Source organism: Stenotrophomonas sp. YJH_SMC_36, from assembly GCF_059369935.1.
The window spans coordinates 1-57671 of the sequence record NZ_JCAFTD010000002.1; the positions used below are offsets into that span (position 1 = coordinate 1).

The following is a 57671-nucleotide window of genomic DNA, read 5'->3' on the forward strand; positions in this document are numbered from 1 at the left end:
CGCGAACCGGTGGTTCGCAACCGCGCCTCCTCGCCCACCACGGCGGCCTGCTGCAGTACGTGCTGCGTCAGCTGGCTGCCCGCTGACCCGGCGCGCGGCATCCGGCGGGCGGAAGCCCGGCCCCGGCGTCACCGCCGGGGCCGAATCGCCCATGAATCATATTTTTGATATTTTTTACCATTCATGCAATTTGCATGAAACAGGCGTAAGGTGATCGCACAGGTCCCCTGGAGCACCGCCATGCTGCACGCCCCCGTCCGCTTCGACCCGATCAACGAGCTGACCCACACCACCGCCTCGTCGGTGAAGGAACACTGGCGCAAGGTCATGCAGGAAGTGCGCGACCAGCACATGGTGGTGGTCACCAATCACAACGAACCGCAGGCCGTGATCGTTTCCATCGAGCAGTACCGTGCGCTGCAGGCCAAGGTCGAAGCGCTGGAAAGCTCGCTGGAGGAACTGCGTGGGCAGGACCCGGCCCTGGCGGATCTGCGTGCCGGCTTCGACCAGCGCCTGGCGGTGCTGCAGCACGCCCAGGCCGGTGATGCTGCACGCGCGCTGCTGCGTCGCCCTGCCCGCCTGAAGGGCCAGGTCAAGGCGGGCACGGGCCACTGATGCCACGCCCGTTCCTGTATGTGCTTGCCGGCGTCAATGGCGCCGGCAAGAGTTCGGTGGGTGGCCACGTGCTGCGCGAAGCCGGCCTGGAATGGTTCAACCCCGATACGTTCGCCCGCGGGCTGCGCGAGCGGGCCGGCCTGGACGCCATGGAGGCCAATGCCGAAGCCTGGCAGGAGGGTGTCAACCGTATCCGCGACGCCCTGGATCACGCCCGCAACCATGCCTTCGAGACCACGCTGGGGGGCAACTCGATCACCGCCCTGCTGCGTGAGGCCAGCCGCACCCATGACGTGCTGATGTGGTTCTGTGGACTGTCCAGCCCGGAGCAGCACATCGCCCGGGTACGCGCACGGGTGCAGGCCGGTGGCCACCCCATTTCCGAAGTCGACATCCGCCGCCGCTGGCCGCTGGCGCAGCAGAACCTGATCGGGCTGATGCCGGTGCTGGCGCAGCTGCAGGTCTACGACAACAGCGCCGACGCCGCGCCGGGCGAGGCCGTGCCCGATCCACAGCTGCTGCTGCAGATGGAGGACGGCCACCTGCAATGGCCGGCCGCCGATGACCTGCGGCAGCTGCAGCGCACGCCCCCGTGGGCGACAGCTCTGCTGGAAGCCGCCCTGCGCCTGTAATGCCAAGGGCCGGCAGTGCGCTCAGCGCCGCGGCGCGTCCGGATCGGTGCGCAATGCGCGCAGCAGGCCCAGCATGTAGAACGCCAGGGTGAACGAGAACGGTAGACCGCACAGGACCACGGCCGTCTGCATCGCGCTGAAGTTGCCCGCCAGCAGCAGGCCGATGCTGGCCACGGTGATGCCCACCGCCCAGAACACGCGCAGCCAGATCGGCGCATCGTGACCATCCTCCACCCCGTCGTCGACACGGCGGGTGCACAGGTTGGCGATCATCAGCGTGCCCGAATCGACCGGGGTCAGGAACAGTACGAAACCGATCACCACTGCGGCACCGGCTACATAGGGTGCGCCGGGCAGGTACTCCAGCAGCTTGAACAGGGTCATCGCTGCATCGTGCTGCGCCACCTGCCCCAGCACCGCCTGGCCATGGTTGAGCACCAGGTCGATGGCGGTGTTGCCGAAGATCGACAGCCACGCCAGCGTGAAGCCGAGCGGTATCAACAGCACGCCCATCACTACCTCGCGGATGGTGCGGCCGCGCGAGATGCGTGCCACGAACAGGCCCACGAACGGCGCCCAGGCGATCCACCACGCCCAGTAGAACAGCGTCCAGGAACCCATCCAGGCGCGGCCCTGCGGATCGTTGAGATACATGTCGAAGCTCTTGCGCACGAATGCGCCGAGATAGTCGCCCGTGTTCTGCACCAGGCCATCGAACAGATGCAGGGTCGGGCCGGTAACCAGCACGAACAGCAACAGCGCGCACAACAGGCGCACGTTGAGGTTGGACAGCCAGGCGATGCCCTTCTCGACCCCCGCCACTACGCCGATGGTGGCCACCACCATCATCACCAGCACGATCGCGACCAGCACCTGCGGTGTGTCCGGGATGTGGAACAGATAGACCAGGCCGGACTGCACCACCAGCGCACCGATGCCGAGATTGGTAACCATGGAGATCAGCGTGGCGAGAATGCCGAAGCCATCGACCATGTCGCCGATGCGGCCATGGATGCGCTCACCGAAGATCGGATACAGCGCCGAGCGCAATGCCAGCGGCAGGTTGCGGCGATAGGCGAAATAGCCCAGCGCCACCCCGACCAGCGCGTACAGCGCCCAGCCATGCAGGCCCCAGTGCAGGAAGGTCAGCACCATCGCCTCGCGCCCGGCCGCCACCGTGCCGCCCGGCTGGCCCGGCGGATTGAGGAAATGGTCCAGCGGCTCATAGGCGCCGTAGTACAGCAGTGCGATACCGATACCCGCCGAGAACAGCATCGACACCCACGCGACGTAGCCGAAGGCGGGCGATTCCTCGTTGTGGCCCAGGCGGATACGGCCATAGGGCGAGAACGCCAGCCACAGTACGAATCCCAGGCACAGCACGACCAGCAGCATGTACCACGCGCCGAACGCAGCCGAGATCTCGGCCTGCGCCCATTGCAGCCAGTGCTCGCTGGCATCGGGATAGAGGACGGTGAGCAGCCCGAGAATGCCGATCGACACCGAGGAGCTGAGGAAGACAAAGCGGTTCAAGCGCAGGGGCGAGCGCTTGGGGTGAGCCTGGGAAGACATGGGATCGTCTCATCAGTCCGAAGGAGCACATGGGCGGGGCCGGACCGGGAAACCGGGCCCATGGCGTGGGGCGCGAGCGCATCCTAGGGTTTATTGATTGAACGTTCAATCAATAAAAAGCATAATGATGGCCAACCCGACGCCTCGGGTCGCAATCCGTGGAGAGACAATGCCGAAGAAGGGCGTGGAGCCGGTCCGTCGCGAACAGTTGATCCGGGCCACTTTCCAGACCATCGACGAGATGGGCATGGCCGATGCCACCGTCGCCACCATCGCCAGGAAGGCCGGGCTGTCCAGCGGCATCGTCGCCCATTACTTCGGCGACAAGGACGGCCTGCTCAACGCTGCGATGCGGCAGATCCTGCGCGAATTGCGGGACGCGGTCGCCCGCTGCCGGGCCGGGGTCGGCGACGATCCCCGCGACCAGCTGCGCGCCATCGTCGATGGCAACTTCGATGACAGCCAGATCAATGGCACCGCGATGCGTGTCTGGCTCACCTTCTGGGCCGCGAGCATGCACCAGCCGGAACTGGCGCGCCTGCAGCATGCCAACGACCAGCGCCTGTTCTCCAACCTGTGCCACCAGTTCAACCGCGTGCTGCCACGCCCACAGGCACGCCTCGCCGCCCGCGGCCTGGCCGCGATGATCGATGGCCTCTGGCTGCGCGGCAGCCTGGTCGGCGGCGCCTTCGATGCTGACAAGGCCCGACGCATCGCCTACGGCTACATCGACTTCCAGTTGCAGGCCGACGCGCTATAAGCGCTTTCAGCTTCCCGCCCCCTTTCGAGGAGTACGCCCCATGACCACCCTGCCCGTCCAACAGCTCTACATCCATGGCCGCCGGGTCGATGCCACCAGCGGCAAGACCTTCGCCACGGTCAACCCCGCCACCGGTGAGGTCATCGCCGAGGTGCAGGTCGCCAGCCAGGCCGACGTCGAACGCGCCGTCGAAAGCGCCACCGAAGGCCAGAAGGCATGGGCGGCAATGACCGCCATGGAACGTTCGCGCATCCTGCGCCGCGCCGTGGAGATCCTGCGCGAGCGCAATGACGAACTGGCCCGCCTGGAAACGCTCGATACCGGCAAGGCGCTGGCGGAAACCACCACGGTGGACATCGTCACCGGCGCCGATGTGCTGGAGTATTACGCCGGCCTGGCGACCGCCATCGAAGGCATCCAGCTGCCGCTGCGCGAATCCAGCTTCTTCTACACCCGCCGTGAACCGCTGGGCGTGGTCGCCGGCATCGGTGCCTGGAACTACCCGATCCAGATCGCCCTGTGGAAGTCGGCGCCGGCACTGGCCGCCGGCAATGCGATGGTGTTCAAGCCGTCCGAGGTCACGCCGCTGACCGCCATCCGGCTTGCCGAGATCTACACCGAAGCCGGCGTGCCGGCCGGCGTGTTCAATGTCGTGCAGGGCCCCGGTCGCGAAATCGGCAACTGGCTCACCGAACATCCGGTGATCGAGAAGATCTCCTTCACCGGCGGCGTGGCCACCGGCAAGAAGGTGATGGCTGCAGCCGCCTCCTCCTCGCTGAAGGAAGTGACCATGGAACTGGGCGGCAAATCGCCGCTGGTGATCTGCGATGACGCCGATCTCGACCGCGCGGCCGACATCGCGGTGATGGCCAATTTCTTCAGCTCCGGCCAGGTGTGCACCAATGGCACCCGCGTGTTTGTGCCGCGCGGCATGCTGGCCGCGTTCGAGGCCGCCGTGGTCGAGCGCGTCAAGCGCATCCGCATCGGCGATCCGATGGCCGCGGGCACCAACTTCGGCCCGCTGACCAGCTTCCCGCACATGGAGAACGTGCTGCGCTACATCGAAAGCGGCAAGACCGAAGGCGCGCGCCTGCTGATCGGCGGCGGCCGTGCCACCGACGGCACGCTGGCCCAGGGCGCCTATGTGCTGCCGACCGTGTTCTCCGACTGCCGCGACGACATGACCATCGTCAAGGAAGAGATCTTCGGGCCGGTCATGAGCATCCTTGCCTATGACAGCGAAGATGAAGTGGTCCGCCGCGCCAACGACACCACCTTCGGCCTCGCCGCCGGCGTGGTCAGCAAGGACATCAGCCGCGCCCACCGCATCATCCATCGCCTGGAAGCCGGCATCTGCTGGATCAACACCTGGGGCGAATCGCCAGCCGAAATGCCGGTGGGTGGCTACAAGGAGTCCGGTGTCGGCCGCGAGAACGGCCTCTCGACCTTGGGCCACTACACCCGCATCAAGTCGGTGCAGGTCGAACTGGGCAACTACGCCAGCGCGTTCTGAGCCGCGCCCCTCGTCCGGCCACCGCGCCGATCCGACATTCCGCCGGGACGCCTGTTTGCAGCGTGTCCCGGCCTGAAGGAGAACAACCATGAGCACCCATAACGAGTACGACTACATCATCATCGGCGCCGGTTCGGCCGGCAACGTGCTGGCCACCCGCCTGACCGAAGATGCCGATGTGAGCGTACTGCTGCTGGAAGCGGGTGGCCCGGACTACCGGCTCGACTTCCGCACCCAGATGCCGGCGGCGCTGGCGTTTCCGCTGCAGGGCAAGCGCTACAACTGGGCCTACAAGACCGATCCAGAGCCCTTCATGAACAACCGCCGCATGGACTGCGGCCGTGGCAAGGGCCTGGGCGGTTCGTCGCTGATCAACGGCATGTGCTACATCCGCGGCAACGCGATGGACTACGACAACTGGGCGAGCATGCCCGGCCTGGACGACTGGACCTATCTGGACTGCCTGCCCTACTTCCGCAAGGCCGAGACCCGCGACATCGGCCCCAACGATTACCACGGGGGCGATGGCCCGCTGCGGGTGACCACCCCCAAGGCCGGCAACAACGAACTGTTCGCAGCCATGGTTGAAGCCGGCGTGCAGGCAGGCTATCCGCGCACCGATGACCTCAACGGCTACCAGCAGGAAGGCTTCGGCCCGATGGACCGCACGGTCACGCCGAAGGGCCGCCGCTCCAGCACCGCCCGCGGCTATCTGGATCTGGCCAGGCCGCGCCCGAACCTGACCATCGTCACCCACGCGCTGACCGACCGCATCCTGTTCTCCGGCAAGCGCGCGGTGGGCGTGCAGTGGCTGCGCAACGACCAGCCGCAGCGTGCCACTGCCCGCCGCGAGGTGCTGTTGTGCGGCGGCGCCATCGCCTCGCCACAGATCCTGCAGCGCTCCGGCGTGGGCCCGGCCGATCTGCTGCGCAGCCTCGACATCGACCTGGTGCATCACCTGCCGGGCGTCGGCGCCAATCTGCAGGATCACCTGGAGATGTATCTCCAGTACGAATGCAAGAAGCCGGTCTCGCTGGCGCCGGCGCTGAAGCTGTACAACCAGCCGGCAATCGGCGCTGAATGGTTGTTCCTGGGCACCGGTATCGGCGCCAGCAACCAGTTCGAGGCCGGCGGCTTCATCCGCAGCGATGCCGAGTTCGACTGGCCCAACCTGCAGTATCACTTCCTGCCGGTGGCCATCAACTACAACGGGTCCAATCCGATCAAGGCACACAGCTTCCAGATCCATGTCGGCTCGATGCGCTCGCCCAGCCGGGGCCGCATCCATGTCCGCTCCAAGGATCCGCGCGAGCATCCGAGCATCCTGTTCAACTACATGTCGCACGACCAGGACTGGCGCGAGTTCCGCGCGGCGATCCGCATCACCCGCGAGATCTTCGTGCAGCCGGCACTGGCTCCATACAGCGGCCGCGAGATTTCGCCGGGCAGTGCACTGCAGACCGATGCGCAGATCGACGCGTTCGTCCGTGAGCATGCTGAAACGGCATACCACCCGTCCTGCTCCAACAAGATGGGCCACGCCGATGATCCGATGGCGGTGGTGGACGGCCAGGGCCGCGTGCATGGTCTGGAGGCCCTGCGCATCGTCGACGCCTCGATCATGCCGCAGGTGGTGACCGGCAATCTCAACGCGCCGACCATCATGATCGCCGAAAAGCTCGCCGACGTGATCCGCGGCCGTGCGCCGCTGCCCCGCAGCACCGCGCCCTACTACAAGGCCAATGGTGCGCCGGTGCGCAGGCAGGGCTGAGCACCGCACGCACCCTGAAACACCCGCCGGGCATGGCCCAGCGCTGCCAGCTCGGTGGCGCGGGGCCATGCCCGGCGGCATTTGACGCGATCGCACAGGCCGTCGCGCGATGCCCTCTTCGCGTTTCCCCTACGGCGGGGTATGCTGCAATGACCGGCCGCTGTCAGTACGCTCAGGGTCGGACCCAACAATCACGATTCCTGGAGGGGGAATATGAGTCTGGATCGTCCCTGGCTGCAGAGCTATCCGAAAGGCGTTCCCGCCGAGATCGACGTCAACGAATTCCATTCGGTAGCCTCCGTCTTCGACGCCTCCGTCGCCAAGTACCGCGACCGCCCCGCCTACTCCAGTTTCGGCAAGGTCCTCACCTATGGCGAGACCGATGCGCTGGTTGACCAGTTCGCGGCCTACCTGCTGGGTGAGCTCAAGCTCAAGAAGGGCGACCGCGTCGCCCTGATGATGCCCAACTGCCTGCAGTACCCGGTCGCCACCTTCGGCGTGCTGCGTGCCGGCCTGACCGTGGTCAACGTCAACCCGCTGTATACCGCACGCGAACTCAAGCACCAGCTGGTCGACGCCGGCGCCTCGGTGCTGGTGGTGGTCGACAACTTCGGCGATACCGTCCAGCAGGTCATCGCCGACACGCCGGTCAGGCAGGTGGTCACCACCGGCCTGGGCGATCTGCTCGGCGCGAAGGGCGCGATCGTCAACTTCGTGCTGAAGTACGTCAAGAAGATGGTGCCCAACTATCACGTGAAGGGCGCCATCCGCTTCAAGCAGGCACTCAAGCTCGGCAGCCGCCACACCCTGCCCGAGGTCGAGATCGACCACGACGACGTGGCGTTCCTGCAGTACACCGGCGGCACCACCGGCGTGGCCAAGGGCGCGATGCTGACCAACCGCAACCTGATCGCCAACATGCAGCAGGCCTCGGCATGGCTGTCGACCTCCGGCATCGAGCCGGGCAAGGAAGTGATCATCACCGCGCTGCCGCTGTACCACATCTTCGCGTTGACCGCGAACGGTCTGGTCTTCATGAAGTTCGGCGGCTGCAATCATCTGATCACCAATCCGCGCGACATGAAGGGCTTCGTCAAGGAGCTCAAGGGCACGCGCTTCACCGCCATCACCGGCGTCAACACGCTGTTCAACGGTCTGCTCAATACGCCCGGTTTCGATGAGATCGATTTCTCGTCGGTGAAGTTCACCCTGGGCGGCGGCATGGCGGTGCAGCGCGCTGTGGCCGAGCGCTGGAAGAAGGTTACCGGGGTGACGTTGGTCGAGGCCTACGGCCTGACCGAAACCTCGCCGGCCGCCTGCATCAACCCGCTTACCCTGCCGGAGTACAACGGCTCCATCGGCCTGCCGATCCCGTCCACCGATGCGTGCATCAAGGACGACAACGGCAACATCCTGCCGCTGGGTGAAGTGGGCGAGCTGTGCATCAAGGGCCCGCAGGTGATGAAGGGCTACTGGCAGCGCCCCGAAGAGACCGCCCAGGCGATCGACAGCGACGGCTGGCTGCATACCGGCGACATGGCGAAGATGGATGAACGGGGTTTCTTCTACATCGTCGACCGCAAGAAGGACATGATCCTGGTGTCCGGCTTCAATGTGTATCCGAACGAAGTCGAAGACGTCATCGCGATGATGCCGGGCGTGCTGGAAGTGGCCGCGGTCGGCGTGCCGGACGAGAAGTCCGGCGAAGTGGTCAAGGTGGTGATCGTGAAGAAGGATCCGAACCTGACCGCCGAAATGGTCAAGGAGCATGCCCGGGCAAATCTGACCGGTTACAAGCACCCGCGCATCGTGGAGTTCCGCAAGGAACTGCCGAAGACCAATGTCGGCAAGATCCTCCGTCGCGAGCTGCGCGATACGCCCGCGCAGTAAGGGTTTCCACGGTTCGACGCAGATCAGGGCCCCGCCGGCGACGGCGGGGCCCTTTTCGTTGGCGGCCAGCGCGGGCGGCGGCCGCTTGCAGGCGGTTCACGAGCGGTGCATAGAATCACTCGCCACCGCACGTTCCGCCCACTCCCTCACATTCCATCTCTCCGTCCGCTCTGCGGTTGGCCGGACGGTCACTCGGAGAACACCCATGTCTGCAGTACGCCCCATCATCACCCGTCCGTCGCAGCACCCGACCCTGCGCATCACCGAGGAAACCGAACGGGATGTCTACTGGATCCACATGCATGCCAACCTGGTCAACCAGCCGGGCCGCCCGTGCTTTGCCTCACGCCTGGTAGACGACATCGTCGACTATCAGCGTGAACTGGGAGACCGTCTCAGTGCCGCCCACGTTCTCTCGCCTCACGTGGTCCTGGCCTCCGATAGTGACGTATTCAACCTGGGCGGCGACCTGGAACTGTTCTGCCGGCTGATCCGCGAGGGCGACCGTGCCCGCCTGCTCGACTATGCGCAACGCTGCGTGCGCGGCGTGCATGCGTTCCACGCCGGGCTGGGCGCACGCGCCCACAGCATCGCGCTGGTCCAGGGCAATGCACTGGGCGGCGGCTTCGAGGCCGCGCTTAGCTGCCATACCATCGTCGCCGAAGAAGGCGTGCTGATGGGACTGCCGGAGGTGCTGTTCGACCTGTTCCCGGGCATGGGCGCCTACTCCTTCCTGTGCCAGCGGGTCAGCCCGCGGCTGGCCGAGAAGATCATGCTGGAGGGCAACCTCTTCACCGCCCGGCAGTTGAAGGACATGGGCCTGGTGGATGTCGTCGTGCCGGTGGGCGAAGGCGTTGCGGCGGTCGAACAGGTGATCCGGGACAGCCGGCGCATTCCGCACGCCTGGGCGGCGATGCGCGAAGTGAACGAGATCGCCACCATGGTGCCGCTGCACGAAATGATGCGCATCACCGAGATCTGGGTCGACACCGCCATGCAGCTGGGCGAGAAGTCGCTGCGGACCATGGACCGGCTGGTCCGCGCCCAGGCCCGCCGCAATGGCGAGGCGGGCTGACAGACCTCGCGGTCAGGAGGGCGTGCGTTCCCCGTCGTCGCGTTGCTGGATGCCTGCGACGCGGGACGCCAGCGCTTTCCTGCCGATGCGCAGTGCACCTGCCAGGCTGGACAGGCGCATTGTCCACTCGGCCTTCAATTGCCAGTCGGCCATGCGCATCATCTCGCCACTGGCGGCAGCAACCTGGACCAGGCCCAGGTTGCTCGCCACGCCACGCAGGGCGTGGGCGTGTTCGCGGAAGTCCTCCCAGTCCAGCCGCTCGCCACAGGCCTGCATCTGCGCCATGCTCGCGTCCACATCGACCAGGCACTGGTCGATGAACTTGCGTTCGAAGCCATCGCCCATGCCCAGTGACGCCAGCTCGTCCAGCACGGCGGTGTCGAGTACGCCGTCACCGACCTCCATGGCCGGTACCGACTGGATGCCCGGCTCGGTACGCGTGTTGGCGGCCACATCGGCCAACACCTCCAGCAGACGCGTCGCGACGACCGGCTTGGCCAGGAATGCACGTGCACCTGCCTGCTCACAGCGCAGGATGGATTCCGGGGTGACATCGGCGCTGAGCACCATCACCGGCACATACGGCAGGCCACTGGCCTGCATCACCCGCAGCTGCTTGAGCAGGTCCAGGCCGCTCATGCCGGGCATGTGCAGATCAACGATGGCTGCGTCGTAATTGGCCTGCTCGAGAGCGTCGAGCACCTCGACCCCACCATTGACGCATGTGACCTTGTGGCCGGCCTTCTCGAGCAACCGCTGCAGCACCATGCGGTTGGCGGCATGGTCATCGGCAACCAGCACCCGCAGGCTGCGTACACGGGCCCGATGGCGCAGGAATGGATTGGAGAACGCAATGACGTTTCCGCCCTCCGGCAGCTCGCCCTGCACGTCCGGCGTCGGCGCCACGTCCAGCGCGATTTCCACCCAGAACACGCTGCCGCGCGGCGTGTTCGGCAGGTAACCGACCTGCCCGCCCATCGATTCGACCAGCCCCTTGGCGATCGCCGTACCCAGTCCGGTGCCTTCATGGCGGCGGGCCAGGCCGACGTCGGCCTGCTCGAAGGCGTTGAACAGGCGGCTGCGCAGGGCCACGGGTACGCCGATGCCGCTGTCGAGGATCTCGAAACGCAGCCGGGCACGCTCGCTGCCACGCTCGTCATGGCTGCTGACACGCAGATGGACGAAGCCACTGTCGGTGAACTTCACCGCGTTGCCCATCAGATTCAGCAGAATCTGCTGCAGATGGCCGGCGTCGCCGAACAACCGTGGCGGAACGTTGTCGTCCACGTCGACGCGATACTCCAATGACTTGGAACGCGTCTGCGGGGTGAGGATCAGGTTGATCGCCTGCAGCACGTCGGCCAGCGCGAACTCATGCCATTCCACCCGGACCTTGCCGGCCTCGATCGCCGAGATGTCCAGCACCTCCTCCACCAGCGCCAGCAGGCTGCGGGTGGACGCCTGGATGGTACTGAGGCACTCGCGCTGCTCCTCATCCAGCCGCGTGGTGGCCAGCACTTCGGTCATGCCGGCCAGGCCGTTGAGCGGCGTACGGAATTCGTGGCTCATGTTCGCCAGGAAACGGCTCTTGGCTTCGTTGGCCTGGCGCGCTTCGGCCACCGCACGGGTCAAGGCATGCAGCAGCGAATCGAAGTACAGCGGAATCGCGCCCAGGCCCAGCAGCAGGCCCCAGCCGAGGTAGTCGTGGCTGCGCCAGTAAGGCGACAGCATCACGGTGCACAGGAAAGCCAGGCACCCCATTGCGGTTGCCACCCGCAGGTAGGTGCTGCCGTAGCGCATGCCGTTGCCGATCGTGACCCACAGCATCACCGCGTACAGCGGAGCTGCCGGCTCACCCTGGATGGTCATGATCCAGGCCATGCAGGTGTAGTCGGTCAGCATGCCGATCACGCGGCGGACGTGTGACACCCCGGGATCGACCAGGATCGCCACCAGCAGGCCCGCCGAGATGGCCAGCTCGAAGGCGAGGATCAGCCACGTCGTGGTCAGCGTCTCGCCACCCGCGCTCAGGTAGCGCCAGCCGAGATAGCTGATGAACAGCGCGGTGATCACGATGCGGATCAGGTTCTGCGCGTGCTCGCTGTCCTCGCGTCCGGACAGCCGTTGCTTCACCCGGGCCAGCAGCGACCGGGCCGGGGAGGATTCAACGGCAGGAGTGTCCATGGGGGGATGTCGCATCCGTCGTCGCAACAGGGAGGAGCAGCACAGCGGAACCGCCACCAGGCCCAGCCACAGGGGCACGGCCAGGCTGGGGTTGTCACGCCAATACGGTGTCAACAACACGGTGGTACCGAAGCTGACCAGGGCCATGGCGATCGCCACGCCCAGATAGCGGTTGCCGAAGCGCAGGCCATTGCCCACCGTGACCCACATCACCACCGCATAGACCCAGGCCAGAGGCTCGCCCATCTGCACCATGCCGACCGTCATCAACCCATAGTCGGCGACCATGCCGACCACCCTGCGCGCATCGGAGCGCCCCGGCTTCCACAGCAACCAGGCGAACAGCAGCAGGGATATCGACAGCCCGGTCAGCACGGTCACGAGCACGCCCTGGTACTGCTCCAGGCGATGCATCCGGGCCCCGGACAGCAGTACGTAAACCAGGATCAGCGAGATCAGCGCGATCCGCACTATCACCTGCCCGTGCTCGGAGTCGGGCCGCTGCGACAGCCGGCGCTTCAGCCGTGCGAACAGGTCCTGCATCTCATCCACCCGGTCGCGTGGAGGCCGTCGAGTGCTGCGCGCAGATGTCCAGCAGTTGCTGGCGGCCCCGCAGCAGCGCATCCACGCAGCGGGGGTCGAACAGGCGGCCACGCTGGGCATACAGATAGGCCAGCGTTGCTTCCATCGTCCAGGCTTCCTTGTATGGACGCGGGGAAATCAGGGCGTCGAAGACATCGGCGACGGCAACGATGCGCGCTTCCAGTGGAATCGCTTCGCCTACCAGTCCATCGGGGTAACCACTGCCGTCGTAGCGTTCATGGTGGCGCAGCGCGATCAGCGCACCGACCTGGATGAAGCGGTTCTGGCTGCCGCTGAGCAGTTCATGGCCGATGCGCGGGTGACGGCGCATGATCGCCAGCTCCTCTTCATTGAGCTTGCCCTGCTTGAGCAGCACCGCATCCGGTATGGCGATCTTGCCCATGTCGTGCAGGGGCGCCGCCATCTCGATCAGCCGCACCTCGTCTTCCGGCAGGCCCAGCTGCTCGGCGATAAGCCCGGCCACGCGGGCCATCCGCTCCAGGTAGGCACTGGTGCCGGCGTCACGAAACTCGATCGCACGAGCCAATCGCGACAAGGTCTCGCGCTCCCGCTCCTCGACCTCGTGCATGCTGGCGAGCAGGCGCTGTTCCAGTGACAGCGCGCGCTGTTTCACGTTCTCGGTCTGCTGGCGCAGCTGCAGCAGGTTGTAGCAGCGCGCCCGCAGTTCGCGCGGGCGGATCGGCTTGACCAGGAAGTCGATCACGCCTGCCTCCAGCGCGGCCTGCCGGATCGGCTCGTCGCCCACCACGGTGATCAGGATCACCGGGATGTCGCGATGCTTGGGCAGGCGCCGGAAGCGGCGGGCGAATTCCAGCCCATCCATTTCCGGCATGCGGTAGTCGAGCAGCAGCAGGTCGACCGGATGCGATTCGCACCAGGCCAGCGCGGTCAGGGGATCGCCGAAGTCATGCACGCTCAGTTCCGGCGCGATGTCCTCGATGACGTGCCGCAGCATCGTCCGCGCGGAGGTCTGGTCATCGACGATGACGATGTTCAACGTGTACTCCGCCTGGTTTCTCGACCACGCTTGGTCATCAGCAGGCGTGGAAACGCTGCCGCTGCGCACGCTGGCACCCTGCATCGGACTGACTCCCGTGTCATGCGTCCCGGTTCATGATCGTGGTCACATTGTGAAGCGGGCTCTCCACATTGCGCTCTTCCCCGTCACCGATCAAGCCATAGCCGGCGTCAAGGTAGTGCAATTACGATACGCCGAGTGCCAGAGACGTCAATTGCGCCGTCCCGTTTCGGGACGGCGCGCACAAACGGGAGTCACAAAACCCCGGCTCAGTGCTCCGGACGCATGTACGGGAACAGCAGCACGTCGCGGATGGAGCTGCTGCCGGTCAGCAGCATCACCAGGCGGTCGACGCCGATGCCGAGGCCGCCGGTCGGCGCCATGCCGTACTCCAGCGCGCGGATGTAGTCGGCGTCGTAGTGCATGGCCTCGTCATCGCCCCCCTCCTTGGCGGCCACCTGGGCCTGGAAACGCTGGGCCTGATCCTCCGGGTCGTTCAGCTCGGAGAAGCCGTTGGCCAGCTCCTTGCCGTTCACGAACAGCTCGAAGCGATCGGTGTAGCCGGGGTCGTTGTCGTTGGCACGCGCCAGCGGCGAGACCTCCACCGGATGATCGGTGATGAAGGTGGGCTGGATCAGGGTGTGCTCGACGGTGGCTTCGAAGATCTCCAGCAGCAGCTTGCCCCAGCCGTAGGACGGCTTGACCTTGATCTTCAGGCGCTCGCAGTGCCGCAGCAGCGCTTCGCGGTCGGTGCAGTCGGCAGCGGAGATCTCCGGATTGTGGTGCCGCACGGCCTCGTCCATCCGCCAGCGGCGGAACGCCGGGCCGAGATCGATCTTCGCGCCGTCCCACTCCACTTCGGTAGTGCCGTTCACCGTCCTGGCCACGTCCCGGATCACGCCTTCGGTCAGGTCCATGATCTCGTTGTACGTGGCGTAGGCCTCGTACAGCTCCATCATGGTGAACTCCGGGTTGTGCCGGGTGCTGACGCCTTCATTGCGGAAATTGCGGTTGATTTCGTACACCCGCTCCAGGCCACCGACGGTCAGGCGCTTCAGGTACAACTCCGGCGCCACGCGCAGGTACAGGTCCAGGTCCAGCGCGTTGTGATGGGTGGTGAACGGCTTGGCCGCCGCACCGCCGGGGATGTAATGCATCATCGGCGTCTCGACTTCGAGGAAGTCGCGGTTGTCCAGCCACGCGCGCATGGCACGGATGATCTTCGAGCGCTTGATGAACACCGCGCGCGACTCCGGGGTCACGATCAGATCGACGTAACGCTGGCGGTAGCGCTGCTCGACGTCGGCCAGGCCATGCCACTTGTCCGGAAGCGGACGCAGCGACTTGGTCAGCAGTCGGATCGTTGCGGCCTTGACCGACAGTTCACCGGTGCGGGTACGGGTCAGGCCGCCCTCGACGGCGATGATGTCACCCACGTCCCAGCCCTTGAAAGCAGCGTAGTCATCGCCCAGGGCCGCGCCCTGCAGGAACAGCTGGATGCGGCCGGACTCGTCCTGGATCTGGGCGAAGCTGGCCTTGCCCATGATGCGCTTGGCCATCAGGCGTCCGGCCATGCGCACCTGGCGGCCATTGGCTTCCAGGGCCTCGGCGGTCCAGGTTTCGGCGTCGCTGTACTCGTCCTGCAGCTGGCCGGCGAAGTCCTCGCGACGGAAGTCGTTCGGGTACGCGATCCCCTGCCCGCGCAGCGCTTTGAGTTTCTCGCGGCGCTCGGCGATCAACTTGTTTTCGTCGACGGAAGGGGTTTCGGTAGCTTCGCTCATGGATCTGCGGGAATCGTGTAGTTGGGGGAGTCTTGCGCCCGGCACGGCCGGCTGCACAGCATAGCAAAACCACCCTGCCCCGGCCCTGGCCGGCGCCCACGGCCCGGTAGCGCCGGGCCATGCCCGGCGGTCAGTCGGCAGGAATCCCCGGGCGTGGCCCGGCGCTACCTCAGGCATTCCCGGGGAACGCCTGCCGCAATTCATCCACCAGCACCCGCTCGTTCTCCGAATAGTCGATCGGCACCGACACCAGGTGCACCCCGCCTTCGTTGAACGCCGCCTCCAGCGTCGGGATGAGCTGCTCGATGGCCGTCACTTCGTGGCCCTTGCAACCATAGGCCTCGGCGTACCTGACGAAGTCAGGATTGCCGAAGGTCATCCCATAGTCGGTGAAGCCATCCACCGCCTGCTTCCAGCGGATCATGCCGTAGGCACCATCGTTGAGGATCAGCACCACCAGGTTCAGCCCCAGCCGCCGCGCGGTTTCCAGCTCCTGGCTGTTCATCATGAAGCCGCCGTCGCCACACACCGCCAGCACCCGGCGCTGCGGGTACAGGATCGAGGCCATGATCGCCGAAGGCAGGCCCGCGCCCATCGTGGCAAGCGCATTGTCCAGAAGCAGCGTATTGGCTACCTGGGTGCGGTAATTGCGCGCGAACCATATCTTGTACATGCCGTTGTCCAGCGCCACGATGCCGTCGGGCGGCATCACCCGGCGCACGTCGTGGACCAGCCGCTGCGGGGTGAACCGGGCCTCTTCGGCACGGTCGGCGAGATGGTCGAGGATGGTGGCCCGCAGCGGCAGCAGCGCATCGGCATGGGCCACCTGGCCTTCGATGCGGTCGGCCAGTTGGGTCAGCGAGCGGCCGATATCGCCGATCACCTCCACCTGCGGGAAGTAGACCTGCTCGACCGCCGCCTGCGAATAGCCGATGTGGATGACGGTCGGTCCGCCGGGCCGCATCACAAAAGGCGGCTTCTCGGTCACTTCATGGCCGATGGTGACGATCACGTCGGCCTGGTCGATGGCCATATGCACATAGTCGCGTTCGGTCAGCGCGGCAGTCCCCATGTACAGGCCTGATCCGCCCGCCACCGCACCCTTGCCCATCTGCGTGGTGAAGAAGGGAATGCCGGCACGCAGTACGAAGGCTGACAGCGCGTCGCTGGACTGCGGCCGTGACGCCGCGGAGGCGATCATCAGCAGCGGACGCTTCGCATTGCGGATGATCTGCGCGGCGCGATCGAGCGCCTCGGGACTGGCGATCGGTCGATCCACCGCATGCGTCGGGATCAATGCCACATCCTCGACTTCAGTGGCCGCGATGTCCTCCGGCAGTTCCAGCAGAACCGGGCCCGGACGTTCTTCCTGCGCGACACGGAATGCCTCGCGGACGATGGTCGGGATGGTGCGCGCCGATACGATCTGCCGCGCCTGCTTGGTCAGCGGCTTCATCGTGCTGACGATGTCGACGATCTGGAAGCGCGCCTGCTTGCTGGCGACGATGCCCTTCTGCCCGGTGATCATGATCACCGGCCATGCGCCCAGCAGCGCGTAGGCCGCACCGGTGGTGAAGTTGAGGGCACCCGGGCCGAGCGTGGCCAGGCACACGCCCGGCTTGCCGGTCAGGCGTCCGTAGGTGGCCGCCATGAACACCGCCGCCTGCTCATGGCGGGTGATGACCAGCTCGATGCTGGAATGGCGCAGCGACTCGACGACATCGAGGTTTTCTTCGCCGGGAATACCGAAAATACGTTCGACGCCCTCGTTCTCGAGCGCCGCGACAAGCAGATCTGAACCCTTGGACATGGGAATGCCGTCCCTCTTCACTGGACTGGTGGTGGATCGTTACAGGAAGGATGCAAGCCGTGCGTCAACGACGGTCGAACCACACGGTCTGCGCGTTCACGAACTCGCGGATGCCGAAATGCGACAGCTCGCGGCCGAAGCCACTCTTCTTCACGCCACCGATCGGCACGCGCGGGTCGGACGCGGAGAAGCCGTTGACGAACACGCCCCCGGTCTGCAGCCTGCGTGCCAACCGCATCGCGCGCTCGCGATCGCCGCTCCACAGGTTGCCGCTGAGGCCGAATTCGCTCTGGTTGGCCAGCTCCACCGCATGATCGGCATCGCGTGCGCGGCTGATCGAAGCCACCGGGCCGAAGGTCTCGGTATCGAACGCCTGCATGCCCGGCTCGACACCGGCCAACACCGTGGGGGCATAGAAGCTGCCCGGACGATCCAGTTGATGACCGCCGACCAGCAGCTGCGCACCGGCCTCTACCGATGCACGCACCTGCGCATCGAGCTGCTCGAGCAGGTCCTGCCGGGCCATGGGACCGATGCGGTTGCCCGGTTCACGGCCATCACCGACGGTCAGCGCCTGCACCTTCGCGCAGAACTGCGCCACGAAACGGTCGTACACGCCGTCCTCGACGATGATGCGCTTGCCGGCGATGCAGACCTGTCCGGTGTTCTGGAAGCGCGAGGCGAGTGCCGCATCCACCGCCGCGTCGAGGTCGGCATCGTCCAGCACGATGAAGGGGTCCGAGCCCCCCAGTTCCAGCACGACCTTCTTCAATGCCTGCCCGGCCTGCGCGGCAATGCTGCGGCCTGCGCCGACGCTGCCGGTCAGGGTGACGGCTGCGATGCGGTCATCGGCGATGGCACGGCTGGTGCCCTCACGGCTGATGTTGGCGGCGATGAAGGTGCCTTCCGGCAGGCCCGCGTCGCGCCAGGCGGCGTCGAGCAGATGGGCGGTACCGACGATGTTCTCGGCCGGCTTGAGCAGGAAACCATTGCCTCCCATCAGGATCGGCACCGCTGCGCGCATCACCTGCCAGTACGGGAAATTCCACGGCATGATGCCCAGCACCACGCCCAGTGGCAGGTAGGACACGTAGGCCTTGTCATCGGGAACCAGCGTCGGCTCGTCGCGCAGGTACTGTGCCCCGTTATCCGCATACCACTCGCAGAGCACCGCGCACTTCTCGATTTCGGCCAACGATTCGGCATGGACCTTGCCCATTTCAGCGGTGGCCAGCGCCGCAAGCGATTCGCGGTCGCGGCGCAGGACCGCGGCCATCGCACGCAGGGCATCGGCGCGCTGCTCCAGCGACTGCGCACTCCAGGCGGCAAAGCCGGCCTGGCCTCGATCGAGGATCACCTCCAGCTCGGCGTCGGTAACGAAGGGATGGCGGGCGATTTCCTGGCCGGTGGCCGGATCGAGGGAAATCGCAATGGCGGGGGCAGCGGACATGCAGGGCTCCTGTTGTCTCGGCAACGGGCCGATTGCCCGTCTCCTGTCAGGAATGTGGACCCGAAGCTGCCGCGCAACAAGGCGTCTGCTTATCCTGTGACCTGCACTTACCTGCCTGAATGGGGTTGCTGGCAGGGCTGCGCCCTGCCCCCCAAGCCACGCCAAGCCACAGCCAAGCCACAGCAGAAGCTGGTTTCCTGCGGGATGGCGGGGTGGGGCCGATGGCGGAAGACGCCGTGAACCCATCCATGGGGGCTTGGCCGCGGCATCCATGCCGCGGACACTCCCGCCATCGGCCCCACCCCGCCTTCGACAGTTTCCCGCGATCTGTCGGAACGGATCTGGCTCCAAATGAATTTCGATATCTGACAGATGTGTCGACCAAGGTCGACACCCACCCACAGCCGCGGGAAATTGTCAGAGGCGGGGCGGCGTCGGAGTGCGGGGTGTCAGCCGCATGGATGCGGCTGCCAAGCCCCCATGGACGGGTTCACGGCGTCCCCGCACTCCGGCGCCGCCCCGCCATCCCACGGAATGCACGCCGTTGCCGTTGCCGTGGCTTGAAGCCTCTGCGGGTGCAGGGCGCAGCCCTGCCGACCCACCTACTTTCGCGGCAGGTAGGTGACCAACGACAGGTCGTGCCGGCTCTCCGGCACCAGCGCCACGTACTGCAGGTCCAGCAACCCGCGCGTGGGGTGGTTCAGCTTCTTCGCCCCCTCGTCGAAGCGGCGCACATCATGCTCCGGCCACCACTGCCGGAACGTATCGCTGTGGGCAGCGATGTCCTCGGCCAGCGCCAGGAAAGGCGCCTTGTCCTGCGCCTGCGCCATCGCCGCGCGGAAGCCGGCCAGCAGGCCCCGGGCCATCTCCTCCCAGTTGAGGATCAACGTGCGATAAGGCGGATACAGGAACATCAGCCGCAGCGTGTTGCGCTCATGCGGCGCCAGCTGGCTGTAGTCGACGAACAGTTCGGCAATGGCCGGATTCCAGGCCAGGATGTCGAAACGGGTGTTGCGTACGTAGGCCGGGATCGGCTGCATCGCGTCCACCAGCTGGCGCAGGCCATCAGTCACGCTTTCATCTGGCGACTCCAGCGGAACGCCATAGCCGGACAGCGCGAACGCATATGCGCGCTCGTCATCGCTCATCCGCAACACCCGGGCCAGGCGCTCGAGCACTTCCGGCGACGCACGCACTTCACGTCCCTGCTCGATCCAGGTGTACCAGCTGACACTGACCCCCACCGCCAGCGCCACTTCCTCGCGCTTCAGGCCGGGGGTACGCCTGCGCCCGGCCGGCAGGCCCAGCGTGGCCGGGTCGACACGGGCGCGGCAGGCCTTGAGGAAACCGCCGAGCTCCCTGCGTTCACTCTCGCTGCGCATCATCGCCCTCCGTTGCGGAAGGCGATGATATCGGCGCAGGCGTGCGCATCAGGCATCGACGCGCTTGGACCCCACCGCCAGGCCAGCCTTCAGGCTGGCCTCGACGAACTCATCGAGGTCACCATCGAGCACCTTCTGCGTATCGGAACGCTCGATGCCCGTGCGCAGGTCCTTGATGCGGCTCTGATCGAGCACGTAATTGCGGATCTGGCTGCCCCAGCCGATGTCGGACTTGGTCGCTTCCACGGCATCCTTCTCCGCGTTGCGCTTCTGGATCTCGAGCTCGTAGAGCTTTGCGGCCAGCATCTTCATCGCGTTGTCGCGGTTCTGGTGCTGGCTGCGGCCCGTCTGGCACGCCACCACGATGTTGGTCGGAATGTGGGTGATACGCACCGCCGACTCGGTCTTGTTGACGTGCTGACCACCGGCGCCGGACGAACGGTAGACGTCGGTGCGCAGATCGGCCGGGTTGATGGTGATGTCGATGTTGTCGTCGATCTCCGGCGAAACGAACACCGAGGTGAAGCTGGTGTGGCGACGGTTGTCCGAGTCGAACGGCGACTTGCGCACCAGGCGGTGCACGCCGGTCTCGGTCTTCAGCCAGCCATAGGCATAGTCACCTTCCACGCGCAGGGTGGCCGACTTGATGCCCGCCACATCACCGCCGGAAACTTCCATCAGCTCGGTCTTCCAGCCACGCGATTCGCACCAGCGCAGGTACATGCGCAGCAGGATCTCGGCCCAGTCCTGGGCTTCGGTACCACCGGCACCGGCCTGGATGTCGACGAACGCAGCGGCATTGTCCATCTCGCCGGAGAACATGCGCTGGAACTCCAGCTTCTCGACGTGCGACTGGTGCTTGTCCAGATCGGCAACCACGGCCAGCGCGGTGTCCTCGTCCTGCTCGGACTCGGCCAGCTCCAGCAGCTCGGTCGCATCCTTCAGGCCATCGAGCACCGAGGCGATGCCGCCCACGGTCTTTTCCAGGCTGGATCGCTCGCGCCCCAGGTTCTGGGCGTACTCGGCGTTGTTCCAGACGTCGGGGTTTTCAAGCTCCCGCGTTACTTCTTCAAGACGCTCTTTCTTGGCGTCGTAGTCAAAGATACCCCCGAAGCGACAGCACGCGATCGGTCAGATCGGTGATGCGCTGGCGGACAGGATTCAGTTCGATCATGTCGGCGGTCGTGCGTTCAAAAAATGACTGCCAATGATAACGCAGGCGCCCGGCAGGCGGCGAGGCACCCCCAGCGGCCCGGCTGGCGGCTGGACACGGGGCGGGCTGAAGCCGGTAGACTTCCCGGCCGCCGCGGCAACAGGGGGACGCGCGGCCCATCCCAATCCAAGGAGCACCATTTCAATGAAGATCATGCGTTCCACCCTGTGCCTGGCCGCCTGCCTGCTGGCCGCCAATGCCTCGGCCATCGACCTGAAGGGCCTGACCAGCACCGGCCTGAAGGCCGGCAAGGCGCTGACCCTGTCCGACGCAGAGGTCTCGGCGGCCGCCGACCAGGCCTGCGCCTACATGGACAAGGAGAACCAGCTGGCACCCGCCAACGATCCCTATGCCCAGCGCCTGGCCAAGATCACCCAGGGGCTTGCCAACGAGGACGGCCTGAACCTGAACTTCAAGGTCTACCGGACCGCCGATGTCAACGCCTGGGCGATGGCCAACGGCTGCGTCCGCGTCTACACCGGCCTGATGGACATGGCCAGTGATGACGAGGTGCGTGGCGTGATCGGCCACGAAATCGGCCACGTGAAGCTGGGCCACAGCAAGACCAAGATGCGCACCGCGCTGCTCGCATCGGCCGGCCGCGAAGGCCTGGCAGCGTCGGGCAACGGTAACCTGACCCAGCTCAGCCAGGGCCAGCTCGGCGACCTGGCCGAGGGTTTCGTCAACGCCCAGTTCTCGCAGAAGGAAGAGAGCGCGGCGGACGAGTACGGCTACCAGTTCATGAAGCGCCACAACTATGATCCGGCAGCCCTGGCCAGCATGTTCCGCAAGCTGTCCAGCGAAGGCGGCCTGATGTCGTCGCACCCCGGCTCGGAAGCCCGCGCCGCGCGCATCGACGCGATGATCAAGAAGGACAGGAAGTAAGCACGAAGGGGGCGGGCGCTCCGCAGGTCCGCCCGCCCCTATCCTCCCGCCAGCGCCTGCCGCAGCAGCGGCAGCTGGCGCCTGCTGCAGGGAATCTTGGCCCCATCGGCCATGTGCAGCAGGGCCTCGCCGCCATCCAGCGGCTCGATGGAGCGCAGCTGCCCGCGGTTGATCAGCCAGCTGCGATGCGGCCGCAGGAACACCAGCGGATCCAGCCGCAGTTCCAGCACCGCCATGGTGATCCGCAGCGGATAGTCATGACCGCGGACCCTCAGATTCACGTAGTTGCCAGCGGCCTGGGCGTACTCGACGTCCTCGGTGGCGACCAGGAATTCCTTGCCCAGCTTGCGCACCAGAAAGTGCTGCGGGCGCTCGACCGGCTCGACGGGCGGACCGACATCCGGCGCGGCCAGCAGGGATGCCTCACCCTGGCGGCGGCGACCGAACCAGCCGGCAAGGTGCTCCAGCGCCACGAACAACGCGAACGTGCGGACATCCTTCAGGTACTCGTAGGCAAAGCGCTGCAACCAGCCGTCATCGTCCTGGTAGTGATAGCCCAGTGAGGCGTACGCGAGGTGGCGGATCACCATCATCCCCACCACGTGCAGCAGCGACCACCCCACGCTGGCCAGCAGGTACAGCGGCAGCAGGCGCTTCCAGGTGTCGGCATGCAACGGCCAGCGCTGGCACCCCCACCACAGCAGCGGCAGGGTCAGCAGCACCGCTCCGGCACTGCTGAACTCCCAGACCAGGGGCTCCCACAGGGCCAGGGCGGTGCCGTGGCGCCCGGAATCCATCACTTCCACCAGCGCGTTCGTCACTGCGGTCGCCGACAGGATCGCGGCCCACACCAGCAGGCGACTTGACGTTCGCCAGCGCGGCAGTCTGCCCTGAGCCATTGCTGCATCCATCTCGTCGCGGTCCCTCAGCGTGCATCAAGGGAGCGAGCGTAGCCTCCCCGTTGATCCCGGCACGCCCGCCATTGGTCACTACCGCGGCACCGGTGGCCCCCTGCCGCTTACGCCTCCACCTTTGCGGACGCAGTCTGGCGTCACCTTCCTGCCGGTTGCGGCCATGACCCGACGCCATGACATCGACACGCTCCGCGTGCTCGCCTTCGCCCTGCTCATCCTTTACCACGCGGCCATGGCCTATGTGGATGGCTGGGGCTTCCATCTCAAGAGCGCCTACACCGCCGAGTGGCTGCAGTGGCCGATGATCGCTCTGAACCGCTGGCGCATGCCACTGCTGTTCGTGATCTCGGGTATCGCTCTGGGCCTCTCGCTGCCGCGGCACGGGCGGCACCGGTTCGCACTGAAACGCAGTGGACGCCTGCTGCTGCCCCTGTTGTTCGGCATCGTCGCGATCGTCTCGCTGCAGGCCTACTGCGAAGCGGTGGACAAGGGCGATGTGACGCCAGGACTCGGCGCCTTCCTGTGGCGTTACTGGCAGTTCCGGCCGTGGCCGGGCGCGCATTTCGACGGCGCAGCCTACGGGTTCACCTGGAATCACCTGTGGTATCTGGCGTACCTGGTGCCCTACACCCTGCTGGCCATCGCGCTGGCCGGTCCGATGCAGGCCCTGTGGGCGCGGCTGCCGTCATGGCGGCCCGATGACCGCCTGATCGCGATCATCGGCCTGGTGCTGCCGGTGCTCTGGCTGGCCTGGGCCCTGCTGGTGGTGATGCCTGCGTGGCCGCCCACCCATGCGCTGCTGAACGACCTCTACGTGCATGCCGAATCCCTGCCCCTGTTCCTGGCCGGTTTCTGGGCCGCACGCTGGCAACGCGGCTGGGACCTGCTCGTGCGCGGCCGGCGCCTGACGTTGGCGCTGGCCTTGATCGGGCTGCTGGTCGAACTCGGCATCCGCGCCCTGGGCCGGATGCCCGACCTTGATCAGCTCGATCCATGGGTGCTGTCGCTGCCATGGGCGCAGACCGAGCGCGTCGGCCGGGCCCTGTACACCTGGTGCGCACTGCTGGCGATGTTCGGCTGGGCCCGCGTGCTGCTCGACCAGCCGTGGCGTGGCCTCGACTACTGCCGAGAGGCGGTCTTCAGCTGGTACATCCTGCACCAGACCGTGCTGATCGTCCTGCTCTACTGGCTGCGGCCCCTTCAGCTCGGCCCCTGGCTGGAACCGGCTCTGCTGGTTGCCGGCACCGTCGCCGGCTGCCTGCTGATCCACGAGCTGCTGATCCGTCGTGTCCGCTGGCTGCGTCCCCTGTTCGGCCTGCGCGTCCATCCGCCATCGCCTTCGGTGGCAGGCGCAGCGACGACACCGTGACACCATCGCGTGGAGCCGGGTCATGCCCGGCTCCGACTCAAGCCTGCCCGAACTGAGCTCGGCGCTATCTGACCTCGAACTCGCCCACCAGCACTGTTTCGGCACGATCCTTCAACCGCATCGTCACCCTCTGGTCCTTCTGCTTCGGCGTGCCCCAATGGGTGGTCAGGCGCAGCATCAGGGTCGTGGCACCGGTCACCAGCTGCTGGCGACTGCCGAAATAATTGGCCTCCACCTTGTACCTGCCCGGCTTGGCATCACGCAGTGAGAACTGCTCGGGTCCATAGCCTCCGGTGAAGTCCTGTGACATCTGTCCTCCCTGGTAGGTCAGACGATTGCCGTAGTACGCGCGCTCGCCGTTCGGGTCGGTCACCCACAGGTCCATGTCGCTGTTGTCCGCATCCCACGACAGCACTACCCGCAGGTCCAGCGGCATCGGCTGCAGCAGGCGCGGGTCGATGGCCGAGGTATCAAGCCCTGGCGTGCTGCGTGCAACCAGTTGGGTCAGCTCGTCCAGCGCGATCAGTGCAATGCCGTTGAACCGGCTGTCCCAGGGCCGCGTCACCACCTGGTACAGCGGCGCCAGCGCCTGCTGTGGCCGGCCCGCCGCCGCCAGGGCCAGGCCGAGATCACGGAAGCTCTGCGGCTCCTCCTCGCCCATCGCCAACACCTGCTCGAACACCGGCACCGCCAGCATCGGTTCGTCGGCCTGCATCAGGCGGTAGCCGAGCACGCGCAGCAGATGGCGGTTGTCCAGGTCCATCTCGGCCAGGTTGGACAGCACGCGCAGGGCCAGATCCCGCTGCCCCTGCTCCAGCAACAGATCGGCCACGTCGAGAAAGAACGCACTGCTGTCGGCATGCGCGGCGCGCTCGGCCAGGTAGCGGTCGTACAGCTGCGAGGACGGCCCCTGGCGCAGGCGCCGGGCAATGGCCGAATCTGGCTGCCATGCGGCCAGTTGGATGCCGAGCGCACCGCTGTTCGCTGCGGCCTCTGGCGCGGCGGCAGCGCCGCTCCCCGTGCTCGCATCGCGTGCGGCTTCCTGTGCAGGTGCCGAGCGACGGGCGCGTGCACGCGACACCTGGACGTCGCGTTCCGCGGCCGCAAGCATCGGTGCGGGCGCGGGAGGTGCGGCCGCAAGCATCGCTACCGGCGCAGCGGCCGAAGCAGAGACGGCAACCCTGTCCAACGCCTTTCCCTGCAACTGCGGCGGCGTGTCTTTCGGCCAGCTGCGGCGCCACCACTCCCGGCGCTCCTGCCACTGTGCGGCGATGTCGTCCAGGCGACGGCGCTCGGCGGCGCTGCGGTCAGCGACCACGCGTGCAAAGCGGGCGTCGTACTCGGTCCGCAGCGCGCCGGCAGGCCGGATCGCGTAGCGCAGGTAATCGTCCAGCGTCTCCAGCACGATCAACGAGGTATCCGGACCGACCAGGCCGAACTGCTGCGACAGGCGCTGCATCGCCTCACGGTTGCCGCGACGGTCGGCGGCCAGCTGCTGCAGGCGCGCCTGCGCCCACAGGCCGGCCAGCAGTTCTCCATTGCCGCTCGTCTGTGTCGCGGGCAGCGCCAGCCATTGGCCGCCGACGCGGACCCGCATCGGCACGCCGTCCGCCGCCAGCCGCGAGTGCAGCCACAGCCAGCCCTGGGCTTCACTGCGACGATCGATCACCACGTCCTGTACACCGCGGCCCGCATCGACCTGCACGTCCAGCGGCGAAGACAGCAGTTCGCGTGCAGCGGCATCGACATCCGTCCCCAGGGCGATGAAGCGACCGCCATGTGATTCGCTCCAACCGCGCAGCCGAACGACATCGGTATGTGCGCCCGCACTGCTGACCGCGAACAGGCGCTGGTCGGCGGCGAGCGTCGGCAACACCTGCGGGCCGTAGGTCAACAGACCGTCGCTGACCAGCAGGTATTCCTTCACGGCTGCCTGCGGCTGCCACTGCGCCAGCGCGCTGGCGCCATCCGGGCGGACGGCCTGCAACGCCTGCCGCAATGCCGACCAGTCACCGCCGCGGATACGGAAGCGACGCACCGGCTCGGCCCGGTCACGCAGGACCGTCAACGCGACCGTGCCGTTTCCCAGCACAGCAAAGTAACGGTCCAGCAGTGCAAACTCCCGCGAACGGTCACGCCTGCCTGATGAGCCGGAGCCATCCCACAGCAGGCCGATATCGGTCGGCAGCGTACGCGGCGCGTTATCGACCGGCACCGGCAGCTGTGCCAGCAGATAGTGACCGTCCTGCCACGGTGCGACCTGTACCCGTGCCTGACGTGATGCCGGGAGCGTCCACTGCAGCTGCGCCGGCAACAGGGCGCCTCGGCCCTGCCAATGCAGTTGCCCCTCAGTGAAGCGGAACGGCCCTGCGCTCGTGGTCGCCGCATCCGGCGCCTGCAAGGTCAGCTCGACCGAGGCCGCGCTGGCTGCGAACTGCAACGGCAAAGTCCATTGCCAGCCGTGGGCGGCAAACGCCAGCGGTTCGCGCAGCACCAGCTGCACACGGCGGCTGCCGCCGGCGGGCAACGGGTAGACACGCAGGCGGAACTGATTGCCGGCGGTCTGCTCCAGCAGGCCCGGATCGACGCCGCGACGCGCGATGTCCTCGAACACCTGACGCCCCCGGTCCTTCGGCACGGGCACCGCCTCGCGCAACTGGCCATCGATATCCAGGGCGAAGCCGGTGATCTGCTGGCCGTCAGCCAGCGGGAACTGCAGCTCGCCCTCCATGACCCGGCGGTTGGGGTTATGGAACTCCAACGTGATGCGGGTCTGGGCGATACCCGCCTGGACCTCCCCTTCGATCGAGGCCCGACGCAGCACGATGGGCTGCTCGGCGCCCGCGACCTGCAGCAACGGGACCGCACGAACCGGGCGGACGGACGGACGGCCGTGGGTCTGGGCGGCCGTGGTGAAGGCACAGAGCAGCAGCGCCAGCAGGCACAGCACACGACGAAGGACGGGCGACATGGTACGTCTCCAGAGCGAGGACGAACTGTTCAACGCATGGCAGGCCGGATCGGGGTTGATCGGGTGATCGTCCGCGATGGCTCTGGAAGATATTGCTGCCGGACGCCACCCAGTGGTCGTCCGGATTCTGCTGCCCGAATGTCGCCTTACAGGACCGACATCTCAAACAAGGCCATCCTGGATCTGTTCCAGAACAATTGACCACCGTGACCCTTCCGTCAGTGCAGAGGCATCAAGCCTCCTCCACTCCGACACCAGCGTCCTGATCGCCCTACTGCGATCGAATCGCGGCTTTGCAGAGCGCTTGGGAATCTCACCCCGCTCGAATGCCTCCAGCCGGGCCTGCATCTCCGCCTGGGAGTAGACCATCGGACCGGAATCATCCGCCTTTGCCTGGGCCTGGAATGCCTCATACGCTTCGAGAAACCCAAGGAAGCTCGACAGGCGTCCATTCACGATCTGACGTCCGCCATCGCCCACGGCAAGTACCTCGCCACTCGCCGACAGGCACAGCAGCAGATCCTCGCCCCATGGCTCTCGCGCGATAGCCAGAAGTTCGGTGCCATCGATCTCGACCACGTGGGGCACTTCGAACTGAACAACAGGCACATCGCCCGGCAGCCGTGAAGGAAGCCCCAGGCGCAGCATCAGCTTACTCGTCGACGGTTCCAGCCCGAAATCTCGAAGGACCTGGGCACTCACCTCCAACGAACCCGAGCCATAAACGCGGGAGAATGCAGTTTCAGTCACGCATGAACCTCATGCAGTTTCAGCGGGCACGGATCGACGCCGCGACGAGCGATTTCCCCGAACACCTGGCTTCCGCGGCCCCCGGGGCACCGGTACCGCCTCGCACAACCCGCCGGATGGTGCGCAGCGGCACCGATCCACCTGGCTCAGCAGACCGGCACCGCACATGCAATGTGGCTAGGTCGTCGCCCCAATGGTGCGCTTCTGAAGCGATTCGATCTTTGCCTGTATTTTCTTCAGACCCACCTTTCCGCAACCCACGAGCGTCAACTCACGAAGCGCGGAAAGATCATTGATGACCTCGATGTTGGCAATCTTCTTGCAGTACTGGATATCCAGTTTCCTGAGCTGCTCGAGCCCCACCAGTGCACGGATGTCTGTCAGCGAACTCAGATTCTTCAGCCATACCGACGTCAACGCGGCAAGTGTCTCGATGCCATCGAGGCTTTTCAGCTTCGTGCCACCCAACAGTCCCAGGCGTTCGAGGCCACCAGCCGATGCAGACAGGATGTTGAAGATCTCACCATCCACGGGGACATTCAGAATGTTCAGTTCTTCCAGAGGCAGGGCCAGGGCCTGCCTGAGATTCTTCAATGACCTGTCTGGATAGAGCGAAAGTACTTTCAACGCGGGGAAGCTTGATGTGTCGAAACGCACCGGCACGTCGACATACAGCGTCCTCAGATTGGGTAGCACAACGCCCGGCCAGGCCAACGTCCCCGTGCCAAGATGGATGCTCAATGCCCCGATGCTCTCAGGCAGAAGCCCCTCCTCGAGTCCATCCATGATCGACGGTGCGATCGATCCCGGCCCGATGCTGAGCGTCTTGAGACCCCGCATTTCCCTGAGGATCTCCGGAAGCGCTTCGAGCTTGTCGCCGGGAGGTGACCAGAGGTGAACCTGCTCGATCCGGGCGAGCCTCTCAGTGTTGAAAGGGGCGTTGAAGAACACCAGCTCAGCACCCGGAGTCGGGAATGCTGCTTCGTGTCTGCCATGCATCAGAACAACTTTCTGCACGCGCTTTCCGATCTGGCCGATGCCCACGTGCTGCAGCCGCGTCTGCGCGCCAGCGGATGCTGCCGGTGCGCACCCGGCAACTAGCGCCCAAAGAATAGTTCGTCGTACTGGCCATTCATCGCCGCAGTGAGAAATTCGTCGAATGTCTCGGCAAGCCTAGTAACACTTTCAAACTCGGGCTCAACGCCGTGCACAACCGCCCCAGAGCTCCGGCCCAGCCCAACGAATTGATAGTCTCCGTCGACCGCCATAAAAATCGGCAAATACTCTGCCCAGAACTTTCGAACATCCTCGCCATCAGCATCCGTCATTGCAGCGTCAATGCTCATCTTCTCAAACTCATCCCAGGAGAACGCGCCATCCGAGACACCCGCAAACTCCTCGATTGAGACGAACCACCGTGACTCATCCTTGTTCGAGAGCGATGTGAAATTCGAAATAAACTCCAGGTAAAAGGCCGGAACATCTGCATTTATCGAATCATCGATAACAGGTGGCGATCCATCACCACCATCCCTACCAACCAAAATCCAGCCCTTTCCCACAAGAAAATCCAGGAAATTCGAATACAGAATATTCATATCAGCTCCTACACTGCGCCTTTATCACATTTATTATTCTTCTCTGCAATCCAGTTGCAGCACTATGATTCGGATTCTTAATCTTTCTCGTTTCATTCGTAATCGTTAGTACCTGCCCCTCTGGCCCACCCAGCGCCAAGCCGTGAGGATGATGGCCACCGGATTCTCCAGGTTTAGCGCGAATAACGTCCACTTCCGATTTCGGCCGATAGAACACGGGCGTACTATCCGGGTCGATGCCCTGCCACTCAGGCGCGCTCTTGAATTTATCCCTAGCCTCCTGCAATAGATCTGGGTAATCCTTCAACCACTCAGCAAGTGTTTTTGTTACATAGAGCCCCAGCGCATCAAACCAGCGAAACGGATTCCTTGCATATCCATATATGTTTACTCCACCAGCAATAGAAATTGGATCCTCTGAAACATACGAACCCGCGTGCGGATCGTAATAGCGATATCTATTGTAGTGGAGGCCGGTTTCAAGGTCCGCGTACTGCCCTTGGAATCTGATGAAGTTGTGAACCCCGTCATCGAAGCGTTCCTCATGCAACTTGCCCCAACCATCATACGAGCCTGACCAGCCGCACCTCCCGTCGCGACAAAGCAGCCGGATGGGCCGTCCATTAGGATCAACTTGATAGACCCATACCTCCTTGCCCGGTTGGTTTTCCTTGACCTTGGCACCTGAAGATCCCAGCTCGCCCACTAGGCTTGAAACGGGATCGGCAAATGCCGCTTCACTGTGAAGCGGCTCGGGTGGCTTTTCACCGCGCTCGACCACCTCGGCGGCAATGATTAACCCACTTGAGCCCAATGATGCTCCACCGCCCAACAGACCGATACCGCGTTTACTGGCCCCAACTGTGGAACTCACTGGTATTGAAGCACGATTACGATGTAGCAGAGCATCTGCGCCGCTCGCTGCGGGAGTTGGAGCACTGCTAGTTGCGCTTACGCCCCTGCTGGAGCGCTCTACAACCAACGCCAACGGCACAAACGTACCCGGGTAGTACACATACTCCCGCACCCGCTCATGCAGCCTCTCCAGCTGCCGCTGCCGACGCCGTACCTCGACCAGGCTGCCCACATTCCCCACCCACACCGGCGCCGCCTCTTCGGCGTCATTGGCCTGCTGCACTTCGCCCAGCAACGCATCACCATCCCAGAAGAACCACGTCGTCTGCGTCGGGTTGCGCTTGAACACCCGCCGCCCCAGCGGGTCATAGCCGTAGTACGTTGACTGCCCGTTGCGGCGGCTCTCCGCCAACCGATGGTTGGCATCCCAGATCAGCGTCAGGTCATCCGGCGCATCCCCTTGCGGTGCGCCCTTGCGCACCAGATCACCCGCCCGGTCAAACACGTAGTGCACGCCCTGATAGGCGCCTTCGCGCGTCCAGGTGGTCAGGTCGTCGTCGTCGCCGCCTACCACCTTGCGCGCCTGCACCTGCTTCACTTCGGTGCGCAGCCGGTCGCCGGCCGGATCGTTGAAGTAGCGCTCGACCCTTCCCTTCGGGTCGATATGCTGCAGCAGGCGCCCGATCGCGTCGTAGCGGTACTCATCGACGCCCTGTGCGCTGTCGCTACGTTTGGTCAGGTTGCCACTGCGGTCGTAGTCGTAACGCGTCTCGAACAACGGGGCGGCATCTTTCAACACCGACTGTGAGGTCAGCAGGTTGCGGCTGTCGTAGGTGAACTCGCGTTGCAATTGCGGGCTCAGCTGCTCGCGCGTGGTGCGGCCCAGCGCGTCGCGCTCCATCGAGATCGGCGGCTCGTCATTGATGGCCACCGATACGGTCTGGTCGCGCAAGTCGTAGCCGAACGCTAACCGATTGCCGGCAGCGGTCTCGCGCAGTACGCGGTTGCCTACTTCATCATAGGCATAGCCGACGCGGAACCCGTCCTGCAGTTCCTCCAGCAATTGCCCCAGCGGGTCATACCGGCGCTTCACTGTACGCACCGGATTGCGCAGCTCGACAATCTGGCCCTGCACGTCGTAGACAAAGTGTTCCTGTACCTGCTGTCCAGGATGGCGTACATCCGGCAGCGTCTTGCGGGTGATGCGCCCGAGCTTGTCGGTGGTGAAGGCGATGCGCTGGCCCAGCGGATCCACGGTGGCGGTCAGTCGTCCGGCCGCGTCATAGGTATAGCGCCGCGACTGCCCCCAGTAGTCCACTTCCTCGACGATGCGGCCCAGCGCGTCGCGCACCAGCTGATAGGTTTCGCCGCGCTGGTTGATGACCGCGATGAGCTGCTCTTCGGTGTCGTAGCGGTACTCCACGCTGTGCCCATCGGCCTGCAGGCGCTTGCTGATCTGTCCGATGCCCACGTACTGCAGCCGCGTCTGCGCGCCCGCTTCGTCGGTATAGCGCAGCAGCTGATCTTCGGCATCATACTCGCAACGCACACCGTTGCCGTCGGGGCCAGCGGTGGCCAGTAGGCGTCCCTTGGCGTCGTACTCGTAGCGGCTGACCTGCCCCAGCGGGTCGACCTGGCGCAGCAGGTTGCCGAGTGGATCATGCTCAAACCGGCTCTGATGGCCCAGCGCATCGATAACCGCGGCCACCAGTCCATGACGGTCATAGCGCAGTTGCGTGACCGCGTGCCGTGCGTTGGTCTGCGCCTGCAACTGGCCCTGTGCGTCGTAGTCGAAGCGGGTGGTTGCACCCAATGGATCGGTCTGGCTGACCAGCAGGCCCTGGCCATTGTAGGCCTGCTGCCAGTCGACACCATCCGGCGTACGCAACGACACCATGTGGTCGTCCAGGTCGTACTCCATCTGGATCGACGTGCCATCGGCGCGGGTCAGGCAGACCAGGTTGCCATGCGCATCATAGGCAAACGCCGTGCGCAGCCCCTCCGGGTCGGTCACCGCCACGGTGCGCCCGAAATCGTCGTACTCGAACAGCGTCACGCCATCGAGCGGGTCGATCTCGCATAGCGGCAGCTGGTTCTCGTCGAACTTGACCACGCTCAGGTGCCCCAGCGAGTCGGTCACCCGGGTCTCGCGCAGCAGCGCGTCGTACTCGAAGTGATAATCGTAGAGACCACCATCGCCCCACGAATGCACCACCCTGCCCTGCGCATCGAACGCATAGTGGAACGACAGGCCCACGCGGTCGGTATGCCGCACCATGCGGTGACGTTCATAGGCAAACGTGCGTGGCGCCCCCAGTGCGTCGACTGCCGCCAGCAGGTCACCTTCGGCACTGTACCGGTAGCTCACCAGCGGATGCACCAGGCCGGTGGCCGGGTCATGCAGCGCCATGCGGTCGATGCGACCGTGCCGGGCCTCCACTTCGATGAAGCGGCCCTGCAGGTCACCGATACCGCTCTCGACGATGCGCACCAGATGGCCGTCGCGACGCTCGAAGCGCCAGTGGTTGCCATGCGCATCCTCGATGCGCTCGATCGGCCAGGACTGCGGACCCGGCAACGCGCTGACACCTGCAGGCAGCTCGCCACCGAACACGTACTGCAGGCCGTTCTTGAAGCGCACCCGCCACTGCCCGCGCCGCCTCAGCAGGCGCGCGCCATCGACGAAATCGAGAATCGCCCCGGCCTCTCCCTCGGCGGGCGGCAGCTCGGGGAAGAACGCGACCTGGTCGGGGCCGGACAGCCAGACGCTGCCGTCGGCCAGCAGCTCCAGGCGGATGTCTGCCGGCGTCTGCCAGCCCGCGCCGCACAGACCCGGCGCGTCCGCGTGGCGCGAGCCGTAGCTGCGTTGCCAAGTGAGCGGCAAGCGGCCCGGTACATCGAAATCCTGGTGGTTGACCACCACGCTGCCATCACGGATATCCACCGGCTCGGCGCGAAGCACCTTGCACTTCAGGAAACCCGAGGGCAGGTTTCCCCACTTGCCCCGCCGCCAATTGGCAAAGGCATCCATCTTCTTGCGGAAGAACGCACTCTTGCGCAGCTTGCCCAGGCCTGCGAACGCCGCGCGGAACGCGAGCGCGGTCCATGACACCGTCGGTGGTCCTCCCACCTTGACGCTGGTGGGAATGGCCACGTTCAGGCCGGTCGGCAGTGACATCGCCCGAAGTGGCTTCTTCGGCTTCTTCACCCGGAACGGGTTGATCATGCCGGCCAGATTGCAGTCCAGCACCGGCATCGCCAGCCGCGAGAACGGCTCGCCATCGGCCGACACGGTACGACTGCCCATGAAGATCTCTTCGCCGTCGAACTGCGGCCCCATCGGTGCCGCCAACGGCGGCCCCCACACACCGAGCGGGATGTGGATGTCCAGGCCGCCGGTACCGGCGGTGCCACGATGCACGCCGTTGACCTTGATGGTCGAACCGATGAACGGGATGTAGTCGAACGGATCGAGCACCAGGCCGATGTGCGGCGTCGGCAGCGGGCACGGCGGCACCGCATACATGTGGATGTCGATACCCAGCTGCGGATCGAAATGCTTGGCGGCGATGCTCACGGCAACACTCCCTGTTGCGTTACAAGGCGCGGAACAACGCGCGCAGGAACGCCTTTACTTCGTCACGGTACTCGGCGCTGATCCAGGTCACGACGATGATGCCAAGCACGATGGCCACCAGCATCACCACGGTCTTGTTCGACTTCATGCAACAGCCACTCCTGTAACGGCGGGCCCTGCAGCCGCCGCCACGGGCGACTGCAGCAGGCCACTGGGATCGGGCAGCGGCTGCATCGCCGGGGGCTCGCTCCACACCGGAATCTCGTGGTCGAGCGGGTGTTCGATCGCCGGCAGGCCGTTCCAGCCCGGCTCGAGGAAATCACGGCCGACGGCCACGATCTTGCGGAAGAATTCGTCACCGCCCTGGATCAGCCGCTCGCGTTCCTGCTGCGCACGATGAAAGCCGCGCTCCAGCGCGGCATCGAGCTCGGCGTCGATGGCATCCAGCGCCGGACGCGGAGGACGCGGGCCGAGTGCGCGCCCCTGCGCGTCCGCCTTCTCCAGCAGGCCGGTGCTGGCCTGCAGGTAGTCAGTGGCGACCTGCCGCAGTTGTTCGCAGCGTCGTGCGTCCTGAAGCTGCAGCAGATCCCACAGTGCCTGGGGCAGCGTCGTCGCCTTGCGGTCGGCCGGCGCCAGCGGCTTGGCGATGCGGATCGCCTCCAGCAGCTGCGTGCGCGCCGCCTCTCGCTGGCCCGCCTGCACGTGACACCAGCCCGCCATGCGCTGGCCCTCCAGTGCGAACATGGGGTGCGGAATGCTGGCTGCGGACGCGGATGCCTGCAGGTAGGTCTGTGCCGCACGCTCGGGTTGCTTGGCCGCCAACCAGCAGCCCGCTTCACCGAACCAGCTCTGCATCACCAGTTCCGGCGCGGCAGGATTGCCGCTGGCACGTGCACCTTCGGCGGCGCTGCGTGCCTGCCGGTAGCTGTTGATCGCCTGGCTGTGATCGCCATGTTTCAGCCAGGCACCAGCCACCATCATCTGCACCACCGACTGCTGGTCCTGCCAGCCATGCCGCTGCGCCAGGCCCTGCGCGCGTCCGGCGCGGGCCACCACCTGCGACGGACTGCCTCGCTCCAGCAGCAGCATCAGGTCCGCCAGCAGCTGCCGGTACAGCACTTCCGGACCGCGACCACCGGATTGCGCGGCGGTATCCCGGGCAATCGCAAACATGTCGACCGGTGCGGTGACCACCCGTGCGGTCCTGGCATGACGCTCCAGCAGCGGCTGCCAGCGCGGGTCCTCTTCGGTATCCACCAGCACCAGTCGCAGGCGCTCTCCCGGCGCAGCGGCCAGCGCCGCATCCAGCCAGCGCTCGAAGCCTTCACCGGGCACGCAACGCTCCGGTTCCAGCACGGCAGCCAGCAGGCGCAGATGCTCGCCGTGATGGTCGACGAAACTCTCCAGCACATCGACCACACCCTGCGCGCTGTCCGGATGCGCCTCGCTCGGGCCACGCCAGCCCAATGGCACCTGCTGCGCGCGCAGATCGTCCTGGCTGGCCAGATAACGGTCGAGCAGATCCTGCTTGACCTGCCGGCTGTAACGGAAGCCCAGCTCATAGGCGGTATCGATGCGCAGGAAGCAGTCCGGCGTATCACGCCCTGCGTCGTTGCGCTGCATCTCGAAGAACGCGGCCAGCAGGCGGCTGGCGGCAGCCGGCAGACGCCATACCAACAGGCGCCTGCTGCTGTCGGCGCTGGCCTCCAGCCAGGCGTCGCGCAATGCGTTCAGGCCGCGCAGCATGGGGGTGTCCTGCATGGTGTATCTCCCGTGCTGTTCAGCAGTTGAGCTTGATCTCGCTGCCGTTGACTGACACACCGCCTGCGTCGATGACCACTTCCGAGCCACCGGCGGTGATCTTGATGGCGCTGTCGGTGATCTCGATGACCGAGCCACCCACCTTGGTGGACAGCTTGACCGCCGACTCCAGGCTCATCGCGCCATCCGAGACCTGGCTGTGCGTACCGGTCACGTCCTGGCTGAAATTGCCGGTGACGTCGATCACCCGCTCGCCGACATTGCTGTCGTCGACCTTGCCCTGCACGCTGCGCTTGTCATGACCGGTAATGGTCACCTCCCGCGCGGCGTTCAGCGTCTCCGTCACCAGTCCGCCAACCGTGCGACTGGAGGTCGAGGTGACGGTCTCGGTCCACGTGCCGGTGCGCTGGCTGGTGAAGTTGCCGGTCAGGGTGGTCTTGAAGTCGCCGGTGATGGTTTCGGTATAGCCGGCCGCAGAGATCGTCTTGGTTTCCCCTGCTTCGTACTTCTCGGTCACCGCGCCGGTCACATTGGTGGTGCGGGTGCCGGTAACGCCGAGCGTGTCGGTGCCGGTGACCGTGATGCCACGGTTGCCGCCGACGCTGATGTCCTGGTTGGCGCCGACGTCCATTCGATGGTTGACCGACACCGATGTGGACTTGTTGTTCTTGACGCTGGCGTTCTGGTCGTTGAGCACGGTGGTGACCATGTCACGCTGCGCCCGCATGTTCAGCAGCTCGCCACCGGCGCCATCATGCATGGTGATCTCATTCCAGCCCGCGCCCTTGACCGTCTTCGACTTGAGGCCGCTCACCTCCATGCCGAACGGCGGCATGTTGTCCTCGTTGTAGACACGACCGGTGATGATGGGGCGGTCCGGGTCGCCATCGAGGAAATCGACGATCACCTCCTGGCCCACGCGCGGCGGCGACACGCCACCCATGTCGGCGCCTGCCCACGGACTCGCACTGCGGATCCAGCACGAGGCATTCTCGCGGCGATCCAGCTGGCGGTCCCAATGGAACTGCACTTTCACCCGGCCGTAGCGGTCGGCATGCAGCTCCTCCCCCGGCGGACCAACCACGGTGGCGGTCTGCGGACCCGGCATGCGTGGCCATGGCGTCCGCCGCAGCGGCCTGTAGGGGATGCGACGGCGCAGCACCTCGGCCTGCACTTCGACACTCGGGGCTTCAGCGCTGCCGAAATCGGCAGCGAAATTATTGTGGCCTTCCCGCTGCACGCTCACCACGAAGAAGCTGCGGTCGGTATCGTCACGTCCGATGAAATCCGGGTGCCGCTCCAGTTCGAAGCAGGCGCCGGCATCGAGCTCACCGGCGTTGCCCGCGCACTCGAACAGCTTGGTCGGCCACGCGACTTCCTCGTTGCGCACCGCCGCCAGCGCCTGGCCAATGCGGCTGTTGGTGAAACGCGCCGCACCGTCGTAGCGGTACTGCTCGAGCGGCGGCAGCAGGCCCAGCGGCACCTGGTTGCCCTGGTTGCCATCCAGCGTCTGGCCCGGCTGCTTGAAGTCGAAACTGCGCAGGGTCTGCACGCTGGGCCCGACGCGTCGGCGTGCACCCCAGCGGTGCAGACCGGTGCTGGCCAACGTGCCCTGGTCGGACACGAACGCGATGGGCTGCGGTTCGCCGTGCGCGGTGCTCAGCGTTGAATCGTCGCTGATCACCATCGTATGGCCCTCTTCGTCATGGACGAAGCTGTAGTACAGGCCGGCATCTTCCAGCAGGCGACTGACGAAGGCGAAATCGGACTCGTTGTACTGCACGCAGTACGGCAGCGGCGGCAGCTTGCCGGCATTGAGGTCGTAGCGGAACTTCGCCAGCTGTGCGTAGCCCTGGAACACCTCCTCGATGATCTGCAGCACGTTGCGGTCCTGGAAGATCCGGCAGTTGCAGGTGTAATCGAGGAAGGCGAACCAGGGCGCGAGCTCGGCCCGGTAGGCACTGAACTGGGCCTGTTGGCCGGTACTGGCGAACTCGCGAACGTAGCCGTGCACGCTGCGGTTGCCGAATTCATCGCCCAGCTGCAGGCGCAGCGGCTGCCCGACCAGCTGTTTCAGCTCCAGCCGCGGCTGGACCGACAGCAGTTCGATACGGTAGGCGAACGGGCTGGACACCGCCTCGCTGCCCTCGAAACGCTTGACCAGGAAAGTGTCCGGATCCAGAGCGGTTTCGACGCGGATCAGGCGTCGGTCCTGGTGCAGGCGCTGCAGTGCGGCGCCGGGAAGCAGTGATTCGGCGTACATCGGGCGTTCCGTCGTCCCATGTTGGTCGTGGCCCGACTTTGCCACCGGCAGGTGACATGCGCCAGCTTTTTGACGCTTTTGCCTCTGGATAAAGAGATGAATTCATTAAGGAAATTCAAGGAACTGCGAATTTCCTCACATTTCCTTCCCCGCGACCCCGTCGCCAACGCTGGCCCCGGCGTGAGTGCGCGAACGCTGCCTCACGCCGGCAGGCAATGCTCGACAATCAGCTGGATGGCGCTACCACCGCGATAGTCGTCGCAGGCCAGCCGGTAGGCCAGATGCACATGGCGGCTCGGCGCATTGCCGTGCCAGCCGCCAAAATGGATCGCGTTGATCGTGCCAGGCACGCCAGGCAGGCGCAGTTCCAGCTTGAGGTGGCGTTCCTTCAGCACGCGCCAGTTGGCCACTTCGAAATGGCCATCGAACAGCGGCTCCGGGAAGCCCTGCCCCCAAGGACCGGCCAGGCGCAGCGCATCGGCATGGCGATGGTCGAGCTCGTCCGCTGCCAGTTCGCCGTCGCTGAGCACCTGCTGTTGAAGTGCCGCTGGGTCGAGCATCTCCAGCACGACGGCAACGAAGGCCGCCTTGAAGGCGTCGACATGATCGAGCCGCAGGCTGAGGCCGGCCGCCATGGCGTGACCGCCGAAGCGTTCGATCAGGCCGGGATGTCGTGAATCGACCAATGCCAGCGCGTCACGGATATGCAGGCCCGGAATCGAACGCGCGGAGCCACGCAGGGTGTCGGCACCGGGCTCGGCCGGCGCGAAGGCGATCACCGGCCGGTGCAGGCGATCCTTCATCTTCGAGGCCACCAGACCGACCACGCCCGGATGCCAGTCCGCATCGAACAGGCAGGCGGCCACCGGACGCTGGCCGGAGGTATCCAGCACGACCCGCGCCAGCGCCTGCTCCGCGTCGTCGGTCATCGACTGCTGCACGGCGCGGCGCTCGCTGTTGATCTGCTCCAGCATCTGCGCGATGTCGCGCGCCTGCCGCGGGTCCTCGGTCAGCAGCAGCGCGATGCCCAGCGCCATGTCTTCCAGCCGACCGGCGGCATTCAGGCGTGGGCCCAGGGCGAAGCCGATGTCGGTCGCGGTCAGCCGCGCGGCGTCGCGCCCACTGGCTTCGATCAGCGCCTTCAGGCCGACACAGCCCTGCCCCGAACGCAATCTGCGCAGGCCCGCACTGACCAGTGCGCGGTTGTTCGGATCCAGCGCCACCAGGTCGGCGACGGTGCCGACCGCCACCAGGTCCAGCAGCGTGGTCAGGTCCGGGCCCTTGCCATCGGCGAACACGCCGGCCTCGCGCATCCGCCGGCGCAGCGCCATCAGCACGTAGAAGATCACGCCGACACCGGCCAGCGACTTGCTGGGAAATGCGTCGCCATCCAGGTTCGGATCGACGATCACGTCGGCCGCAGGCAACTGCGGGCCCGGCAGATGATGGTCGGTGACCAGCACCTGCCAGCCACGCGCCTTTGCGGCCGCGACGCCGGCATGGCATGCAATGCCGTGGTCGACGGTGACCAGAAGGTCCGGCTTCAGCGCGGCCAGTTCCTCCACCAGCGAGGGCGACAGTCCATAGCCGTGCACCATCCGGTTGGGCACCGCATGGAAGACATGCTGTGCGCCGAGCATGCGCAGGCCGCGCACGCCGACCGCACAGGCGGTAGCGCCATCGCAATCGAAATCGCCAACCACCAGGATGCGCTTGTCGTTGGCGATGGCTTCGATCAGCAGATCGACCGCAGCGTCGATGCCGGTCAGCAGTTCGGGGGCATGCAGATTGCCCAGCTTCGGCAGCGCCAGTTCCGGCGTCCCCGCGCCACGGCTGGCATAGAGACGTGCGAGCAGTGGCAGCGTTCCCTCCGGCCATGCAGCCGGCGTAGCTGCCTCACGGCGTCGGATTGTCGGCGTATCGGAAGACGGCAGCGCTGGATCGGCGGCAAGGGACATCGGCATCGCCGGTTACGAAAGACAGAGGGATGATACCGCGCGTGGGAGAGGCTGGCGGGATTGCGCCCGGCACCTGCGGTAGTGCCGGCCGCTGGCCGCAACCCCGGCAAACATCGGGGTCAGAGCCGTTCTCCGATGGAAAACGGACCCGACCCCGCTCGACCGAGGCCCCGCTCAATCGTGCAGCTGCCGCGGCTTCTTCCAGAAGTGCCAGCGCTGGCCACGGTCGAGCTGGAACTGCAGGCCGTCCTCGAAATCGAGCACCAGCCGCCGCAGTTCGCCACGCTTCAACGCGGCCAGCAGCGGGCGGATCGCCTCGTTGCCCAACTGCTGCAGCGAACGCAGCTGGCGCAGGTCAACCAGCGCATCGACAGCCTGCTCACCATCCACCGCCACGCCAGCGGCCTGCGCCAGGCTCTGCAGCAGCGCATCGCGGCTGCGCACCTGCGCATGCACCGTGCTGACCGACACCGGCATCACGCCACCGCCCCAGAACCACAGCGAATTGATCGGCTGCTGGCCCTGCGCGGCACGCTGCTGGTTCCAGGAGTGGTTGTGCAGCAGCACCTGCGCCTCGGTCATCAGCGCCCGCCAGCGGCGGCCGCCCTCGCCTTCCGGCAGGTGCGAGAACAGGTCATCGCCGAGCACCTCGTCGGGACCGTCGAACGCCGGCAGTGCGGTATCGATCGGCAGCCGCAGATACCAGCGCGACGGATCAGGCGCGTCGAGCACGAAGCCGGCCTCGGCGAACAACGGCTGCAGCACCGGCAGCAGGGCGAGGCTGTCTGCCAGGGTTGGTCGCAGGGTTTCGCCGTAGGCCATCATCCGCGCGCCATGCATGTCCGGCACCATGCAGGCCGGATCGGCGCGCAGCCAGCTGGCACCGGCCGCATCGCCCACGTCACGCTGGCGCGTCAGCGCGGCCACCGGCCAGTGCGGCGCGGCGACCGTGAAATGGCGCGTCAGCTGCGCCCGTTCACCCGGCTCGACCTGCACCGCTGTGGCACGGCCAAGCGCACGTGCCACATCGTCCGGCAGCGCAGCCGCGGCAAAGCGGCTGCGTGCGGGCAACAGCAGGGTCGCCGTCGCCACGTGCTCAGTCCACGTAGCTGACGCTGACGATCTCGTACTCGCGCTGCCCAGCCGGGGCGTCGATCACGATCGAATCGCCTTCCAGCTTGCCGATCATCGCGCGCGCCACCGGCGAGGAAATCGCGATCAACCCCAGCTTGATATCCGCTTCGAGGTCACCCACGATCTGGTACTTCTTCTCTTCGTCGGTTTCCACGTCGGCCAGGGTCACGCTGGCGCCGAACACCACCTTGGAGCCGGCATTGAGCTTGCTCACGTCGATGATCTCGGCGTGCGACAGCTCGCCTTCCAGCTGCTTGATGCGGCCTTCGATGAAGCCCTGTTCCTCGCGCGCGGCGTGGTACTCGGCATTCTCCTTCAGGTCGCCATGCTCACGCGCTTCGGCGATCGCGGCGATCACCTTCGGCCGCTTGACCGACTTCAGGTGATCCAGTTCGTCGCGCAGCTTCTGCGCGCCCTTCATCGTGATGGGGGCTCTCATGCATTCAACTCCTTGTGCAGCTCCTGCAGCGACCAGACGGGGCCGGTGCCGCGGAATTCCAGTGAATCCACCAGCGCCTTGGCGCCGGCAATGGTGGTCGAGTAGGTGACGCGGTGCTGCAGCGCCTCGCGACGGATCGAGAACGAGTCGTTGATCGCCGACCGACCTTCGGTCGTGTTGACGATGTAGACGATCTCGCCGTTCTTGATCGAATCGACGATGTGCGGACGACCCTCGACCACCTTGTTGATGATCTCGCACTGCATGCCATGCTGCTGCAGCCAGGCGGCGGTGCCACGGGTGGCCACCAGGCTGTAGCCGCGCGCCAGCAGCGCCTTGGCGACCGGCAACACGCGCTTCTTGTCCGGGTCGCGCACCGACACGAAGGCCTTGCCGATCGGCGGGGCCTTGATGCCGCCGGCTTCCTGCGCGCGTGCGAAGGCGGCGTTGAAGCTGCGACCGACGCCCATCACCTCGCCGGTGGACCGCATTTCCGGCCCGAGGATCGGATCGACGCCCTGGAACTTGGCGAACGGGAAGATCGCTTCCTTCACCGAGTAGTAGTCCGGCACGATCTCTTCGGTCGCGCCCTGCTCGGCCAGAGTCTTGCCGGCCATGCAGCGTGCGGCGATCTTGGCCAGCGGCATGCCGGTGGCCTTGGACACGAACGGCACCGTGCGCGAGGCACGCGGGTTCACTTCAAGCAGGTAGACGGTGTCGTCGCCCTCGTCGCTGGTCTGGATCGCGAACTGGGTGTTCATCAGGCCGACCACGTTCAGCGCCTTGGCCAGTTCCACCACCTGGCGACGCAGCTCGGCCTGGGTCTCGGCCGACAGCGAGTACGGCGGCAGCGAGCACGAGGAGTCGCCCGAGTGCACGCCGGCTTCTTCGATGTGCTCCATCACGCCACCGATCAGCACGTTGCCATCCTTGTCGGCGATGATGTCGACATCGCACTCGACAGCGTTGTCGAGGAAGCGGTCCAGCAGCACCGGCGAATCGTTGGACACCTTCACCGCATCACGCACGTAGCGGGCCAGATCGGCTTCGCCGTACACGATCTCCATCGCACGGCCACCGAGCACGTAGCTCGGACGCACCACCAGCGGGTAGCCGATCTCGCGGGCCAGCAGCAGGGCTTCCTGGTCGTTGCGGGCGATACGGTTCGGCGGCTGCTTCAGGCCCAGCTTGTCCACCAGCTGCTGGAAACGCTCGCGGTCCTCGGCCAGGTCGATGGAGTCCGGGCTGGTACCGATCACCGGCACGCCATTGGCTTCCAGCGCGCGCGCCAGCTTCAGCGGCGTCTGCCCGCCGTACTGCACGATCACGCCCTTCGGCTGTTCCAGCTCGACGATCTCCAGCACGTCTTCCAGCGTCAGCGGCTCGAAGTACAGGCGGTCGGAGGTGTCGTAGTCGGTCGACACGGTTTCCGGGTTGCAGTTGACCATGATGGTTTCATAACCATCCTCGCGCAGCGCCAGCGCCGCATGCACGCAGCAGTAGTCGAACTCGATGCCCTGGCCGATGCGGTTCGGACCGCCGCCCAGGATCATGATCTTGTCGCGGTTGCTCGGCGCGGCCTCGCACTCGTCCTCGTAGGTCGAATACAGGTAGGCGGTGCCGGTGGCGAACTCGGCAGCACAGGAGTCCACGCGCTTGTAGACCGGGCGCACCTTGTGGGCACGACGCAGTGCGCGGATGGCCGCTTCGTTGGTGCCGGTCAGCTGGGCCAGGCGGGCGTCGGAGAAACCGGCACGCTTGAGCCTGCGCAGACGCGCAGCGTCGAGCGCGTCGATGCCGTCGGCAGCGACTTCACCTTCGGCAGCGATGATTTCCTCGATCTGGTCCAGGAACCAGTGGTCGATGAACGACAGGGCGTAGATCTCTTCCACGCTCATGCCGGCGCGGAACGCGTCGGCCACGTAGAACAGGCGCTCCGGACCCGGTGCCTTCAGCTCGCGGCGCAGGGTCTGCAGGTCTTCCTCGTTGGCCAGGTCCAGGCCGGTCGGGTCGAAGCCGACCTTGCCGGTTTCCAGGCCACGCAGCGCCTTCTGTACCGATTCCTGGAAGGTGCGGCCCATCGCCATGACTTCGCCCACCGACTTCATCTGGGTGGTCAGGCGCGCATCGGCGGCCGGGAACTTCTCGAAGGCGAAACGCGGAATCTTGGTGACCACGTAGTCGATGGACGGCTCGAACGACGCCGGGGTCAGGCCACCGGTGATCTCGTTCTTCAGTTCGTCCAGGGTGTAGCCCACGGCCAGCTTGGCGGCCACCTTCGCGATCGGGAAGCCGGTGGCCTTGGAGGCCAGCGCCGAGGAGCGCGACACGCGCGGATTCATCTCGATGACGACCACGCGGCCGGTCTTCGGGTTGATGCCGAACTGCACGTTGGAGCCGCCGGTATCGACGCCGATCTTGCGCAGCACGGCGATGGAGGCATCGCGCAGGCGCTGGTATTCCTTGTCGGTCAGGGTCTGCGCCGGGGCCACGGTGATCGAGTCGCCGGTGTGCACGCCCATCGGATCGAGATTCTCGATCGAGCACACGATGATGCAGTTGTCGGCGGTGTCACGCACCACCTCCATCTCGAATTCCTTCCAGCCCAGCACCGACTCTTCCACCAGCACTTCGGTGGTCGGCGACAGTTCCAGGCCGCGGCTGACGATTTCCACCAGCTCTTCGCGGTTGTAGGCGATACCACCGCCACTGCCGCCCAGGGTGAAGCTCGGACGGATGATGGTCGGGTAGCCGACGCGGGTCTGGATCTCCAGCGCTTCGTCCAGCGTGTGGGCGACGGCGGCGGTCGGGCACTCCAGGCCGATCTCGCCCATCGCCACGCGGAACAGCTCGCGGTCTTCGGCCATGCGGATCGCTTCGCGCTTGGCACCGATCAGCTCGACGTTGTACTTCTCCAGCACGCCGTTGTCGGCCAGGTCCAGCGCGCAGTTCAGCGCGGTCTGTCCCCCCATGGTCGGCAGCAGCGCGTCGGGCTTCTCCTTGGCGATGATCTTCTCGACCGTCTGCCAGTTGATCGGCTCGATGTAGACGGCGTCGGCCATCTCCGGGTCGGTCATGATCGTGGCCGGGTTGCTGTTGACCAGCACCACGCGGTAACCCTCGTCGCGCAGAGCCTTGCAGGCCTGGGCGCCGGAGTAGTCGAACTCGCAGGCCTGGCCGATGACGATCGGGCCGGCACCGATGATGAGGATGGTCTTTAGGTCAGTGCGCTTGGGCATTTTCTTCTCTAAGTCAGTACAGCGTGACAAGGGGGAGTGATCGCACGCTGTCGATCAGGAATCTCGATCCGCAGCGCCGCGCCGGGAGGCAGCAGCAATGCGGGGGCTTACGGTCCATCGCGGTGCCACCGGTCGCCGGTGGCCTGCGGATCACGCCTTGGCCTGTTCCATCAGGGTCACGAAACGGTCGAACAGCGGACCGACGTCGTGCGGGCCCGGCGACGCTTCCGGATGGCCCTGGAAGGAGAACGCCGGCACATCGGTGCGTGCGATGCCCTGGTTGGTGCCATCGAACAGCGACCGGTGGGTCACGCGCAACGTCGCCGGCAGGGTGGCTTCATCGACCGCGAAACCATGGTTCTGCGAGGTGATCATCACCCGGCCACTGTCCAGGTCCTGCACCGGATGGTTCGCACCATGGTGGCCATGGCCCATCTTGACGGTCTGCGCGCCCGAGGCCAGGCCCAGCAGCTGGTGGCCCAGGCAGATGCCGAAGGTCGGAATCTTCACGTCGATGAAGGTCTTGATCGCGGCGATCGCGTAATCGCACGGCTCCGGGTCACCCGGGCCATTGGACAGGAAGACACCGTCGGGCTTCAGCGCCAGCACTTCAGCCGCCGGGGTCTGCGCCGGCACCACGGTCACTTCGCAGCCGCGTTCGGCCAGCATGCGCAGGATGTTGGTCTTCACGCCGAAATCGTAGGCCACGACCTTGAAGCGGGCCGGCACGCTGACGAAGGCGTTGGCATCCAGGTCCAGCTGGCCCTCGGTCCAGACATAGGTCTTCTCGGTAGTGACGACCTTGGCCAGATCCATGCCCTTCAGGCCCGGGAACTTGCGGGCGGCTTCCAGCGCCTTCTCAACATCGATGTCACCTGCCATCAGCGCACCGTTCTGGGCGCCGTTCTCGCGCAGGATGCGGGTGAGCTTGCGGGTATCGATGCCAGCGATGGCCACCACGCCACGCTGGATCAGCCAGTCCTGCAGCGACACCTGGCTGCGCCAGTTGCTGGGGCGGCGCGGCACATCGCGCACGATCAGTCCGGCCGACCACACCTTGGAGGCTTCGTCGTCCTGGTCGGTCATGCCGGTGTTGCCAATATGCGGATAGGTCAGCGTGACCATCTGCCGGGCGTAGGACGGATCGGTCAGCACTTCCTGGTAACCGGTCATGGCGGTGTTGAACACCACTTCACCGACGGACAGGCCGGGCGCGCCTACGGATTCGCCCTCGAATACGGTGCCGTCTTCGAGGACGAGGATTGCGGCTTGGGTCACGGAAATCTCACTTTGGCTACCGAGGGGGTGCCGAAGTCACGCCTGTGCTTCACGGAAATCCGGTTGCAAAAAAGCGCGGACGTACGGTTCAGGACCGGTCCGGCTTTGGTGATTCGGCGAGTGCGAATTGTAGCGCTGCCGGAGCGCTCGCGCCAGCGGTTGAATCGTTTCATGAACAGGCGACTGCGTATTCATTTCAATACGCCCGCGTGTGCAAAGCGCGATGGCCGGGGTCGGATCCCTTTTCATGCGGGAAAAGGGCTCTGACAGCAATCGCGGCGAGGGGTCAGATCCCTTTCCGTGGGAAAGGGATCTGACCCCGTGAATCAGCCCGCCGGGGTGTCCAGCAGGTCGCGCACCCGGTAGCTCCCGGGCGCCCGCCCCTGCAGCTGGCGGGCGGCAAACAGCGCACCGCGGGCGAAGATGTCGCGGTTGGTCGCCCGGTGGACCAGTTCGATGCGCTCGCCCAGGCCGGTGAACTGCACCAGATGCTCACCCACGATATCGCCGGCCCGCAGGCTGGCGTACTGCGGATCCGCCCCACCCCGCTGCGCGGCTGCGCCCAGGGTCAGTGCCGTTCCCGAGGGCGCATCCTTCTTCTGCGTATGGTGCGATTCCACGATGTCGCAGTCCCAGCCCGACAGGGCCTGCGCAGCGCGCTCGACCAGCTCGTCCAGCACCGCGACACCGAGGCTGAAGTTCGAAGCCCACACCAGCGGAATGCGCGCCGCGGCGGCGTCCAGCGCCTGGCGCTGCGCACTGGAGATGCCGGTGGTACCCGATACCAGGCCTGCGCCGCGTTCAACGCACAGGGCCAGCATCGCATCGAAGCCTTCCGGCAGGCTGAAGTCGATGGCCACATCGAATGCCGGCGCCCCTGCCAGCTCGCTGGCGGCAAAGAACGGCACTCCGTCGACCACCCGCTGGGCCGGCGCGCGGCCGGTCACCGCTGCCACGATCTGCAGGGTTTCGGGATGATCGGCGGCCAGCCGCAGCAGGGCCTGGCCCATGCGCCCGGAAGCGCCGTGAATGAGCAATCGCAGGGGAGTCTGGTTCATGCCCCGCAGGCTAGCGGCAGCATGCCCGGTCCGGCAAGCATCATCGCTGCTACGCTGCAGGACTCTTCATGCAATGGACCGCATTTCCCATGCAGATCAGCGAACAGCTGGTACTGGTCACCGGCGCTGGCCGCGGCCTCGGCCAGCATATCGCCCGCGCATTCGCCGCGCAGGGTGCCCGGATCATCATCAACTACCACCGCAGCGAGACGGCCGCACGTGCGCTGGCGGTAGAGCTGGGCGGGCAGGCACTCGCGCTCCGCGCCGACGTCACCGACCGGGGCCAGATCGAGGCACTCCTGCAGCAGGCGCTGGCGCATTTCGGCCAGGGCGTGACCACTGTGGTCAACAATGCATTGGCCGACTTCTCCTTCAATGGTGATGCGCGCGACGGCGCTGCCGACATTGGCTGGCCGGCGTTCCAGGCGCAGTTCGAAGGCAGCGTGCGCGGCGCGCTCAACACCGTGCAGGCCGCCCTGCCCGGCATGCAGGCGCGCGGTTTCGGCCGCATCATCAACATCGGCACCAATCTGTTCCAGAACCCGGTGGTGCCCTATCACGACTACACGGCCGCCAAAGCCGCCCTGCTTTCGCTGACCCGCACCTTGGCCGGCGACCTGGGGCCGCAGGGCATCACCGTCAACATGCTGTCCGGCGGCCTGCTGCGCAGCACCGATGCCAGCGCGGCGACACCGCAGGCGGTGTTCGATTACATCGCCGCCAACACGCCACTGCGCAGCGTGACCACGCCGGCCGAGTTCGCCGACGCCGCGCTGTTCTTCGCCAGCCCCTGGGCGCGCGCGGTGACCGGCCAGAATCTGGTGGTGGACGGTGGGCTGGTGCGGGATTGAGGCTTCGGCGAGCGCAGCAGCCCCCGCTCTCTCCCGGCATCGTCAGTGCTGCTTCGGCGGCGTCGGCCCGCAGCTGTCGCAGCCACCACAGGCACCGCCGCCGCCACTGACAGGGGGCGCGATCCTGCGGCCCAGCGCCTGCAGCCAGCCGGCGCGGCCGGGCTTGAGCAGCGCCAGTGCCAAGGCACCGCGCATCCTGCGCACGGTGCCGGGGAACTGCTTTTTCAGTACGACCCACGCGCTGACCAGCACGGCCAGCGCAACGAGCAGGTACTGGAGCAGCAGTCCTGCGTCCATCAGCCGCCTCCCAGCGCCACGGTCACCTGGTAGGTGATCAGCGCTGCAACGTAGGCCGCTGCGAACAGGTAGAACGCCGCGAAACCCATCTTCTTCCACGAGTTGGTCTCACGCTTGATGGTGGCCAGCGTGGAGATGCACATCGGCGCATAGATGAACCACACCAGCAGCGACAGGCCCGTGGCCAGCGACCAGCCATCGGCCACCACTGGCGTGAGCGCCGAGATCGCCGCATCGTCGTCGGCCGCGGACAGCGCGTACACGGTCGCCAGCGAGGAAACCGCCACTTCACGCGCGGCCAGGCCCGGAATCAGTGCGATGCAGATCTGCCAGTTGAAACCCAGCGGGGCGAAAACCGCGGTCATCGCATGGCCGATGCGGCCGGCGTAGCTGTAATCGATGGCCGGCAGCGTGGCGTCGGCGGGCGCACCGGGGAACGACAGCAGGAACCACAGCAGCACGGTCAACGCCAGGATGATGCCGCCCACGCGCCGCAGGAAGATCATGCCGCGCTCATACAGGCCGACTGCCAGATCACGCGGATGCGGAATACGGTACGAGGGCAGCTCCAGCATCAACGGATGCTCGCTCTTGTCGCGGCGCCACTTCTTCATGACCCACGACATCGCCAGCGCGCTGAGGATGCCGGCCACGTACAGTCCGAACAGCACCAGGCCCTGCTGGTTGAAGATGCCGACCTTGCCATCGGGAATGAAGGCGGCGATCAGCAGGGCATACACCGGCAGGCGGGCCGAACAGGTCATCAGCGGCGCCACCAGGATCGTCGCCAGCCGGTCGCGTGGATCCTGGATGCTGCGGGTGGCCATGATGCCCGGCACCGCGCAGGCGAAGCTGGACAGCAGCGGGATGAACGAACGCCCCGACAGGCCGGCCGCGGCCATCAGCCGATCGAGCAGGAACGCTGCACGTGGCAGGTAGCCGGACTCTTCCAGCGCGAGGATGAACGCGAACAGGATCAGGATCTGCGGCAGGAACACCACCACGCCTCCCAGGCCGGCGATGATGCCGTCGGTCAGCAGGCTGGTCAGCGGCCCCTCCGGCAGCGCGCCACCGACCACCTCGCCCAGCCAGCCGAAGCCGGCCTCGATGCCATCCATCAGCGGTGTCGCCCAGGCGAACACCGCCTGGAAGATCAGGAACATCACCACGACCAGCGTCACCAGTCCGAACACCGGATGCAGCAGCCAGCGGTCAAGCGTGTCGTCGATCTTCGCGGTGCGTGCCGGCATGCGCACGGCCACCGCCAGGATGTCACGTACCCGGGCGTGGTAGTCGATGCCGTCCTCGGCCGGCGGCATCGGCGCATCCAGGTGCGGCACCATGCGGTCCAGGCGCTCGACCAGCGCACGCGCGCCCTGCTTGCGTACCGCCACGGTCTCGACCACCGGCACGCCCAGCTCGCGCTCCAGCGCTGCCACGTCCAGCTGGATGCCACGGCGCTCGGCCGCATCCACCATGTTCAGCGCCACCACCATCGGTTTGCCCAACTCGCGCAGTTCCAGTGCGAAGCGCAGGTGCAGGCGCAGGTTGGTGGCATCGATCACGCAAAGCAGCACGTCCGGCGCGGCCTCGCCCGGATAGAAGCCGCGGCACAGGTCGCGGGTGATCGCCTCGTCCAGGCTCGCCGGGTGCAGGCTGTACGCACCCGGCAGGTCAAGCACGGCGAACTCGCGGCCGGAGGGTGCGCGCAGGCGTCCTTCCTTGCGCTCGACGGTCACGCCGGTGTAATTGGCGACCTTCTGCCGGCTGCCGGTCAGCTGGTTGAACAGGGCGGTCTTGCCGCTGTTCGGGTTACCGACCAGCGCGATGCGCAGGGGGGCGGCAGTGGCGGATGCGGTCATGCACGTCTTTCCTGGCTGGCAGCGTCGATCACGACGCGCTTGGCTTCACTGATACGCAGTGCGAAACGGGTGAACCCGACCTGCACCAGCAACGGCTCTCCCCCCAGTGGGCCCTTGGCCACCAGGCGGACCTCCTCGCCCTTGACGAAGCCCAGCTCGCGCAGGCGGCGGGCAATGGCATCGTTGGCATGCAGGTCCTGCACGGAGTCGACCACGGCCGAGGTATGCAGGGGCAGTTCGGACAGCGTCATCTAGCCTGTTCTCTGCTGGATGTAAATGGTTCTCGATTCTAACATTCCCGCGTCGCGTCATGGCCCATGACCAATGGCCCGCTATGATCCATACAGGTATGGAGTGACCCTGGAATCCCATGAACGATGCTTTGCAGATCGAGCGCAGTGGCGCCGTCCTCACCCTCTGGCTGAACCGGCCGGAGCTGCACAACGCCTTCGATGCCGGCCTGATCGCCCGGCTGACCGCCGCGCTGGAGGCGGCCGGGCGGGAAGACGCGGTGCGCGCGGTGGTGGTGGCCGGCCACGGCGCATCCTTCTCGGCCGGTGCCGACCTGCAGTGGATGCGGGGCATGGCCGCCGCCAGCGAGGCTGACAACCGCGAGGATTCTCTGGCCCTGGCGCGCCTGATGCGCACCCTGGACGAACTGCCCAAGCCGACCCTGGCCCGGGTCCACGGTGCCGCCTTCGGCGGGGGTGTCGGCCTGGTCGCCTGCTGCGACATCGCCATCGCCAGCACCAGCGCCCGGTTCGGCCTGACCGAAAGCCGCCTTGGCCTGCTGCCGGCCGTGATCTCACCGTACGTGATCGAGGCGATCGGGCCGCGTCAGGCCCGCCGCTGGTTCGCGACCGGCGAGCACTTCGACGCCGACACCGCGCTGCGCATCGGCCTGGTGCACCAGCTGGTGGAACCGGAGCGGCTGGACGAGGCGGTGCAGCGCCAGCTGGCCCTGCTCGACAAGGCCGGCCCGATCGCCTCAGCGTCGGCCAAGCGCCTGGTCCGGCAGGTCCGTGACAGCCATGACCGCGATGCGCTCGACCGCGACAATGCCGCCCTGATCGCGCGCCTGCGGGTCTCGGCCGAGGGTCAGGAAGGCCTGGGCGCCTTCCTCGACAAGCGCGCCCCCCATTGGGTCACGGAGGCCTGAACATGCTCGATCATCTTGGTTTGACCAGCGCCGACCTGGCGCGCAGCAGGGCGTTCTTCAGCCAGGCACTGGCCCCACTGCAGATCGGCGTGGTGATGGAAGTCACCGCGGAGCAGACCGGCACCCATGACCAGGTCGGCTTCGGCCGCGATGGCAAGCCGTTCTTCTGGATCGGCAATGGCGGCAGCGTCAGCCATGGCGTGCACGTCGCCTTCGCCTGTACCGGCCGCGCGCAGGTGGACGCGTTCCATGCCGCCGCCCTGGCCGCCGGAGGACGCGACAATGGTGCTCCCGGCGTACGTCCCTGGTATCACCCGAACTACTACGCCGCCTTCGTGCTCGACCCGGACGGCAACAACATCGAGGCGGTCTGCCAGCGCCCCGCTGCGGAGACGGAGGCATGAGCGACTACGTCCGCATCGTCGAGGTCGGCCCGCGGGACGGGCTGCAGAACGAAAAGCAACCGGTCTCTACGGCCGACAAGATCGAGCTGATCAACCGCCTGTCGGCCACCGGCCTGCGCAGCATCGAAGCGACCAGTTTCGTCAGCCCGAAGTGGGTGCCGCAGCTGGCGGATGCCGCTGAGGTCTATGCCGGCATCCAGCGCCGGCCCGGCATCCACTATCCAGTGCTGGTACCGAATGAACAGGGCTACGAGCGGGCGCTCGCGGTCGGCGTGGAGGAAGTGGCGGTGTTCACGGCCGCCTCCGAGGCGTTCAACCGCACCAACACCAACGCCGGCATCGACGAGTCGCTGGCCCGCTTCGAGCCGATCCTGCGCCGCGCCGCCGCCGATGGCGTACGGGTGCGCGGCTATGTCTCCACCGTGCTGGGGTGTCCCTACCAGGGCGAGGTCCCCCTGGCCGATGTGGTGCGGGTGGCGCGCGCCCTGCACCAGATGGGCTGCTATGAGATCTCGCTGGGCGACACGATCGGCGTCGGCACGCCGCGCAAGGCGCGGGCGATGCTGCAGGCAGTCGCCGCGGAGATCCCGATGAGCGCGCTGGCCGTGCACTTCCATGACACCTACGGGCAGGCCATTGCCAACATCGCCACCTGCCTGGAAGAAGGCGTGCGCGTGGTCGACAGCGCCGTCTCCGGCGCGGGCGGCTGCCCTTACGCGAAAGGCGCCAGCGGCAACGTCGCCAGCGAGGACGTGGTCTATCTGCTGCAGGGCCTTGGCCTGGACAGCGGGGTGGACCTGCCGGCGCTGGCGGAAACCGGTCGTTGGCTGGCCGGCCTGCTCGGGCGTGCGACCGCCAGCCGCACCGGCCAGGCCCTCGCGGCCGTCTGATTCATCAGGGCGCGTCGCCCGGGCTCCGGGCGGCGCGGTGCACAACGGCAGCGGTCGTGGCTTCCGTTAGAATCGGCGGTTCTCGAACCTGCAGGACCGTGCAATGCAGCTGTCTTCCGTACGTGCCGTGATCACCGGCGGCGTTTCCGGCCTTGGCCTGGCCGTGGCCGAGCACCTCGTCGCCCAAGGCGGCAAGGTGGCCCTGTTCGACCTCAACGACGACAAAGGCAGCGCCGCCGTCGCCGCGCTGGGTGCCGACAACGCCCGCTATTTCAACGTCAACGTCAGTGATGAAGCTGCCGTGGCGGCGGCCATCGACCAGGCCCACGATTTCCTCGGCGGCCTCAACGTGGCGATGAACTGCGCCGGCATCCTCGGCGCGGGCCGTGTGCTCGGCAAGGAAGGCCCGATGCCGCTGGCCGGCTTCCAGAGCACGGTGATGGTCAACCTGGTCGGCAGCTTCAACGTGGCCAAGGCCGCCGCCAACCGCATGCAGCACAACGAGGCCGGCGCCGATGGCGAACGGGGTGTCATCATCAACACCGCCAGCATCGCCGCCTATGAGGGCCAGATCGGCCAGGCCGCGTACGCCGCCAGCAAGGGCGGTGTGGTGTCGATGACGCTGCCGATGGCCCGCGAGCTCTCGCGCTTCGGCATCCGCGTCAACACCATCGCCCCGGGCGTGTTCTGGACACCGATGGTCGATGGCATGCCCGAAGCCGTACAGCAGTCGCTTGCCGCCTCGATCCCGTTCCCGTCGCGGCTGGGCAAGCCGGAGGATTTCGCCAGCCTGGTCGGCTTCATCCTCGGCAACACCTACCTCAATGGCGAGACCATCCGCCTGGACGGCGCTACCCGCCTCGCTCCGAAGTGATTCCCCCGGGCGCCGGGACGGCGTCCACCCCCAACGACCCAGATCACCATGAAAGCCAACGACATCAAGAAGGGCAACGTCGTCGAGTACAACAACGGCGTCTACCAGATCCGCGACATCGAGCGCAGCTCCCCGCAGGGCCGGGGTGGCAACGTCCGCTTCCGCTTCATCATGTACAGCGTGCCGGGCGGCAACAAGCTCGATGCCAGCTTCGATGCCGACGACAATCTGGTCGAGGTCGAACTGCTGCGCCGCCAGTCCACCTATTCGTACAAGGATGGCGATGCGTTCGTCTTCCTCGATGACGAGGACTACACCCCCTACACCCTGGATGCGGACGTCATCGGCGACGACGCCGGCTACATCACCGATGGCCTGACCGGCATCTACGTGCAGGTGATCGACGAGCAGCCGGTGGCCATCCAGTTGCCGGCCTCGGTGGTGCTGGAAGTGATCGAGACCCCGCCGGAACTGAAGGGCGGCACCGCCACCAAGCGTCCCAAGCCGGCCAAGCTCAATACCGGTATCGAGATCATGGTGCCGGAGTACATCGTCAATGGCGAACGCGTGCTGGTGAACACTGCCACCGGCGAGTTCGCAGGCCGCGCGGACTGAGCTGACCGCACGCGCCTGGCAGAGCCGAGCCCCGCTCGGCTCTGCCGACCAACTTACGGCTGCCTGGCGCCGAAATTGCCACACCCATGGTACTGGCGCGTGCCGACGGTCAGCATCGCCTTCGCCTCGAATGGCTCGCCGCTCATGTCGTCCGTGCACGTCGTGCGCTGGAAGGTGAGCTTGATGTCGGTACCGTCCGCAGCCTTGCCACTCCACCCGTCCGCCCCCTGGTTGGGCGCGCCCACGTCGAAGTGCCGCTGGCCATAATCGACCTGCACCTGCAGGCCGGGCGTGTCACCGTCGACCACCGCGAGCCAGCCCGGTTCGTTGCCGGTCGCCCTGAACGCGGCAGCACCGGCACGGCCGTCGCCTTCCGTGGTCTCCACAGCGCGGCACTCGCGGTCCACTTCGCCCTTCAGGCTGAGCAGCCCGTCGTCGTGGCCCTTCGTCCAGAAACTGTTGCCCTGCCCGTCGCCGTACTTCGCCCCCGAAGCAGCACGCTCGGAGGTCATGGCGAACGTGCGATCCCCGATCACCACGGTGGCTGCGTCCTCGCCGTTGAACGTCGCACGCACGGCCAGATCGCCACACTGATAGGCCGTCTGGCTGGCGGTCGAGTTCGTGGACAGCGGCTGCGGCTCCGGCGGCGCCGGGTCAGCCGTGCCACCTGCTGCGGCAGGCGGCGTCGATGGCTGGCAGGCCGCCAGCACCAGGGCCAGCGAAGCCGTCGACAGACTGGAAACTACACGCATGACTCGACTCCTTGTCGACCGTACTGAAGATAACCACCCTATCATCCGGCGATGAGCCGGCGCTGAAACCGATGTGATCGCGTTCACGCCGCGAGCACCGTCATCGACAGCAGCTGCGCGCCCTCCCCGCCGGAACTACAGGCCCAGACCCGCAACAGACGCACCCGCAATGCCTGCTCCTGCCCGTGCCGGACGACCACCATCTGCACCGGGCTGGACAGCAGCGCCAGCCGACCGCACAGCAGGGTGTCCACCGCCTGCAGATGCAGCGCCCGCACCTGCAGGTGCCCGCCCAACCAGTCATCCAGCCAGGGCAGATCAAACAGACGCCCGCCATCGCCATCCATCATGAACATCGCCGGCGACAACAGCAGCGACAGTGCCTGCCGATCATCCTCGATCAGGGCCTGGCACAGGCGCCGTTCCAGCGCCTTCAGCTGTACGTCGTGCAGCGTTTGACCGTTATCCGTTCCCATCCGTAGATCCTTCCGGCAGTGGCCGGCGCCTGCGCAGGCGCCGCGCGATCCGTTGCCGCACCCCCTGCACCACCACATAGAACACCGGCACGAAGAACACCGCGAGCACGGTCGCGCTGACCATGCCACCGAACACACCGGTACCGATTGCCTGCTGTGTTTCCTTCGAGGCACCCTGCGCCACCATCAGGGGCACCACGCCGAGCGCGAACGCCAGCGACGTCATCACGATGGGTCGCAGGCGCAGGCGCGCTGCCTCCACGGCCGCTTCCACCAGCCCGCGTCCCTGCTGCTGCAGCTGTCGCGCGAACTCGACGATCAGGATCGCGTTCTTCGCCGACAGGCCGATCACCGTGATCATGCCGACCTTGAAGAACACGTCATTGGGCATGCCCCGCAGCAGCACCGCCGCCACGGCTCCCAGCAGACCCAGCGGCACCACCAGCATCACCGCCATTGGTATGGACCAGCTCTCGTACAGCGCCGCCAGGACCAGGAATACCACCAGCATCGACAGCAGCAGCAACCACGGGGCCTGTGCGCCAGACTCGCGCTCCTGCAGCGACTGACTGGTCCACTGCAGCGCGAAGCCCGCCGGCAGCTGCCGGGCCAGGCGCTCCATCTCGTCCATCGCCTGCCCGGTGGAAACGCCCGACGCGGGCGCGCCGGACAGATTCAATGCCGGGAAGCCGAGATAGCGCTGCAGCTGCAGGGGCGCTTCCGTCCACTGCGGATCGACCAGCTCCGACAGCGCCACCATGCCCCCTTCGCTGTTGCGGACATACAGCTTGAGCACGTCGCCCAGCTCCATCCGATACGGCGCATCGGCCTGGACGATGACCTGCTGCAGCCGTCCCTTGTTCGGAAAGTCGTTGACGTATTGCGAGCCCATTGCCGCCGACAGCGTTCCGCTGATCTCGCTGAACGCCACGCCCATCGCCTCGGCCTTGGCGCGATCGATGTCAAGCCGGACGCTGGTACCTGCGGGCATTCCATCGGCATGCACATCGGACAGCAGTGTGCTGGCCTGGGCCAGCTGCAGCAGCTGCTGGAGGGCAGCGCGCAGCTCGGCCTGGGTCTGCCCGGTCCGCGCCTGCAGCGCCAGCGAGAAGCCTGACGAGCGGCCGAGGCTGTCGATGGCCGGCGGCATCACGCTCATGACTTCGCCCTCGACCAGCGTCGACATCGCCTTCCGTACCGCCTCCACCTCGCCGGCAGCCGTCGCACCGGCACGCTCCCCCCAATCCTTCAGCATCGTGTAGGCCAGTGCAGCACTCGGCCCCGAGCCGGAGAAGCTGTACCCGAGGATCGACTGGTTGGATGCAACGCCGGGGCGCGAGGCCACGTGACGTTCGTACGCTTCAACGACGGCAAGCGTGCGCTCGGTGGTCGCCTCGGCCGGCAGCTGGATCGAGGTCATGAAGTACCCCTGGTCCTCCTCCGGCAGGAATGCCCCGGGCAACCCGTTCAGGCCCAGCAGAAGCGCTGCCACCAGTGCGACGAACACCCCCATCACGCGCCCGCTTCGCTGCAGCACAGCGGCCACGCCACGCTGGTAGCGGCCGGTCATCCGCTCGAAGCCGCGGTTGAAGGCGCCGAACAGGCCACTGCGGCCATGATGCCCGCGTGTACTTCCGCGCAGCAGCGTGGCGCACAGTGCAGGCGTGAGGCTGAGCGCCAGCAGTGCGGAGAACAGGATCGATACCGACATCGCGACGGTGAACTGACGGTAGATCGCGCCTACCGAACCACTGGCGAACGCCATCGGAATGAACACCGCGGTCAGTACCAGGGTGATGCCGATTACCGCGCCGGTCAGTTCGCGCATTGCCTTGATCGTCGCCTCGCGGGGTGGCAACCCCTCCTCGGCCATGATCCGTTCCACGCCTTCGACCACCACGATCGCATCATCGACGATGATGCCGATCGCCAGCACCATGCCGAACATGGTGAGGACGTTGATCGAGAACCCCAGCGCCAGCATCGCCGCGAACGTACCCAGCAGCGCAATCGGCGCGACCATGGCAGGTATCAGCGTATAGCGCCAGTTCTGCAGGAACAGGTACATCACCGCGAACACCAGCAGCATGGCCTCCAGCAGTGTCTGCACTACTTTGCGGATCGAGATGCTGACGAAGGGTGCGGTATCGAACGGAATGCTCGCCTCGACACC

Annotated in this window: 44 protein-coding genes (1 of these 44 running past the window's edge); 15 read left to right on the forward strand and 29 right to left on the reverse strand. The window is 66.1% G+C overall.

Annotated features, from left to right (window positions below):
* Positions 1 to 240 precede the first annotated feature (240 nt).
* Both AC5P76_RS03285 and AC5P76_RS03290 read left to right on the forward strand, forming a co-directional pair.
* On the forward strand, positions 241 to 615 hold the full coding sequence (locus AC5P76_RS03285) for a type II toxin-antitoxin system Phd/YefM family antitoxin (protein ID WP_053520391.1): 375 nt from the start codon (positions 241 to 243) through the stop codon (positions 613 to 615).
* A complete protein-coding gene (locus tag AC5P76_RS03290) occupies positions 615 to 1247 on the forward strand; it encodes an ATPase (RefSeq protein WP_111186106.1) in 633 nt (210 codons plus the stop codon). The genes AC5P76_RS03285 and AC5P76_RS03290 overlap by 1 nt, the downstream gene beginning before the upstream one ends.
* A 21-nt stretch (positions 1248 to 1268) precedes the next feature.
* Here the strand turns inward: AC5P76_RS03290 and AC5P76_RS03295 are convergent, their stop codons facing one another.
* Entirely contained in the window at positions 1269 to 2819 is a 1551-nt protein-coding gene (locus tag AC5P76_RS03295) for a BCCT family transporter (protein WP_128990539.1), read from the reverse strand.
* A gap of 169 nt (positions 2820 to 2988) precedes the next feature.
* Between AC5P76_RS03295 and betI the strand changes: the two genes are divergently transcribed.
* The 5 genes from betI (at position 2989) to rpfF (ending at position 9828) form a co-directional block, all read left to right on the forward strand.
* Positions 2989 to 3579, forward strand: a complete 591-nt coding sequence (gene betI / locus AC5P76_RS03300) for a transcriptional regulator BetI (RefSeq protein WP_053520388.1) — start codon at positions 2989 to 2991, stop codon at positions 3577 to 3579.
* Between the two features lie 40 nt (positions 3580 to 3619).
* Positions 3620 to 5092, forward strand: coding sequence for a betaine-aldehyde dehydrogenase (gene betB, locus AC5P76_RS03305; RefSeq protein ID WP_253120428.1), 1473 nt, complete (start codon positions 3620 to 3622; stop codon positions 5090 to 5092).
* 88 nt (positions 5093 to 5180) lie between these two features.
* Positions 5181 to 6863 (forward strand): choline dehydrogenase, encoded by a 1683-nt coding sequence (gene betA, locus AC5P76_RS03310; protein WP_495222659.1) that lies wholly within the window; start codon positions 5181 to 5183, stop codon positions 6861 to 6863.
* Between the two features lie 213 nt (positions 6864 to 7076).
* Positions 7077 to 8753, forward strand: coding sequence for a long-chain fatty acid--CoA ligase (locus AC5P76_RS03315; RefSeq protein ID WP_065175618.1), 1677 nt, complete (start codon positions 7077 to 7079; stop codon positions 8751 to 8753).
* Between the two features lie 205 nt (positions 8754 to 8958).
* The gene (gene rpfF / locus AC5P76_RS03320; protein WP_053520223.1) at positions 8959 to 9828 is read left to right on the forward strand and encodes a diffusible signal factor synthase RpfF; all 870 of its coding nucleotides are present in this window, start codon (positions 8959 to 8961) and stop codon (positions 9826 to 9828) included.
* Between the two features lie 12 nt (positions 9829 to 9840).
* Here rpfF and AC5P76_RS03325 read toward each other — a convergent pair whose 3' ends face one another.
* The 7 genes from AC5P76_RS03325 to prfB form a co-directional block, all read right to left on the reverse strand.
* Positions 9841 to 12555 (reverse strand): response regulator, encoded by a 2715-nt coding sequence (locus AC5P76_RS03325; RefSeq protein ID WP_322522772.1) that lies wholly within the window; start codon positions 12553 to 12555, stop codon positions 9841 to 9843.
* A gap of 1 nt (position 12556) precedes the next feature.
* On the reverse strand, positions 12557 to 13696 hold the full coding sequence (gene rpfG / locus AC5P76_RS03330; protein ID WP_053520222.1) for a cyclic di-GMP phosphodiesterase response regulator RpfG: 1140 nt from the start codon (positions 13694 to 13696) through the stop codon (positions 12557 to 12559).
* A gap of 206 nt (positions 13697 to 13902) precedes the next feature.
* Complete coding sequence (gene lysS / locus AC5P76_RS03335; RefSeq protein ID WP_053520221.1) at positions 13903 to 15414, reverse strand: lysine--tRNA ligase; 1512 nt, start codon at positions 15412 to 15414, stop codon at positions 13903 to 13905.
* Between the two features lie 169 nt (positions 15415 to 15583).
* Positions 15584 to 17224, reverse strand: a complete 1641-nt coding sequence (locus tag AC5P76_RS03340) for an acetolactate synthase large subunit (protein ID WP_053520220.1) — start codon at positions 17222 to 17224, stop codon at positions 15584 to 15586.
* 64 nt (positions 17225 to 17288) lie between these two features.
* Complete coding sequence (locus AC5P76_RS03345; protein ID WP_053520219.1) at positions 17289 to 18674, reverse strand: NAD-dependent succinate-semialdehyde dehydrogenase; 1386 nt, start codon at positions 18672 to 18674, stop codon at positions 17289 to 17291.
* A gap of 602 nt (positions 18675 to 19276) precedes the next feature.
* Positions 19277 to 20059, reverse strand: a complete 783-nt coding sequence (locus AC5P76_RS03350) for a helix-turn-helix transcriptional regulator (RefSeq protein ID WP_053519318.1) — start codon at positions 20057 to 20059, stop codon at positions 19277 to 19279.
* A gap of 45 nt (positions 20060 to 20104) precedes the next feature.
* A protein-coding gene (gene prfB / locus AC5P76_RS03355) for a peptide chain release factor 2 (protein ID WP_111186457.1) occupies positions 20105 to 21230 on the reverse strand; the annotation gives its coding sequence in 2 pieces (ribosomal slippage) (positions 20105 to 21154 and positions 21156 to 21230; 1125 coding nt in all).
* A 183-nt stretch (positions 21231 to 21413) separates the two neighbouring features.
* Between prfB and AC5P76_RS03360 the strand changes: the two genes are divergently transcribed.
* Entirely contained in the window at positions 21414 to 22154 is a 741-nt protein-coding gene (locus AC5P76_RS03360; RefSeq protein WP_053519322.1) for a M48 family metallopeptidase, read from the forward strand.
* A gap of 38 nt (positions 22155 to 22192) precedes the next feature.
* Here the strand turns inward: AC5P76_RS03360 and AC5P76_RS03365 are convergent, their stop codons facing one another.
* The gene (locus tag AC5P76_RS03365; protein WP_253118739.1) at positions 22193 to 23053 is read right to left on the reverse strand and encodes a LytTR family DNA-binding domain-containing protein; all 861 of its coding nucleotides are present in this window, start codon (positions 23051 to 23053) and stop codon (positions 22193 to 22195) included.
* Positions 23054 to 23228: 175 nt separating this feature from the next.
* Between AC5P76_RS03365 and AC5P76_RS03370 the strand changes: the two genes are divergently transcribed.
* Positions 23229 to 24437 (forward strand): acyltransferase family protein, encoded by a 1209-nt coding sequence (locus tag AC5P76_RS03370; protein WP_253118740.1) that lies wholly within the window; start codon positions 23229 to 23231, stop codon positions 24435 to 24437.
* Positions 24438 to 24501: 64 nt separating this feature from the next.
* Here AC5P76_RS03370 and AC5P76_RS03375 read toward each other — a convergent pair whose 3' ends face one another.
* From AC5P76_RS03375 to dapB, 14 genes are all read right to left on the reverse strand, one after another.
* The gene (locus tag AC5P76_RS03375; RefSeq protein ID WP_253118741.1) at positions 24502 to 27408 is read right to left on the reverse strand and encodes a DUF2135 domain-containing protein; all 2907 of its coding nucleotides are present in this window, start codon (positions 27406 to 27408) and stop codon (positions 24502 to 24504) included.
* Positions 27409 to 27570: 162 nt separating this feature from the next.
* Complete coding sequence (locus AC5P76_RS03380; protein ID WP_253118742.1) at positions 27571 to 28158, reverse strand: SUKH-4 family immunity protein; 588 nt, start codon at positions 28156 to 28158, stop codon at positions 27571 to 27573.
* Between the two features lie 177 nt (positions 28159 to 28335).
* Complete coding sequence (locus AC5P76_RS03385; protein ID WP_164152623.1) at positions 28336 to 29202, reverse strand: leucine-rich repeat domain-containing protein; 867 nt, start codon at positions 29200 to 29202, stop codon at positions 28336 to 28338.
* A 53-nt stretch (positions 29203 to 29255) separates the two neighbouring features.
* Positions 29256 to 29756, reverse strand: a complete 501-nt coding sequence (locus AC5P76_RS03390) for an SMI1/KNR4 family protein (RefSeq protein ID WP_253118743.1) — start codon at positions 29754 to 29756, stop codon at positions 29256 to 29258.
* Between the two features lies 1 nt (position 29757).
* Complete coding sequence (locus tag AC5P76_RS03395) at positions 29758 to 34188, reverse strand: RHS repeat-associated core domain-containing protein (RefSeq protein WP_253118744.1); 4431 nt, start codon at positions 34186 to 34188, stop codon at positions 29758 to 29760.
* Between the two features lie 19 nt (positions 34189 to 34207).
* Complete coding sequence (locus AC5P76_RS03400) at positions 34208 to 34336, reverse strand: hypothetical protein (RefSeq protein WP_006441023.1); 129 nt, start codon at positions 34334 to 34336, stop codon at positions 34208 to 34210.
* Positions 34333 to 35949 carry a hypothetical protein gene (locus AC5P76_RS03405; protein ID WP_253118745.1) on the reverse strand — a complete coding sequence of 539 codons (1617 nt, stop codon included), beginning with the start codon at positions 35947 to 35949 and terminating at the stop codon, positions 34333 to 34335. Before AC5P76_RS03405 ends, AC5P76_RS03400 begins: the two co-directional genes overlap by 4 nt.
* Positions 35950 to 35968: 19 nt before the next feature.
* Positions 35969 to 38212: a type VI secretion system Vgr family protein gene (locus AC5P76_RS03410; RefSeq protein WP_253118746.1), complete on the reverse strand. Its 2244-nt coding sequence runs from the start codon at positions 38210 to 38212 to the stop codon at positions 35969 to 35971.
* A gap of 200 nt (positions 38213 to 38412) precedes the next feature.
* A complete protein-coding gene (gene recJ / locus AC5P76_RS03415; protein ID WP_445394518.1) occupies positions 38413 to 40170 on the reverse strand; it encodes a single-stranded-DNA-specific exonuclease RecJ in 1758 nt (585 codons plus the stop codon).
* Positions 40171 to 40344: 174 nt separating this feature from the next.
* Positions 40345 to 41262: a phosphoglycerate mutase gene (locus AC5P76_RS03420; protein ID WP_253118748.1), complete on the reverse strand. Its 918-nt coding sequence runs from the start codon at positions 41260 to 41262 to the stop codon at positions 40345 to 40347.
* Positions 41263 to 41266: 4 nt separating this feature from the next.
* On the reverse strand, positions 41267 to 41731 hold the full coding sequence (gene greA, locus AC5P76_RS03425) for a transcription elongation factor GreA (RefSeq protein ID WP_026347191.1): 465 nt from the start codon (positions 41729 to 41731) through the stop codon (positions 41267 to 41269).
* 8 nt (positions 41732 to 41739) lie between these two features.
* Positions 41740 to 44982, reverse strand: a complete 3243-nt coding sequence (carB, locus tag AC5P76_RS03430) for a carbamoyl-phosphate synthase large subunit (protein ID WP_074901560.1) — start codon at positions 44980 to 44982, stop codon at positions 41740 to 41742.
* Positions 44983 to 45132: 150 nt separating this feature from the next.
* A complete protein-coding gene (carA, locus tag AC5P76_RS03435) occupies positions 45133 to 46260 on the reverse strand; it encodes a glutamine-hydrolyzing carbamoyl-phosphate synthase small subunit (RefSeq protein ID WP_053519346.1) in 1128 nt (375 codons plus the stop codon).
* 326 nt (positions 46261 to 46586) lie between these two features.
* Positions 46587 to 47318 carry a 4-hydroxy-tetrahydrodipicolinate reductase gene (gene dapB, locus AC5P76_RS03440; protein WP_128988716.1) on the reverse strand — a complete coding sequence of 244 codons (732 nt, stop codon included), beginning with the start codon at positions 47316 to 47318 and terminating at the stop codon, positions 46587 to 46589.
* Positions 47319 to 47407: 89 nt separating this feature from the next.
* Here dapB and AC5P76_RS03445 point away from each other — a divergent pair, with 89 nt between their 5' ends.
* Positions 47408 to 48169 (forward strand): 3-oxoacyl-ACP reductase, encoded by a 762-nt coding sequence (locus AC5P76_RS03445; RefSeq protein ID WP_128988748.1) that lies wholly within the window; start codon positions 47408 to 47410, stop codon positions 48167 to 48169.
* Between the two features lie 42 nt (positions 48170 to 48211).
* Here AC5P76_RS03445 and AC5P76_RS03450 read toward each other — a convergent pair whose 3' ends face one another.
* The 3 genes from AC5P76_RS03450 to AC5P76_RS03460 are packed head-to-tail and all read right to left on the reverse strand — an operon-like array spanning position 48212 to position 50579.
* Entirely contained in the window at positions 48212 to 48466 is a 255-nt protein-coding gene (locus tag AC5P76_RS03450) for a DUF6587 family protein (RefSeq protein ID WP_065175605.1), read from the reverse strand.
* Positions 48466 to 50328 (reverse strand): ferrous iron transport protein B, encoded by a 1863-nt coding sequence (gene feoB, locus AC5P76_RS03455; protein WP_065175604.1) that lies wholly within the window; start codon positions 50326 to 50328, stop codon positions 48466 to 48468. The genes AC5P76_RS03450 and feoB overlap by 1 nt, the downstream gene beginning before the upstream one ends.
* Positions 50325 to 50579, reverse strand: a complete 255-nt coding sequence (locus AC5P76_RS03460) for a FeoA family protein (RefSeq protein ID WP_053519514.1) — start codon at positions 50577 to 50579, stop codon at positions 50325 to 50327. The genes feoB and AC5P76_RS03460 overlap by 4 nt, the downstream gene beginning before the upstream one ends.
* A 119-nt stretch (positions 50580 to 50698) precedes the next feature.
* Here AC5P76_RS03460 and AC5P76_RS03465 point away from each other — a divergent pair, with 119 nt between their 5' ends.
* The 5 genes from AC5P76_RS03465 to yeiP all read left to right on the forward strand — a co-directional run bounded on the left by AC5P76_RS03465 (position 50699) and on the right by yeiP (position 54270).
* The gene (locus AC5P76_RS03465; protein ID WP_053519513.1) at positions 50699 to 51487 is read left to right on the forward strand and encodes an enoyl-CoA hydratase/isomerase family protein; all 789 of its coding nucleotides are present in this window, start codon (positions 50699 to 50701) and stop codon (positions 51485 to 51487) included.
* A 2-nt stretch (positions 51488 to 51489) separates the two neighbouring features.
* On the forward strand, positions 51490 to 51891 hold the full coding sequence (locus tag AC5P76_RS03470) for a VOC family protein (RefSeq protein ID WP_053519512.1): 402 nt from the start codon (positions 51490 to 51492) through the stop codon (positions 51889 to 51891).
* The gene (locus AC5P76_RS03475; protein WP_053519511.1) at positions 51888 to 52781 is read left to right on the forward strand and encodes a hydroxymethylglutaryl-CoA lyase; all 894 of its coding nucleotides are present in this window, start codon (positions 51888 to 51890) and stop codon (positions 52779 to 52781) included. The genes AC5P76_RS03470 and AC5P76_RS03475 overlap by 4 nt, the downstream gene beginning before the upstream one ends.
* Before the next feature lie 103 nt (positions 52782 to 52884).
* Positions 52885 to 53655: an SDR family oxidoreductase gene (locus AC5P76_RS03480; protein WP_253118749.1), complete on the forward strand. Its 771-nt coding sequence runs from the start codon at positions 52885 to 52887 to the stop codon at positions 53653 to 53655.
* Positions 53656 to 53703: 48 nt separating this feature from the next.
* Positions 53704 to 54270 (forward strand): elongation factor P-like protein YeiP, encoded by a 567-nt coding sequence (gene yeiP, locus AC5P76_RS03485; protein WP_005409468.1) that lies wholly within the window; start codon positions 53704 to 53706, stop codon positions 54268 to 54270.
* A gap of 53 nt (positions 54271 to 54323) precedes the next feature.
* Here yeiP and AC5P76_RS03490 read toward each other — a convergent pair whose 3' ends face one another.
* The 3 genes from AC5P76_RS03490 to AC5P76_RS03500 all read right to left on the reverse strand — a co-directional run.
* Positions 54324 to 55022 (reverse strand): MliC family protein, encoded by a 699-nt coding sequence (locus AC5P76_RS03490; protein WP_053519509.1) that lies wholly within the window; start codon positions 55020 to 55022, stop codon positions 54324 to 54326.
* An 83-nt stretch (positions 55023 to 55105) separates the two neighbouring features.
* On the reverse strand, positions 55106 to 55498 hold the full coding sequence (locus tag AC5P76_RS03495; protein ID WP_253118750.1) for a nuclear transport factor 2 family protein: 393 nt from the start codon (positions 55496 to 55498) through the stop codon (positions 55106 to 55108).
* On the reverse strand, positions 55485 to 57671 hold the 3' portion of the coding sequence (locus AC5P76_RS03500) for a multidrug efflux RND transporter permease subunit (RefSeq protein WP_495222660.1). Its footprint extends 957 nt past the window's final position; the window shows 2187 of its 3144 coding nt (coding positions 958-3144); its start codon lies beyond the right edge, outside the window; it ends in the stop codon at positions 55485 to 55487. Before AC5P76_RS03500 ends, AC5P76_RS03495 begins: the two co-directional genes overlap by 14 nt.

Coding starts and splice junctions, on each gene's coding strand:
- AC5P76_RS03285 (WP_053520391.1), top strand. CDS start 241: ATGCTGCACGCCCCCGTCCGCTTCGACCCGATCAACGAGCTGACCCAC.
- AC5P76_RS03290 (WP_111186106.1), top strand. CDS start 615: ATGCCACGCCCGTTCCTGTATGTGCTTGCCGGCGTCAATGGCGCCGGC.
- AC5P76_RS03295 (WP_128990539.1), bottom strand. CDS start 2,819: ATGTCTTCCCAGGCTCACCCCAAGCGCTCGCCCCTGCGCTTGAACCGC.
- betI (WP_053520388.1), top strand. CDS start 2,989: ATGCCGAAGAAGGGCGTGGAGCCGGTCCGTCGCGAACAGTTGATCCGG.
- betB (WP_253120428.1), top strand. CDS start 3,620: ATGACCACCCTGCCCGTCCAACAGCTCTACATCCATGGCCGCCGGGTC.
- betA (WP_495222659.1), top strand. CDS start 5,181: ATGAGCACCCATAACGAGTACGACTACATCATCATCGGCGCCGGTTCG.
- AC5P76_RS03315 (WP_065175618.1), top strand. CDS start 7,077: ATGAGTCTGGATCGTCCCTGGCTGCAGAGCTATCCGAAAGGCGTTCCC.
- rpfF (WP_053520223.1), top strand. CDS start 8,959: ATGTCTGCAGTACGCCCCATCATCACCCGTCCGTCGCAGCACCCGACC.
- AC5P76_RS03325 (WP_322522772.1), bottom strand. CDS start 12,555: ATGCAGGACCTGTTCGCACGGCTGAAGCGCCGGCTGTCGCAGCGGCCC.
- rpfG (WP_053520222.1), bottom strand. CDS start 13,696: ATGCAGGGTGCCAGCGTGCGCAGCGGCAGCGTTTCCACGCCTGCTGAT.
- lysS (WP_053520221.1), bottom strand. CDS start 15,414: ATGAGCGAAGCTACCGAAACCCCTTCCGTCGACGAAAACAAGTTGATC.
- AC5P76_RS03340 (WP_053520220.1), bottom strand. CDS start 17,224: ATGTCCAAGGGTTCAGATCTGCTTGTCGCGGCGCTCGAGAACGAGGGC.
- AC5P76_RS03345 (WP_053520219.1), bottom strand. CDS start 18,674: ATGTCCGCTGCCCCCGCCATTGCGATTTCCCTCGATCCGGCCACCGGC.
- AC5P76_RS03350 (WP_053519318.1), bottom strand. CDS start 20,059: ATGATGCGCAGCGAGAGTGAACGCAGGGAGCTCGGCGGTTTCCTCAAG.
- AC5P76_RS03360 (WP_053519322.1), top strand. CDS start 21,414: ATGAAGATCATGCGTTCCACCCTGTGCCTGGCCGCCTGCCTGCTGGCC.
- AC5P76_RS03365 (WP_253118739.1), bottom strand. CDS start 23,053: ATGGCTCAGGGCAGACTGCCGCGCTGGCGAACGTCAAGTCGCCTGCTG.
- AC5P76_RS03370 (WP_253118740.1), top strand. CDS start 23,229: ATGACCCGACGCCATGACATCGACACGCTCCGCGTGCTCGCCTTCGCC.
- AC5P76_RS03375 (WP_253118741.1), bottom strand. CDS start 27,408: ATGTCGCCCGTCCTTCGTCGTGTGCTGTGCCTGCTGGCGCTGCTGCTC.
- AC5P76_RS03390 (WP_253118743.1), bottom strand. CDS start 29,756: ATGAATATTCTGTATTCGAATTTCCTGGATTTTCTTGTGGGAAAGGGC.
- AC5P76_RS03400 (WP_006441023.1), bottom strand. CDS start 34,336: ATGAAGTCGAACAAGACCGTGGTGATGCTGGTGGCCATCGTGCTTGGC.
- AC5P76_RS03405 (WP_253118745.1), bottom strand. CDS start 35,949: ATGCAGGACACCCCCATGCTGCGCGGCCTGAACGCATTGCGCGACGCC.
- AC5P76_RS03410 (WP_253118746.1), bottom strand. CDS start 38,212: ATGTACGCCGAATCACTGCTTCCCGGCGCCGCACTGCAGCGCCTGCAC.
- recJ (WP_445394518.1), bottom strand. CDS start 40,170: ATGTCCCTTGCCGCCGATCCAGCGCTGCCGTCTTCCGATACGCCGACA.
- carB (WP_074901560.1), bottom strand. CDS start 44,982: ATGCCCAAGCGCACTGACCTAAAGACCATCCTCATCATCGGTGCCGGC.
- dapB (WP_128988716.1), bottom strand. CDS start 47,318: ATGAACCAGACTCCCCTGCGATTGCTCATTCACGGCGCTTCCGGGCGC.
- AC5P76_RS03445 (WP_128988748.1), top strand. CDS start 47,408: ATGCAGATCAGCGAACAGCTGGTACTGGTCACCGGCGCTGGCCGCGGC.
- AC5P76_RS03450 (WP_065175605.1), bottom strand. CDS start 48,466: ATGGACGCAGGACTGCTGCTCCAGTACCTGCTCGTTGCGCTGGCCGTG.
- feoB (WP_065175604.1), bottom strand. CDS start 50,328: ATGACCGCATCCGCCACTGCCGCCCCCCTGCGCATCGCGCTGGTCGGT.
- AC5P76_RS03460 (WP_053519514.1), bottom strand. CDS start 50,579: ATGACGCTGTCCGAACTGCCCCTGCATACCTCGGCCGTGGTCGACTCC.
- AC5P76_RS03465 (WP_053519513.1), top strand. CDS start 50,699: ATGAACGATGCTTTGCAGATCGAGCGCAGTGGCGCCGTCCTCACCCTC.
- AC5P76_RS03470 (WP_053519512.1), top strand. CDS start 51,490: ATGCTCGATCATCTTGGTTTGACCAGCGCCGACCTGGCGCGCAGCAGG.
- AC5P76_RS03475 (WP_053519511.1), top strand. CDS start 51,888: ATGAGCGACTACGTCCGCATCGTCGAGGTCGGCCCGCGGGACGGGCTG.
- AC5P76_RS03480 (WP_253118749.1), top strand. CDS start 52,885: ATGCAGCTGTCTTCCGTACGTGCCGTGATCACCGGCGGCGTTTCCGGC.
- yeiP (WP_005409468.1), top strand. CDS start 53,704: ATGAAAGCCAACGACATCAAGAAGGGCAACGTCGTCGAGTACAACAAC.
- AC5P76_RS03490 (WP_053519509.1), bottom strand. CDS start 55,022: ATGCGTGTAGTTTCCAGTCTGTCGACGGCTTCGCTGGCCCTGGTGCTG.
- AC5P76_RS03495 (WP_253118750.1), bottom strand. CDS start 55,498: ATGGGAACGGATAACGGTCAAACGCTGCACGACGTACAGCTGAAGGCG.